We start from the raw sequence: 57,671 nt of genomic DNA, 5'->3' as shown, positions 1-57,671 counted from the left end.
GCGGCTGCGGGTCGCGGGCTCGACCGTCACCTACCGCGGCCACTTCGCCGTGGAGGGCGACAGCTCCCCCTTCGGCCTGGTCGCCCGCGGTACGGAGGTCCGGGGCGACGGGATGGTCGCCGTGAACGCCCGCATCACGCTCGCCGACACCGAGCAGCCCGAATCGGGGACGGCCGTCACGTACGAGGGCACCGCCGAGGTGACGGGACGGCTCGCCTCGTACGACCCGGCGGTGGTGGAGGCCGCGGTGCGGCGGCTGCTCGACCGTTTCACCGCGGGGCTCGCCGAGCAGGTCGACCGTACGGAGCCGCCCGCCGACGCGGCCTCTGCCGGCGCCGCGGCCCCTGCGGAGGAGCCCGGCCAGACGGACGCGTCGGCCGACGAGCCGGCCCGTGGGGGGACCGTGCCCGAGCAGGGCGAGCCCGGAACGCCCGCACCGGACGAGGCCACGCTCCCCACCGAGCCCGGAGCCGCACCGGACGAGGCCGCGCCTCCCGTCGAGGACCCCGCCGAATCAGCCGCCGAGCCCGGGAGCGGGCCCGAGCCCGCAACCGCCGGGCCCATGGCCGGCAGCACCGACGACGGCACCGACAACCGCCCCGGCGACAGTCCCGCCGAAGATCCCGACGCCGTCGAGGAACCCGACGTCGTGGACGACCTCGGCGAACCCTCCGAGGACCTGGAGGACTTCGAACTCGTCGAGGTCGAGCTGGAGGTCCCCGAGAGCGCCGCCGCCCTCGACGACCTCGTACCGCCCGCCGAAGCCGCCCACGCACGCCGCACCATGATCGGGCGCAGCGCCGAGGAAGTGGACCACGCGCCCCCGCGCGGCCGCTACGCCCCGGCCCCTGCCCCCGACGCCTCCTCCGCCGTGGCCACCCTCCGCTGGGCCGCCCCCGCGGCAGCGGCCCTGCTCGCCTCAGCCGTCGTCGTGGGCCGAGTCCTCCGCCGCCGCCGATAGCCCCGCCACGCCCCTGCCGTCTACGGCCCCAGCACCGCCCGCACCCCGGCGGTCGGCGACCGTGAGCGCCCAGGGGGACCGTTAGGCCGCGCACCACCGACCCACGTCCGCCGCAGCCCGCAGCGGTGCGCTCGCGCGGCTTCCGGGCGCGTGGGTCGAGGTCCGCGCGCAGCCGGACTCACCCGGCGACGCACGCCCGCGCCCGCGCGGGTGCCCACCCCGTGCCCGCGGAGGGCGCGCGTCGCGTGGTGCGACCGGACCCACCCGGCGACGCAAACCCGCGCCCGGGCGGCGCCCATTCCGCACCCGCGCGGAGCGCGCCTCTCCGCGACGCGCTACGCCCTCGCAACGTGGGCGTCAAGTGGCTTGACGGGAACTCCCGATAGGCTCCTTTCTGTGGAGAACGAGACGAAGCTGACGGCGGGCGACGCCGAACTGACCCTTCGGCCGGACCAGGGCTGCCGGATCGCCTCGCTGAAGGTGGGCGGGACCGAACTGCTGCGGCAGGGCGACAAGTTCGGCGCCTTCGTGATGGTGCCCTGGTGCGGCCGCACGGAGAACGGCCGGTTCCGCAACGGCGGGGTGACGCACCAGCTCCCCGTGGACGCGCCGCCGCACGCCATCCACGGCACCGGCCGCCACTCCGTCTGGCAGCCGGCGAGCCCGGCGACCGGGACGTCGGCCGCCTTCTACTACGACCTCGCCGACCCGTGGCCCTACCCCGGCCGGGTCACCCACACCGTGGAACTCGCCCCGCACTCGGTGACGCTGCACCTGAGCGTCGAGGCGCGCGGCGACTCCTTCCCCGCCCAGGCGGGCTGGCACCCCTGGTGGCGCCGGAACCTGGGGCAGGGCGGGCAGGACGTCGAGCTGGCCTTCACTGCCGCCTGGCAGGAGGAGCGTGGCGAGAACCACCTGCCCGACGGCAACCGTATCGACCCGAAGCCGGGACCCTGGGACGACTGCTTCGGCATGCCCGACGGTGTCGACGTCGCCCTGAACTGGCCCGGGGAGATGACGGTGCGGGTCACCAGTCCGAGCCAGTGGGTCGTCGTCTACACCGAGCAGCCCGAAGCGGTGTGCGTGGAGCCGCAGTCGGGCCCGCCCAACGGCCTGAACACGCTGCCCCGCCTGGTCACCCCGATCGAACCGCTGGAGATCAGCACGGTGTGGAGCTGGCAGAAGGTCGGCTGAGCCGCCGCGCGCCCGGCGCCTCTTTCCGCCCTTCCGTCCCCTCTGCTGGTGATCTACCCCTGCTCCCGGCTCGGCTAATCTCATCCGTATGAGCGACGTACGCACCGCCCTGCTGCAGCAGATCAAGGACAAGGCCGTCGTGCACGGCAAGGTGACCCTCTCCTCGGGTCTCGAAGCCGACTTCTACGTCGACCTGCGCCGGATCACGCTCGACGGCGAGGCCGCGCCGCTGGCCGGGCAGGTGATGCTCGACCTCACCGCCGACCTGGACTTCGACGCCGTCGGCGGCCTCACCCTGGGCGCGGACCCGGTGGCCGGCGCGATGCTGCACGCGGCCGCCGCCCGCGGCCGCCGGCTGGACGCCTTCGTGGTCCGCAAGGCCACCAAGACCCACGGGCTGCAACGCCGGATCGAGGGCACCGAGGTCAAGGGCCGCCGGGTGCTGGTCGTGGAGGACACCTCGACCACCGGCGGTTCCCCGCTGACCGCGGTGGAGGCGGTCCGCGAGGCCGGCGGCGAGGTCGTCGCCGTCGCGGTGATCGTCGACCGCGGCGCCGCGGCCGCCATCGCCGAGGCCGGTCTGCCCTACCTCGCGGCGTACTCGCTGGCGGACCTCGGCCTCGTCTGACGGCAACCGGCCGGCTGCCCCGCACCGGCGTGCATCGGCCGGCGATCTGCCTTTTCTCGGCCCCGGGAGGGTCCCCGTGACACCCTCCCGGGGCCGCCGCATGCCGTAGTGGACGGAGGTGGTGTATCCGTTCGAGTCTGGGAAGATAAGGGCGACGATGACGTCGCCACGCACATCGGCAGTACCACCCGCACAGTCAAGGAGCGGAAACGATGCCCATCGCAACCCCCGAGGTCTACAGCGAGATGCTCGACCGGGCGAAGGCCGGCAAGTTCGCCTACCCGGCCATCAACGTCACGTCGTCGCAGACGCTGCACGCGGCCCTCCGCGGCCTCGCGGAGGCCGAGAGCGACGGCATCATCCAGATGTCCACCGGCGGCGCGGAGTTCCTCGGCGGGCAGTACAACAAGGACATGGTCACCGGCGCCGTGGCGCTCGCCGAGTTCGCCCACGTCGTGGCCGAGAAGTACCCGATCACGGTCGCGCTGCACACCGACCACTGTCCCAAGGACAAGCTCGACGGCTATGTGCGGCCGCTGCTGAAGATCTCCCAGGAGCGCGTGGCCAAGGGCGGCAACCCGCTCTTCCAGTCGCACATGTGGGACGGCTCGGCGGAGAAGCTGGACGACAACCTGGCCATCGCCCGCGAGCTGCTCGGCGAGGCGGCCAAGGCGAAGATCATCCTGGAGATGGAGATCACCCCGACCGGCGGCGAGGAGGACGGCGTCTCCCACGAGATCAACGACTCCCTCTACACCACCGTCGACGACGCCTTCCGCACCGTGGAGGCCGTGGGCCTGGGCGAGCACGGCCGCTACCTGCTCGCCGCCTCCTTCGGCAACGTGCACGGCGTCTACAAGCCCGGCAACGTGGTGCTGCGCCCCTCCATCCTCAAGGAGCTGCAGGAGGCCGTCGCCCAGAAGTACGGCAAGGCCAACGCCTTCGACTTCGTCTTCCACGGCGGCTCCGGCTCCACGATCGAGGAGATCACCGAGGCGCTGGAGAACGGCGTGGTCAAGATGAACATCGACACCGACCTGCAGTACGCGTTCACGCGCCCGGTCGCGGGCCACATGTTCGCCAACTACGACGGTGTGCTGAAGGTCGACGGCGAGGTCGGCAACAAGAAGGCGTACGACCCGCGGGTGTGGGGCAAGGCCGCCGAGGCCGGCATGGCCGCGCGTGTCGTCGTCGCCGCGGAGAACCTGCGCTCGGCGGGCAACAAGCGCAAGTGAGCCCGCGGCGCCGGAACTCCTCCGGCCCGCCCGCACACACCGCGCCGCGACCCGTGCCGCGCACCGGCGCGGTGCGCCACAGCCGTGAATCGGGGCCCCTGGCAACTGCCGGGGGCCCTGGCCGTTCGGGCAGACTGAAGCCATGGCCATTCACGAGAACCTGCTCGGGGGTCCCGCCCCGACCCACCTGCCCGACGACCCGGAGCCGCGCGAGCTGCTCGCCGCCGGGGCCGCGCCCGCCGAGGTCGCGGCGAAATACCCGGCCTCCTCGCTGGCCTGGGCCCAGCTGGCCGACGAGGCGTTCGAGGGCGGCCGGGTCGTGGAGTCCTACGCCTACGCGCGCACCGGCTACCACCGCGGCCTGGACGCCCTGCGCCGGGCGGGCTGGCGCGGCCACGGCCCGGTGCCCTTCGAGCACGAGCCGAACCGCGGCTTCCTGCGCGCCCTGCACGCGCTCGGCCGCGCCGCCCACGCCATCGGCGAGAAGGACGAGTACGAGCGCTGCACCACCTTCCTGCGGGACAGCTCCCCGACCGCCGCGGACACCCTGGGCTGAGCCCACGGGCCGGTGCGGGGGCCGGACACGGCGGCCGTGCCCGCCCCCGGGCGCCCGTACGACCACTCGCCCCGGGCCCTCGCCCCGGCCCCTCACCCGTTCTGCCCCAGCCGCATCCCGCGGGCCTTGCCGGAATCGCGCACACCGCAGATGATCTCGGCACAGGCCCGGCGATCCCGGGCCGGCACTGGAGGTAGAACCATGTCCGATGCTTCGGCCGACGAGGCGGCGACCCCGAACCTCGCGTTCGAGGGCACCACACCCTACGAGGACTACGTGCAGGCGTCCGTCCTCACTCACCTGCAGCATCCGCTCTCCGACGACCCCGGCGAGATGGCCTTCCTGGTCACCACCCAGGTCATGGAGCTGTGGTTCACCCTGCTCGTCCACGAGTGGACCACCGCGGCCGCCGCCCTGCGCAGGGACGACCTGCCCGCGGCCACCGCCGCGCTGCGCCGCAGCCTGCCGCAACTGGAGTCGCTCAACGCGTCCTGGAAGCCGATCGCCCACCTGACCCCGGCCCAGTTCAACGCCTACCGCGCGGCCCTCGGCGAGGGCTCCGGCTTCCAGTCGGCGATGTACCGGCGGCTGGAGTTCCTGCTCGGCGACAAGTCCGCGTCCATGCTCGTCCCGCACCGCGGCAGCCCGGCCGCCCACGCCGAACTGGAGAAGGCGCTCACCGAGCCCAGCCTCTACGACGAGGTGCTGCGGCTGCTGGCCCGCCGCGGCCACCCCGTGCCCGCCGAGGTACTGCAGCGCGACCCCGCCCTGCGCTACGAGCCGCACCCGCAGGTCGAGGCGGTCTGGCAGGCGGTCTACGCCGACCCCGACCAGGACACCGAGGCGCTCCGCCTGGGCGAACTCCTCACCGACATCGCCGAACTCGTCTCGCGCTGGCGCAACGACCACCTCGTGGCCACCCGCCGCGCGATGGGCGCGAAACCCGGCACCGGCGGCTCGGCGGGGGTGGCCTGGCTGGAGAAGCGCGCAGCCAAGATCGTCTTCCCCGAACTCTGGACGGCCCGCAGCCATGTCTGAGCCGCTGACGACCCGCAGCACGGAGCCGGCGCCCCACCGCGCCCTCGCCGAGCGTGCTGCCGCCCTCGACGCCGCCGACCCGCTCGCGGCCGTCCGGGACCGCTTCGTCCTGGACGACGACACCGTCTACCTGGACGGCAACTCCCTGGGCGCCCTGCCCACGGCGGTGCTGCCCCGGCTCACCGACACCGTCACCCGGCAGTGGGGCGAACTGCGCATCCGCTCCTGGGAGGAGAGCGGCTGGTGGACGGCGCCCGAGCGGATCGGCGACCGGATTGCCCCGCTGGTCGGCGCCGCACCCGGCCAGGTGGTCGTCGGCGACTCCACCAGCGTCAACGTCTTCAAGGCGCTCGTGGCCGCCGTCCGCATGGCCGGGCCGGACCGCGACGAGATCCTGGTCGACGCCGCCACCTTCCCCACCGACGGCTACATCGCCGAGTCCGCGGCCCGTATGACCGGCCGCACCCTGCGCGCGGTGGACGCCGGCGCCATCGCCGCCGAGGCCGGCCCGCGCACGGCCGCCGCCCTCGTCAACCACGTCGACTACTGCACCGGGCGGCTGCAGGACCTGCCGGGCACCACGGCCGCCCTGCGCGCGGTAGGCGCCCTCGCCGTGTGGGACCTGTGCCACAGCGCGGGGGCACTGCCCGTCGCCCTGGACGCCGACGGCGTGGACCTCGCGGTCGGCTGCACGTACAAGTACCTCAACGGTGGCCCGGGCTCGCCCGCGTACCTCTACGTGCGCGCCGAGCACCAGCCGCGCTTCGACTCGCCGCTGCCCGGCTGGAACTCCCACGCCGACCCCTTCGGCATGGCCCCCCGCTACGTGGCCGCCGAAGGCGCCCCGCGCGGGCGCGTGGGCACCCCGGAGATCCTGTCGCTGCTCGCCCTGGACGCGGCACTCGACGCCTGGGACGGCGTCACCGTCCACGAGGTGCGTGCCAAGAGCCTGGCCCTGACGGACTTCTTCCTGGAGTGCGTGGCCGCCCTGGTGCCCGCCGGCCTGCTGTCCTGCGTGACCCCCGCCGCCCACGCCGAGCGCGGCAGCCAGGTCTCGCTGCGCTGCGCGGGGGCCGGCACGGTGATGCGCGAGCTGATCGGGCGCGGGGTCGTCGGCGACTTCCGGCAGCCCGACGTGCTGCGCTTCGGCTTCACCCCGCTCTACACCCGACACTCCGACGCACTGCGGGCCGCCCGCGTGCTGGCCGACGTGCTCGCCGACCGCGCCGCGGGCGCGGCGCCGGGCCCGGCGGGCGGCCACGGCGACCGGCCCGGCGACCTCCCCGAAGGGACCCCGTAACCGATGACCGCCGCCGCGCCCCGCATCCCCTCGCTCCGACCCGCCGACCGGGCGGCGGCCGAGGAGGCATCGGCGTTCGGCCACGCTCCCGTGCCGCCGGACGCCACAGCGGCCTACGGCGACCACCCCGACCAGGTGGTCGACTTCTACCGGCCCGCGGGCGCCCGCGGCCGTCCGGCACCGCTGGCCGTCCTGCTGCACGGCGGCGCGTGGCGGGCCGCCTACGACCGCACGCACCTGTCCCCGCTGGCCGCCTTCCTGGCCGCGCGGGGCCTGGCGGTGGCCTCCGTGGAGTACCGCAGGGGCGGCGCGCAGGCCGCGCGGGCGCCGCAGCAGTGCCCGGACGGCGAGGACCAGCAGCTTCCCGAGGAATCCGGGACACCGGAGCAGGGCGTCGCCCCCGCGGGCCGCTGGCCCGACACCTTCGACGACATAGCCGCCGCGCTCGACGCCCTGCCCGGCCTCGCGGTCGCCGCGCTCGGCGAGCCCGACGTCGATCCGCAGCGCATCGTGCTCGCCGGCCACAGCGCCGGCGGCCACCTCGCGCTGTGGGCCGCAGGACGCCACCTGCTGCCCCCGGAATCCCCCTGGCACCGCACCTCACCCCAACCTCTGCGTGGCGTCGTGGCCCTCGCCCCGATCGCCGACCTCACCACCGCGATACGCCTGCGGGTCTGCTCGGACGCGGTGACCGACCTGCTGGGCGGCCCGGACCACCTCGCCGAGCGCGTCCCGCACGCCGATCCGGCCGTACTGCTGCCCACCGGAATCGCCACCACCATCGTGCACGGCACCACTGACAATGTGGTCCCGCCGCAGGTCAGCGCGGCTTTCGCGGAAGCGGCGGGGGCGGCGGGGGAGGAGCCGGTGGTCGCGTGGCTGCCCGAGACGGGGCACTTCCCGCTCATCGACCCGGCGAGCCCGGCGAGCGCGACGGTCGCCGAGGAGATCGTCCAACTGGCCTGGTAGCGAGCCCGGCGCGGCCCGGGCACGCGAAAGCCCCGCACCGTGCCAGGTGCGGGGCTCGGGGCCGTGAGCCGGGGAGGCTACCGGCTGCGCTTGGCCAGCCGCTCCACGTCCAGCAGGATCACGGCGCGGGCCTCCAGCCGCAGCCAACCGCGGCCCGCGAAGTCGGCGAGCGCCTTGTTGACCGTCTCGCGCGAGGCGCCCACGAGCTGGGCGAGCTCCTCCTGGGTGAGGTCGTGCACCACGTGGATGCCCTCCTCGGACTGCACGCCGAACCGGCGGGACAGGTCGAGCAGGGCCTTGGCGACGCGGCCGGGCACGTCGGAGAAGACCAGGTCGGACATGACGTCGTTGGTGCGGCGCAGCCGGCGGGCGACCGCGCGCAGCAGGGCCGTGGAGACCTCCGGGCGCACGTTCAGCCAGGGCTGCAGGTCGCCGTGGCCCAGGCCCAGCAGCTTCACCTCGGTGAGCGCGGTGGCCGTGGCGGTGCGCGGGCCGGGGTCGAACAGCGACAGCTCGCCGATCAGCTCGCCCGGGCCGACCACGGCCAGCATGTTCTCCCGGCCGTCGGGCGAGGTGCGGTGCAGCTTCACCTTGCCCTCGGTCACGACGTAGAGCCGGTCCCCGGGGTCGCCCTCGTGGAACAGCGAGTCGCCACGCGCGAGCGTGACCTCGGTCATGGAGGCACGCAGTTCAGCGGCCTGCTCGTCGTCGAGCGCCGCGAAAAGCGGGGCACGGCGCAGAACGTCGTCCACGAGCTCTCTCCTTGTCGACAGTCGACATCGCCGGGTTGTCCCCATGATGCATGACGCGTGAAACAGTGCGATCAATCACAAGGATGTCTTATCTGTGTGCCCCGGCGTGCCCCGGGGGTCCGATCGGGCGGCCAGGACGCGTGGTTCGCACCGCCGGTGCGGCCGAACGGGTGGGCCGCCGCTGCGGATTCCGCCGTGAGCGAACACGCCGCGATCAGGGGCCGCGCAGGGCGCGGATGTGATCGGCAGCACTGTGTCACGGCTACGGCGTAGCCTTCGGTACATGGCAGAGAGCAAGGCCCGTAAGACGCCCGCGAAGGCCGCTTCCGTCGCCCCGGAGAAGGCGGCCTCGATCAGGGCCGAGTCGCACACGGCGAAGGTCCGCAGGGCCCGGAAGATCAACCGCGGGCTGGCCGAGCTGTACCCGTACGCGCACCCCGAGCTGGACTTCGAGAACCCCTTCCAGCTGCTGGTCGCCACCGTGCTGTCCGCGCAGACCACCGACCTGCGGGTCAACCAGACGACGCCCGCCCTCTTCGCGAAGTACCCCACGCCCGAGCAGATGGCCGCCGCCGACCCGGTGGACCTGGAGCAGATCCTGCGGCCCACCGGCTTCTTCCGGGCCAAGGCCCGCTCGGTCCTCGCGCTGTCGGCGGACCTGCGGGACAAGTTCGGCGGCGAGGTGCCCGGCCGCCTGGAGGACCTGGTGCAGCTGCGCGGGGTCGGCCGCAAGACGGCCAACGTGGTGCTGGGCAACGCCTTCGGGGTCCCCGGCATCACCGTCGACACCCACTTCGGCCGGCTCTCGCGCCGCTTCGGCTGGACCGCCTCGCAGGACCCTGAGCAGGTCGAGAAGGACGTGGCCGAACTCTTCCCGAAATCGGACTGGACGATGCTCTCCCACCACGTCGTCTTCCACGGCCGCCGGATGTGCCACGCCCGCAAGCCCGCCTGCGGGGTCTGCCCGATCGCGCCGCTGTGCCCGGCCTACGGTGAGGGCGAGACCGACCCGGAGAAGGCGCGCAAGCTGTTGAAGTACGAGAAGGGCGGCTTCCCCGGCCAGCGGCTGAAGCCGCCGCCGGACTACCCGGGCCAGCCGGCCCCGCCGCTGGCGGCCTCATGACGCAGGCGCGCGAGACCGGGCCCTCGGACGCCCCCGGGGTCCCGGACGCCGTGGAGGTCAGCGCGCGCGGGCTGCCGGACTGGCTGGCCCCGGTCGCCGCCGCGGCCGCCTCGATACGGCCCGAGCAGCTGAGCCGCTTCCTGCCGCCCGACGGCGGGGGCCGCCAGTCCGCGGTGCTGATCCTCTTCGGCGAGGGCCGCCACGGGCCCGACCTGCTGCTCATCGAGCGCTCCGCCGCCCTGCGCTCGCACGCCGGCCAGCCCTCCTTCCCCGGCGGCGCCCTCGACCCCGAGGACGGCGACCCGGACGGCCAGGGGCCGCTGCGGGCCGCCCTGCGCGAGGCCGAGGAGGAGACCGGGCTCGATCCCTCGGGCGTGCAGGTCTTCGGGGTGCTGCCCCGGCTCTACATCCCGGTCAGCGGCTTCGTGGTCACGCCGGTGCTGGGCTGGTGGCGGGTGCCGAGCCCGGTCGCCGCGGTGGACCCGGCCGAGACCGCGCGGGTCTTCCGGGTCCCGGTGACCGATCTCACGGACCCGGCCAACCGCGCCACCCTCGTGCACCCCAGCGGCTTCCGCGGCCCCGCCTTCCAGGTGCACGGAGCCCTCGTCTGGGGCTTCACCGCGGGCCTGATCGACAAGATCGTGCACTACGCGGGCTGGGAGCGGGACTGGGACCGGGAACGCACCATTCCGCTCGGCTGAGGGCGGGACGGGTGCCGGCCGGGCGCGGGCAGCGCCGTATCGTCCCGCACGCTCAGGCCGACGTGAGACCGTGTCCCCGTGAACGTGCTGGACTTCCTGCTCATCCTGGCCGCCGTGTGGTTCGCCGTCATCGGCTACCGCCAGGGCTTCATCGTCGGCGTCATGTCGGTGGTGGGGTTCCTGGGCGGCGGGCTGGCCGCGGTCTACCTGCTGCCGCCCGTCTGGGACAAGGCGACCGGCAGCGCTCAGCCGGGCTCGGTGGCGGCGCTGACCGCGGTGGTGATCGTCATCGTGTGTGCGTCGGTGGGGCAGGCGTTCACCACGCACCTGGGCAACAAGCTGCGCACCCGGGTCACCTGGTCGCCGGCGAAGGCGCTGGACGCCAGCGGCGGCGCGCTGGTCAACGTGCTGGCCATGCTCATGGTGGCCTGGCTGATCGGCAGCGCGCTGGCGACCACGACGCTGCCGACGATAGGCCGCGAGGTCCGCTCCTCGAAGGTGCTGCTGGGGGTCTCCCGGGTGGTGCCGCCGGGCGCCGACAACTGGTTCACCGACTTCAGCGACACCCTGGCGCAGAACGGCCTGCCGCAGGTCTTCGGCACCTTCGGCTCCGAGCCGATCACCTCCGTGCCGCCGCCGGACCCGGCCCTGGTGCACAGCGCGGCGGTGACCTCGGCCCGCGGCAGCATCGTCAAGGTGGTCGGCACCGCGCCGAGCTGCGGCAAGGTGCTGGAGGGCTCGGGCTTCGTGTTCGCCAAGGACCGGGTGATGACGAACGCCCACGTGGTCGGTGGCGTCTCGGAGCCCACCGTGCAGATCGGCGGCAAGGGGCGCCTGCACGACGCGCGGGTCGTCCTCTACGACTGGCAGCGCGACATCGCCGTCCTCGACGTGCCCGGCCTGGACGCCCCCGCGCTGCACCTGTCCACACGCAAGGAGCAGACCCGGGACGACGCGATCGTGGCCGGCTTCCCCGAGAACGGCCCCTTCGACGTACGGGCCGCCCGCATCCGGGACGACATCGAGGCCGGGGGCCCGGACATCTACCACCGGGGCACGGTGCACCGCGACGTGTACTCGCTGTACGCGACCGTGCGGCAGGGCAACTCCGGCGGCCCGCTGCTCACCACGGACGGGCAGGTGGCGGGAGTGGTCTTCGCCAAATCGCTGGACGACTCGCACACCGGGTACGCGCTGACCGCCGACGAGGTGCTCCCCGATGTCACGGCGGGCCGCACCGCCGACCAGCAGGTGGACACGCAGGGGTGTGCGCTGTGAACGGCGGTCCGGGGGCTGTGCTGACGCCGGCGGTCCCGGCGTGAGTGGGTGAGTGCCCGGCGTGTCGGGGCCGGGGGAGTCCCGGCCCCGGGGGTCAGTCCCTCACATGGCGCAGCCGCGCGCTGACCCAGCGGGCCCGGCGGCCGAGTATGCGGGGGATGCCGAGCCGGCTCTCCTCGGGGGTGAGGACGGCCGTGGGCGCGGCTCGGCCGGTGTCGGCGAAGCTGCGGCGGAAGCGTGCGGAATCGCGGTAGTCGTGCGTCCAACCCATACTCAGCTACGTGCCCGGGCCTCCTGGTCGGTAATCGCCCTCGCCTCGCTCGATTGGCTTATGCGTCCGGCATCTTGCCCGATCATCGGTTTGTCGTAGCGGCTTGTCGTACCGGCTTGGGGCGGAGGCCTGTCGTTGACGGTGTGCCGTGCCGGCTCGTCCTGGCAGCTTGTCGTACCGGCGAGTGACCGTGTGAGGGCGCGGGGCCCGTCAGCGGTCCGGTTCCGGGTCCTGCAGCCAGTTGATCAGCTCGGTCGAGAAGGCCACCGGGTCCTCCTCGTGCGGGAAGTGGCCCAGCCCCTCGAAGAGCCGCCAGCGGTAGGGCGCCTCGACGTACTCCCCGCTGCCAGCCACGTTGCGGGTGCCGATCGCCGGGTCGAGCGAGCCGTGCATCTGCAAGGTGGGCACCCGCACCGGCCGCTTCATCCGCCGGTTGAACTGGATACCGTCCGGGCGGGCCATCGAGCGCACCATCCACCGGTACGGCTCGACCGCGCAGTGCGCCGTGGACGGGATCTGCATGGCCTGCCGGTACACGGCGACGGCGGCCTCGTCCGGCGGCTTCGGCCCCGACCACTCCCGGATCAGCCGGCCGACCAGCGCCGCGTCGTCCGCGACCAGCTGCCGCTCGGGCAGCCAGGGCCGCTGGAAGCCCCACACGTAGCCGCCGGAACGGCTCTGCCGCAGGTCGGTGAGCATGGCCGCGCGCCAGCGGCGGGGGTGCGGCATGGAGCAGACGGCCAGCCGCCGTACGAGCTTGGGCCGCATCGCCGCCGCCGTCCAGGCCAGATAGCCGCCCAGGTCGTGGCCGACGAGGGCGGCGTCGGGCTCACCGAGGGAGCGGATGACGCCGGTGACGTCGAGCGCGAGGTTGGCCGGGTCGTAGCCGCGGGGGGTGCGGTCGCTGCCGCCGACGCCGCGCAGGTCCATCGCCACCGCCCGGAAACCGGCGTCGGCGAGCGCGGTCAGCTGGTGCCGCCAGGTCCACCAGAACTGCGGGAAGCCGTGCAGCAGCAGGACCAGGGGGCCGTCGCCGGCCTCGGCGACATGGAAGCGGGCGCCGTTGGCCGCGACCTCGCGGTGCGTCCAGGGCCCGTCGAGGCGCGGGACCCGGGGGCTGCCCTGGTCGGGGTCGTGGCGGTGCGGCCCCTCGACGACGTTCATGGTGTGAGCGTGTCACATCTTCGATTCCAGCGCGGGAGCCTCGGCCGAGGAAACCTCAGGACGGGCGTCCTGCGGCTCCAGCGGGCGCGGGTGCGGCTTGGCCTTCTGCAGCACCGCGGCGGTCTGCTTCGCCGAGTCGATGGAGCGCTGCGGCTTCTGGACCTTCTTGAACCGGCCGTAGGCGACGGCCCCCAGCAGGAGGGCGATCACCACGTAGGCGCCGAAGACGATGAGGAACGACCAGCCGAGGGTGATGCCGAGGGCGTGGATGCCGAGGGCCGCGGCGATGCTGCCGACGGGGACGGCGAAGAAGAGGGCGGCCAGGGCGAAGACGGCGGCGCCGCTGCCGACCGCGGCCCGCTTGGCGTCCTGCCGGATCTCGGCCTTGGCCAGGGCGATCTCGTCGTGCACCAGGGCGGAGAGCTCCGCCGTGGCGGAGGCGAACAGCTGGCCGAGGCTGCGCTCGTCACCGTTTGAGGCTGGGCTCATCGCGTCCTCCGTGGTCGGGGCCCCGCTCGGGCGGGGCCGGATCGTGCCGGTGCGGGTGGCCGGAACTGTCGGGAAACTGTCTGCCCCCGATCATGCCTTACGTTCCGTCAGCGTCGCCCGCGAGCCGCCGCCGTCGCCCGTTTCTTCCGCGGCCAGGGCGCGGTAGGCGTTGTCGCGGAGCTTGAGCAGGACGGCGGCGAGGACCGCTGCGGCCAAGGAGCCGATGAGGACGGCGGCCTTGGCCTCGTCGGCGAGCTGCGGGCGGGCGGCGAAGGCGAGTTCGTCGATGAGCAGGGAGACGGTGAAGCCGATGCCGGAGAGCGCGGCGAGCGCGAGGACATCGGGCCAGGCCAGGTCCGGATTGAGTTCGGCGCGGGTGAAGCGGGCCCCGAGCCAGGTGCCGCCGAAGACGCCGAGGGTCTTGCCGACCACCAGGCCGAGGAGGACGCCCAGGGTCTCGGGGCGGCGGAAGACGTCCGCCAGGGCGCTGCCCGAGACGCTCACCCCGGCGGCGAACAGGGCGAACGCGGGGACGGCCAGGCCAGCCGAGAAGGGCCGCACCAGGTGTTCGATCCGCTCGGCCGGGGTTCGGCGCTCGCCGGGCCTGGGGGTGCAGCGGAGCATGAGGCCCATGGCGACGCCCGAAACGGTGGCGTGGACCCCGCTGTTGTACATCAGTGCCCAAGTGGTGAGGGCGAGCGGCAGGTAGACGTACCAGCCGTGGACCTCCAGCCGCAGCAGCAGCCAGAACGCGGCGAGGCAGCCGGCGGCGCCGGCGAGGGCCGCGATATGGATGTCGGAGGTGAAGAAGATCGCGATGATCAGGATGGCGCACAGGTCGTCGACGACGGCGAGGGTGAGCAGGAAGGCGCGCATCGCCGGGGGCAGGGCGGTGCCGATCACGGCGAGGACGGCGAGCGCGAAGGCGATGTCGGTGGCGGTGGGCACCGCCCAGCCCTCGAGCGAGCCGCCGCCCGCGCTGCTGACGGCGGTATAGACGGCGGCGGGTACCGCCATGCCGCACAGCGCCGCGAGGACCGGCAGGGCCGCTTTGGACGGTTCGCGCAACTCGCCCACGACCAGCTCGCGCTTGAGTTCGATGCCGGCGACGAAGAAGAACACGGTGAGCAGCCCGTCGGCCGCCCAGTGGGCGAGGGTCAGGTGGAGGCCGAGGGCGGAGGGGCCGAGGTGGAAACCGGCGGCCTGCTCGTAGCTGGAGTGGAGGGCGTTGGCCCAGACGAGCGCGGCCACGGCGGCCAGGAGCAGCAGTACGCCGCCGACGGTCTCGGTGCGCAGGGCGTCGGCGAGGAAGGCGCGTTCGGGGAGGGGGAGGCGGGGGAAGAGGACGGTGGGCCGGATGCGGGCTCTCTTACGGGTTCCGGTGCTGGTACGGCGCCGGGCCCGCGCGCGGCCGCGGGTCGGGGCTTGGGTACTGCCGTCGGGGTGGCTGCGGGGGTCGGGCTCGTCCGGGGGCGTGTGCTGCTCGGCCACGGGCGGCGACCTCCTCGGAGTTCGGGGCGGACTGCCTGCCGCCGGCGGTCCCGCTCGGCCGACGGGGCTTGCCGGTGCTTCAGTCTTGCCGCGATCGGGCCCGGGGCGGGGCTCGACGGGGGCCGTACGGGTGAGCGGGCCGTATGGGTGAGGGGGGCCGTACGGGTGGGGCGTACGAGTGGGGGCAGCTGTTTGCTGCTCTGCGCTGCGGCGCGAGGTGCGGGCGCCGGACGCGCGAGGGGCGCCCGGCGGGTGTGCCGGGCGCCCCTCGCGGGTGTGTCGGTGGGCGGTCAGTCCTCGCTCGGGGCGGACGGCAGCTTGCTCTGGATCAGCTCCATCACCGAGGAGTCGGTCAGGGTCGTGACGTCGCCCAGCTCGCGGTTCTCGGCCACGTCGCGCAGCAGACGGCGCATGATCTTGCCCGAACGGGTCTTGGGTAGCTCGGAGACGGTCAGGATGCGCTTGGGCTTGGCGATCGGGCCGAGCGTCTTGCCGACGTGGTCGCGGAGTTCGGCCAGCAACTCGTCGCTGTCCTGCGCGGTACCGCGCAAGATCACGAAGGCGACGATGGCCTGCCCGGTGGTCTCGTCCGCGGCGCCGACCACCGCCGACTCGGCGACCTTCGGGTGCGAGACGAGCGCGGACTCCACCTCGGTGGTGGAGATGTTGTGGCCGGAGACCAGCATCACGTCGTCGACCCGGCCGAGCAGCCAGATGTCGCCGTCGTCGTCCTTCTTCGCCCCGTCCCCGGCGAAGTAGCGGCCCTCGAAGCGGGACCAGTAGGTGTCGATGTACCGCTGGTCGTCGCCCCAGATGGTGCGCAGCATCGACGGCCACGGCTCGGTGAGCACCAGGTAGCCGCCGGAGCCGTCGGGCACCTCGTTGCCCTCGTCGTCCACGACGGTGGCGCCGATGCCGGGCAGCGGGGTCTGCGCGGAGCCGGGCTTGGTCTCGGTGACGCCGGGCAGTGGGCTGATCATCATCGCGCCGGTCTCGGTCTGCCACCAGGTGTCCACGATCGGCGTCCGGCCCGAACCGATGTGCTCGCGGTACCACACCCACGCCTCGGGGTTGATCGGCTCGCCGACGCTGCCCAGCACCCGCAGGCTGCTCAGGTCGAACCCGGCGGGGATGTCGTCGCCCCACTTCATGAACGTGCGGATCGCGGTGGGCGCCGTGTAGAGCAGCGTCACCCCGTACTTCTGCACGATCTCCCAGAACCGGCCCTGGTGCGGGGTGTCCGGCGTGCCCTCGTAGATCACCTGCGTCGCACCGTTGGAGAGCGGGCCGTAGACGATGTACGAGTGCCCGGTGACCCAGCCGATGTCCGCGGTGCACCAGTAGACGTCGCTCTCTGGCTTCAGGTCGAAGACGGCGTGGTGGGTGAAGCTCGCCTGCGTCAGGTAACCGCCCGAGGTGTGCAGGATGCCCTTCGGCTTCCCTGTGGTTCCCGAGGTGTAGAGGATGAACAGCGGGTGCTCGGCCTCGAACGCCTCGGGGGTGTGCTCGGCGGACTGCCGGCCGGTGATCTCGTGCCACCAGATGTCCCGGCCTGAGGTCCACTCGACGTCCTGGCCGGTGCGGCGGACCACCAGGACGTGCTCGACCTGCGGGGAGCGCGCGACGGCGTCGTCGATCGCGGGCTTCAGCGCCGACGGCTTGCCCCGCCGGTACCCGCCGTCCGCGGTGATCACCAGCTTGGCGTCCGCGTCGGCGATCCGGGAGGCGACGGCATCGGCCGAGAAGCCGCCGAACACCACCGAGTGCGCGGCACCGATCCGGGCGCAGGCCAGCATCGCCACGACCGCCTCGGGGATCATCGGCAGGTAGACCGCGACCCGGTCGCCCTTCTGCACACCGAGTTCCGTCAGGGCGTTGGCGGCGCGGGAGACCTCGTCCTTCAACTCGGCGTACGTGATCGTCCGCGAGTCGCCGGGCTCGCCCTCGAAGTGCAGGGCGACGCGGTCGCCGTTGCCGGCCTCGACGTGCCGGTCCACGCAGTTGTACGCCACGTTCAGCCGGCCGTCGGCGAACCACTTGGCGAACGGCGGGTTCGACCAGTCGAGCGTCTGCGTGGGCTCGGTCGCCCAGGTCAGGCGACGGGCCTGTGCGGCCCAGAAGCCCAACCGGTCGGCCTTGGCCTGCTCGTACGCCGCCGCCGTGACGTTGGCGGCCGCTGCCAGATCGGCCGGGGGAGCGAACCGCCGCTCCTCCTTCAGCAGGTTGGCCAGGCTCTCGTTGCTGCTCACGCCAGCTCCTTGTCAGGGTGTCCCAGATGTCCCGGCACTACCTCACCAGTCCTTCGCCACGCTGACAAGACTTCGCCGCATAATGGTTTAGACCTTTATGGTCACGCGGGCGCGGGCGCCTCCTTTCCCCGCCCCGTGGGCTCCCCCTCCGGTGGCCCGTCCACTCCCACTGCCGCGAACTCCCCCGTGCCCCTGTCCAGGATGTACGCCTGCGCCGCCGCCACGTCGAAGTACATCCCGTGCAGGTGCAAGGTGCCCTCGGCGACTCGGCGGGCCACGCACGGATGGGCCGTCAGATGTTCCAACTGCGTCATCACGTTGACGAGTGCCAGCCGCTCCCACTCGTCCGCGACGGGCCGGCCCGCGAGGGTGGGACCCGGTGCGTGGGCGGCAACTGCCGCCGGAACGGGTCCTTTTCCTGGCGGGGACTGCGCGGGGCTGGGTGAGGCTTGCGCGGGGTCCGGCGCGGTTTGGGCGGGGCTTGGTGGACCCTGCACCGGGCCTGACGGGGCCTGTACGAGCTCTGGCTGGCCCTGCGCGGGGCTTGGCGGGGGAGCGGCGGTCGCCTCCAGACGGGCCAGGCTCGGCAGGCCGTGGCGCAACCAGCGGTTGAGCGGGGTGGCGTCGGCCGGGTCCCGGTCGGCGGCGAGCAGCGCCTGCATGGCGCCGCAGCCGGAGTGGCCGCACACCGTGATGTCGGAGACCCGCAGTACTTCCACCGCGTACTCCACGGCGGCCGCGACCGAGTCGCACGAGGCGTCCGATCCTGGTGGCGGCATCATGTTGCCGACGTTGCGGACCGTGAACAGGTCGCCCGGACCGCTTGAGGTGATCATGCTGGTCACCAGCCGGGAGTCCGCGCAGGTCAGGAAGAGCTGGCCGGGCCGCTGGCCCTCGCGTGCCAGACGGGCCAGCTCGTCGCGGACCAGCGGGGCGGTGTGGCGCTGGAAGGCGCTGACCCCGCCGAGCAGTTGGCCCCCGCCGCCGGTCGGTGTCGCAGCCGGCCGGGTGCAGTGGTGGTTGCGCCATGGGGTCCAGGGACGGCAGGCGTGCGCACTCAGCGGCTCGCTGACCGTTCGTCCCGCCCCGTCACCGAGCACGACCCGCCCGCCGCGCGAAAGGTGCCGCGTGCTCCAGGAGTTGAGCGCCTCGTACGCCGCGTGGTCCATGAACGAGCCGTCCAGCTCCACCACCGCGCTCGCCCCCTCCGGCACCTGCGCGAAGGCCCGGGCCAGCCGTGGCACCGCCAGGAACGTCAACTGCCCGCTCACCCGCACCCGGTGCTGCTCGCCCTCCGCGGTCACGGCGATCCGCGTGCGGGTCAGGCTGCGCAGTGCCAGGAGGAGCGCCACGGCGATCCCCGCGAGCACACCCTGCAGGACGCCGAAGACGACCACGGTGCCGAGCGTGACGGCGTAGACCGGGAACTCGCGGTGCCGGTGGATGTGCTTGATGTGGGCGAAGCTCACCATGCGCATCCCGACCACCATCACCAGCGCCGCCAGGGCCGCCAGGGGGATCGTCTCCAGGGCGCCGGCGGCGAGCCCCGCGCACAGCAGCACCCACACACCGTGCAGCACCGTGGCCCGGCGGGTACGCGCTCCCGCCGCGACGTTGGCCGAGCCGCGCATCGCCCCTCCGGCGATGGGCAGTCCACCGAGCAGGCCGCTGGCGATGTTGGCCACGCCCTGGCCGAGCAGCTCGCGGTCGAGCCGTGCCGGCGGCGCGTGCGGTCCGGGGCGGCGCGCCTGCAGGGAGTCCACCGCGACGGCTGAGAGCAGCGACTCCATGCTGGCCACCAGGGTGACCGTCAGCACCGCGGCCGCCAGCGCAAGGACAGGGCCCTGCGGTACGGCCGGAAGCACGGGCGCGCTCCACTTCGGCAGGTCCACCCGTGGCATCGACAGGCCGGCGCTCACCGCGGTGGCGAGGGCGATCGCGGCCAGCGGCGCCGGGACCGCGCGCAGGGCCTGCGCCCGTCCCCGCAGCCTCGGCCAGGCGAGCAGCACGGCCGCGGTCAGCGCTCCGATGAACGGCGTTGTCGGATGGCTGTCCGCGAACTGGGCGGGCAGCGCCGCGATGTTCTCCAGGGCGGAGGTCTGCGGGCTGCCGCCCAGCACCACATGGAGCTGCCCGATGGCGATCACTGTCCCGATCCCGGCGAGCATGCCGTGGACGATGGCGGGGCTCACCGCCAGGGCCGCACCGGCCACGCCCAGCCCGCCGAGCAGGAGCTGAGCGATCCCGGCGAGCACGGTGATCGCGCACATGGCCTGCCATCCGTACTGCTGGACCAGGCCCGCCGTGACCACGACCAGACTTGTCGCCGCCCCGCTGACCTGCAGTGGCGCACCGCCGAGCGACCCGGCGACGATGCCGCCGACCGCCGCGGCGACCAGTCCCGACTGCAGTGGCGCGCCTGTCGCGAGCGCGATGCCCAGCGACAGCGGCACGGCGATGAGGAAGACCGCGATCGATGCGGACACATCCGGTCGGTACGTTCTCATGGTTCTCCGCGCTCCTTCTTCTCCCCTTGACACTGCCAAGCACCTGTAAATGGAGAGTAATGGACTGACTGCGGAGAGTGAAGAGATGGATTCGGATCGGTGTGCTATTTCCGTCTTTCGGATGAAGAGTCCGGTGGGCGGGAACTTCCCTGCCGTGTCGGTGCGCAGGTCAGTGCGCGAGTGCCGCATCCGGGTCCGAGGGCGACTCGGACAGCACGAAGCCGGGGTCGATCTGGTCGGCGAGGTCGGTGCCAATCCGCGCGTTGGCCCAGCTCTCGGCGTTCCTGCGGTGGAAGTGGTGCATCTGGGCGGTGTAGCGGCCCCAGTCGCGGTTCTCGTACGAGCGATCGGCGCGTGCGTGCATCGTGACCAGCGCCTGCCGGTTCGGCGCCTCCAGCAGCGAGAAGCGGGGGGCGCGATCCTTCTCCAGCGTCCGGACCCACTCCGAGCGGCCCACGGCCGCCAGCAGGTCGTCGCCGACCTCGGCCCGCAGGTACGCCAGGTCGTCCGCGCCCTGGAGCTTGTTGCCGACCACAGCCAGCTCCACGTCGAAGTCGCGGGCGTACTCCTTGTACTGGCGGTAGACGGACACGCCCCGCCGGGTCGGTTCGACCACCAGGAAGGTGAGGTCGAAGCGCGTGAACAGCCCCGACGCGAAGGAGTCCGATCCGGCGGTCATGTCGACCACAACGTACGCGTCGCGGCCGTCCGCCATGTGGTTCAGGCACAGCTCCACCGCGCCGACCTTCGAGTGGTAGCAGGCGACGCCGAGATCGGTCTCGGTGAACGCGCCGGTCACCATCAGGCGTACGGAGCTGTCGTCTTCGTCGTCCTCGCCCAGCGCCACTGGGCGGGCGCAGGCGGCGTACACGGGGTTCTGTCCGACCGGTCGCAGCAGGCGGGAGCCGCGCCCGGGCGGAGTGGTCTTGATCATGCTCTCGGCAGAGGCGATCCGCGGGTTGCTGCCCCGCAGGTACTCCTTGATCTGGGGAAGGTGGGCGCCGAGCGAGGGCATCGCGGCCGCGATCTCTTCCTCCAGACCGAGGGCGGTGCCGAGGTGCTGGTTGATGTCCGCGTCGATCGCAAGGACCGGGACGCGGGCGGCGGCGAGGTGGCGGACGAAGAGCGAGGACAGCGTCGTCTTGCCGCTGCCGCCCTTTCCGACGAAAGCGATCTTCATGTTCGGTGAGCGTAGGCAGGCCGGGACGCGGCCGCGTGCCGCACGTGGGCAAGGCCACTCGATCGGGGTCGATCCCGGTTGCCGGGGGTGCGTAGGGTCGTGGGCATGGCTATGAACGCTGCGACTTCTCCCGACCCCGGCGCGGCGGACCCGCTGGCCGTGCTCGGCGCCCTTCCGGGCGTGCCGGAGGCGGTCGAGTCCGTACGGCGGTCCGTGGACGGGGTCTACGGGCACCGGGTGATGCGGCGCCGGTCCGGCGAGGTGGCGGCCGAGGCGGCCCTGCGTGGCGCCCGGGCCTCGGCCGCGCTCGCCGGGGCCGACTGGCCGCTGGAGGAGGTGCGCCGCCGCAGCGACTTCTCCGCCGACGGCGAGGCGCACACCGTCGGTGCGGCCCTGCGGCTGACGTCCGAGGCCGGCCAACTTCTCGCCGTCTGGCGCCAGTCGCCCGTGCAGGCGCTCGCCCGGCTGCACCTGGTCGCGGCTGGCGGGCTTGCCGACGAGCCCACGGTGGGGCGCCCGCGCCTGAGCGGCGAGCCCGTGGACGAGCCACTTCCCGGGCTCGACGACATTCCGCTCCCGCCCTCCGAGGAGGTGGCCGCCCGGCTGGAGGGACTGATCGACCTCCTGCGTGCTGGCTCCTCCGCTCCCGCGCTGGTGGTCGGCGCGGTCGTGCACGGCGAACTGCTCTGCCTGCGCCCCTTCGGCTCCTTCAACGGCCAAGTCGCCCGCGCAGCCGAGCGCATCGTCCTCGTCGGCAGCGGCCTGGACCCGAAGTCCATCTGTCCGGCCGAGGTCGGTCACGCGGAACTCGGTGCCGCCGCCTACGTCAAGGCACTCGAGGGCTACGCCTCCGGCACCCCCGACGGCATGGCCGAGTGGATCGGCCACTGCGGGCGGGCCCTGGAACTCGGTGTTCGCGAGAGCGTGGCCGTCTGCGAGGCGCTGCAGCGCGGGGCGGCCTGACCTGCCCGTGCGGACGAGCCGTCGGTCCGCCCGACTCCTCGGCGCTGTCGGCCGGCAGGAAGCGGTCGCCCATGCGGGCAGAAATCGGGCAGAAATGCGGCGGCACCGCACGGTGCCGCCGCTGGCATGTCCGTCGGGTTACCAGTGCGTGCGCGAGTAGTGCCGATCAGGTCGGGATCTTTGCCCGCTACCTGGTGCGGCTGGCCCGGTTGGCGGGTCGCCTACGCGTGGGTGCCCGGCATCCATGCTCGGTCCGTGGGCCATCTGCTGTGAACTCGGTCTTCCTCTCGGAAGTCCGTGGTCTCGCGGGCCGCTGCTTCTTTTCTACCGCCGGCGGCGAGCAAGCGGAACCCCCCGAGGCGCTTTTTACCTTTCCTCTCATCCTGGACATTTCCATACTCGTGTGGGGCTCGACACCTCACACGAACGGGAGGGGGCGCCTGCGGCGGGCGGCCAGCCACACCAGGCCCGCCGTTGCCGCCGCGGCGCCGATCGCCGCCGCGGCGAGGACCGGCCGCGGCGGCATCGGCAGCGCCTGGATGCGCTGCTTGAGCCGGACGGGGCGGCTGAAGGTGAGCACCGGCCAGCCGCGGGCGACGGCCTCCTTCCGCAGCGCGCGATCGGGGTTGACCGCGTACGGGTGACCGACGGCCTCCAGCATGGGGAGGTCGGTCGCCGAATCGCTGTAGGCGAAGGACCGCTCCAAGTCGTATCCCTCCGACTCCGCGAGCCGGGCGATGGCTTCGGCTTTCGCCGGACCGTAGACGTAGTGGTCGATCTCCCCGTTGTAGGCGCCGTCCTGTACGACCATGCGGGTGGCCACGACGTGGTCGGCGCCCAGCATCTCCCCGATCGGCTCCACGACTTCGGAGCCGGAGGCGCTGACGATGACGACGTCACGGCCGGCGGCGTGGTGCTCCTCGATGAGCGAGGCCGCCTCGTCGTAGATGATCGGGTCGATCAGGTCGTGCAGCGTCTCGGCGACGATCTCCCGGACCTGCTGAACATTCCAACCGCGGCACAGTTCGGAGAGGTATTTGCGCATGCCCTCCATCTGGTCGTGGTCCGCACCGCCGACCAGGTACACGAACTGGGCATATGCGGTGCGCAATACTGCCCGCCGGTTGATGAGCCCGCCGTGGTAGAAGGACCGCCCGAAGGCGAGGGTGCTCGACTTGGCGATCACGGTCTTGTCGAGATCGAAGAAGGCCGCGGTGCGCGGTGGCAGGTGGTTTTCCACGGGATGAGCATAGGCAACCACCATTCGGCGTAAGGTCAGGCGCGTGGGTTTGCCTGAGAAGGCCTTCGGGTACACCATGGAAGTCACGGATCGTTCGCGACCGTGCTAACCCGGTCTGACTCCTCCCCCCCCGAGCCGGACCGTGGGGACGACCCCCGCTCTCCCCCCCGGCGGGGGTCGTCGCATGTCCGGGGGCAGTCCGCGGATCCCGTCCGGCCGGATCACCGTGCATCTGCATGTCCATGTCGTCACCTCTCGTTCGCATGTGCGTGCGCTTCTGACGTGTACGACGCGTGACTCTCGGTAATTGTTCCGTGTGCGCCGGAACTCACCCGTCCGAGTGGCGAAGTTATCCACAATCGCCGAGTTGTCCACAGATTCTGGCCAAGATCGTCCCAATTCCACTTCCTGCCCCACGCTGTTCCCAGGCGAAGCACGCCGTGCTCGCACGACAAGCGACGGGGGACAGAGAAATGGCCCGAACCACCGCAACCGACCATGCGGGGACCGCGGCGGAAGGACTCCGCGGACCGCTGATTGTGACCGAGGACGAAAGACTCCTCGACGATCTGCTCAGGCTGTGCGCGGCAGCCGGCGCAGAACCGGAAGTCGTCTTCACCGCCGCTCCGAGCGCGGCGAGTTGGGAGAACGCCCCGCTGATCCTGGTGGACGCGGATTCCTGCCCGCGGCTGCGCGGCGCCGCACGGCGTGGGGGCGTTCTGCTCATCGCCCGCGACCGGGAGGATCCGGAGACGTTGAAGCGGGCCGTCGCGCTCGGCGTCGACCATGTGCTGTCGCTGCCCGAGTCCGAGAGCTGGCTGGTGGAGCGGATCGCCGATCTCGCCGACGGCACGGCCGGCCCCGCTCTGACGGTCGGTGTGGCCGGCGGCCGTGGCGGCGCCGGAGCCAGCACGCTCGCCTGCGCACTGGCCGTCGCCGCGGCCGGGTCCGGGCGCCGCACCATGCTGGTGGACGGCGATCCGCTCGGCGGCGGCCTGGACATCCTGCTCGGCGCCGAGCGCGCCGGCGGCCTGCGCTGGCCCGATCTCGCGGACTCCCGCGGCCGCGTCGACAGCGGGGTGCTGGAGGCATCCCTGCCACGGCTCGGCTCGCTCAGCGTGCTCAGCTGGGACCGCGGCGCTGAACTCGGCATTTCCGCGCAGGCGGTGCGCTCTGTCCTGGGCGCCGCCCGACGGCGCGGCGGCGTGGTCGTCGTCGACCTCCCGCGGCGGATGGACGACGCTGTCGCCGAAGCGCTCGCCCAGATCGACGTCGGTCTGCTGGTGGTGCCCGCCGAACTGCGCGCGGTGGCCGCCGCCAGCAGGGTCGCGACCGCCTTCTGCGCCGTCCTGGACGACTTGCGGGTGGTCGCGCGCGGCCCGTTCGGCAGCGGGCTCGACGGCTCCGAGATCGCCGCACTGATCGGCCGGCCTCTCGCGGGCGAACTGCCGCCCGAACCCTCCTTGTCGGGCCGCACGACAGCCGGCGCACCGCCGGGCACGGCCGCCCGCGGCCCCCTCGCCCGCTTCAGCAGCACCTTCCTCGGACAGGCACTGGCCGCCCTCGAGGAGGTGGCGGCATGAGTACCGCACTTCTCGACGCGGTGCGGCTGCACCTGGCCGAGCAGGGCGGGGAGGCGACCCCCGCCCGGGTGGCCGCGGCCCTGCGGGCTCAGGGACGGCTCCTCGGCGACACCGAAGCCCTCGACGTCGTGGCGGCGCTGCGCTCCGAACTGGTCGGCGCGGGCCCGCTGGAGCCGCTGCTGGCCGACCCCGACGTCACGGACATCCTCGTCAATGCGCCCGACCAGGTGTGGGTGGACCGCGGCCGCGGCCTGGAGCGCGGCGATGTCCGGTTCGCCGACACCGCGGCCGTCCGCCGCCTCGCCCAGCGCCTGGCCACGACCGCCGGACGCCGGCTGGACGACGCCCGGCCGTGGGTGGACGCCCGTTTGCCGGACGGCACCCGGCTGCACGCCGTGCTGCCGCCGGTCGTCGTCGGCTCCCCGTGCCTGTCCCTGCGCGTGGTGCGGGCCCGGGCGTTCACCCTCGGCGAGCTGGTCACGGCCGGCACCCTGGACGCCGGGACGGCGGACCTGCTGCGCGCCATGCTCGACGCCCGCCTGTCGTTCATGATCAGCGGGGGCACCGGCTCGGGCAAGACGACTCTGCTCAGCTGTCTGCTCGGGCTCGTCGACCCGGCCGCACGCATCATCCTGGCCGAGGACTCGGCCGAATTGCGCCCCGACCATCCGCACGTGGTCCGCCTGGAGACCCGCCCCGCCAACCAGGAGGGCGCAGGAGTCGTCACCTTGCGCGACCTGGTCCGCCAAGCGCTGCGCATGCGGCCGGACCGCATCGTGGTGGGCGAGGTCCGCGGGGCCGAAGTGCTCGACCTGCTGGGTGCGTTGAACACCGGCCACGAGGGCGGGTGCGGCACCGTGCACGCCAATGCGGCCGCGGACGTCCCCGCGCGACTTGAAGCCCTGGGCTCGACCGCAGGTCTGGACCGGGCCGCGCTCCACAGCCAACTCGCCGCCGCGCTCTCGGCGGTGATCCACCTGGTACGGTACGCCGACGGCCGCCGCAGGGTCGCCGAGATCCATGTGCTGCAACGCCGCGACGACGGACTGGTCGGCACCGTGCCCGCCCTGGTCCGCGACGTCAGCGGCCGCGTCGACCGTGGCCCCGGATGGCAGCGGCTGGCCGCGCTGTGCTTGGCGGGTGCGTCATGAGCGCGGTCGGTATGCGGGAAGCGGCGCTGTGGACGGCCGCGCTGGTGGCCTGTTTGCCCGCCTGGATGATCCTCCAGCGCCACGACCGTCAAAGGCACCTGTGGGACCTGCTCAATGCCCCAGGCGGCCTCGTCCGGCCGAGCCGAGGGCCCCGGAGCCGATGGGTCAGGCTGTGGGCCGCGATCACAAGTGCTTTGTTCCGGGGTGGCGTTCGCAGCGGCGACTCCGAACGGACTCGACCGGCCTTCAGGCGGCGGCTGTTGAGCGACCGCCGAGAAGAGGAGCCCGAACCGCAGGAGAAGTGGGCCGGGTCCGGAGAGAACTCCAGGGCTGGGGACATCTGGGGACAGGGGACTCGAAGAAGCAGGCGCGACAGGCTCGGTGCGCCGGATGGGCGCCGAGGACGCCCAGGAACTCGGCCGACCAGGCGCAAGGGCAGCCCTTGGGAAGGCGAAACCCGTGAAAAGCCCGCGAGTGCCCCTCGTGAGGAGGGATTCGGCGGTCCGACGTCCGGGCGGGCGCTGGGGCCGGCGGAAGGCGGCGCTGAGGGCGGGGTGAAGGGTCGGCTATCTGCCCCGCCGCCGGGCGCCGAGTGGCTGTGTGCGGTGGCGGGCGCGGTGCTGGGCGCGATCACGTGGTCGCCGGTGCCGCTGGTGGCGGGCAGTGCCGCGGCCCCGCTGGCGCGCAGAGCGCTGCAACGCAGGGCGGAGCGTGCGCTGGGGGAGCGCACGGCCGCAACTGTGGGCACCTTGTGCGGGACGGTGGCCGGTGACCTGCGGGCCGGGCGGCCGCCGAACGCGGCGCTTGCCGATGCGGTGCAGAGCACGGACTGGGCGGCCTCGTCCGAGCGGGGCGAGATGGGGCGGCTGCTGCTGTCGGCAGCGCGGTTCGGCGGCGATGTGCCGGAGGCGCTGCGGACGGCCGCAGGACGCGGACCCGGCGCCGACGGGCTGCGGGCGGTGGCCGCCTGCTGGCAGGTGGCCGTCGACGGGGGCGCTGGGCTCGCCGCAGCGCTGGACCGCGTGGCCGCGGCGCTGCGCGCCGAGGCAGACCAACGTGAGGACCTGCGCGCGCAGTTGGCGGGCCCGCGATCCACGGCGGCGCTGCTGGCCATGCTCCCGGCGTTCGGCCTGGTGCTGGGCACGGCCATGGGAGCGCGGCCGACCGACGTTCTGCTGCACACACCCGCGGGGCTGGCACTGCTCGGCACGGGGCTGGCACTGGAGGGGGTCGGGCTCGTCTGGACGGCGCGGATCATCGCCGCGGCCGAGGGCGCGGCAGGCCGGCGGGGCGTGGGCGCCCCGAATGCGCTGGGCGGACGGCATCGCGCAGCCGCCGGGGGCCCGGCCGGCGAGGACAGCGCCGCGGTCCGGTCGGTGGCCGCGATGGACCGGGCGTACGCGAACGGCGGGAGCGGCGCGAGGCGTTCGCGCCGGCCGACGGGAGCCGTGGGCGGCATACGGGGACCCGGCGGCAGGTGGGTCGATGGCAAGCAGTTCGACGGTGGAAAGGAGGGTCGATGAGCGGCGAAGTTGTCCACAGCCTGGGGATGGCGGGTTCCGCGACGGCGGGCGTGATCGCGGTGGTGCTCGCGCTGGTGGAGCTGCGCAGGGGCCGGAACACGGCGCACAGGGTGCGCGGAGTGCTCGGGGCGGCGCGGCCGGCGAAGGCGCCGGGGCGCGGACGGGAAAAGGCGCGCGCCCTCATGCGGGACTGGGGGCCCGCCGTGGCCGCGGGGCTGGGCGTCGGGTTGGTCGCCGGCGGGCCGGCCGGGTGTCTCGCCGGAGTGGTGGCGGGGCTTGGGACGCGGGTCTGGCTGGTCCGGCGGCGCCGGGTCGACGGGGCGCGGACGGAGGAGGAATCGGCCGATCCTTCCGAACTGCCGTTGTGCGCGGACCTGATGGCGGCCTGCCTGGCGGCGGGCGCCACGCCCGGGGAGGCGGCTGCCGCCGTCGGGCGGTGTCTGGGCGGGCCGTTGGGGGCTGCGCTGATACGAGCCGGGGCCGAGTTGCGGCTCGGCGGGGAACCCGCGGAGTGCTGGGACAGGTTCGGGCGGCAGCCCGCGGCCGGAGCGATGGGCCGGTGCCTGGCCCGGGCGTCCACGACCGGCACCGCGCCGGTGGCCGAGATGACCAGGCTCGCGGCGGATTACCGCGCGGCGCAGGGCCGTTCGGCGCTGGCCCGCGCCCGGAAGGCCGCCGTGATCGCGACGGCGCCGCTCGGGCTGTGTTTCCTGCCGGCGTTCCTGGTCGTCGGGGTGGCGCCGGTGGTGATGGGCATGGCGGGAGCCGTGCTGGGCGGACCGATGCGCTGAAGAGAGCTCGGAGACAGGGCGGTTCGAACAGGTGGCCGCTCTGCGGGGTGGCGTGCGCCCGCGACGGGGCCGAGCGGGTGAGCGGGTGGCGGCGGCCCAGGAGAGGAGGTCGGGCGCGGGTGGTCCGCGCGTGGGTGCAGGACAGGAAGGCAGGCGGCTTGGACACGGGCGTCCGGGCGGCCAGGACATTCGAGGAAACAGCAGGAGGACGAGATGGCGAAGGTCGGGACGTGGGAGACGAGGGGCCGGACGGCGGCGTGGGTTGCCGGGCGGATGCGCAGGTGCAGGTCCGCGGCGGAGGCCGGGATGAGCACCGCGGAGTACGCGGTGGGCACGATCGCGGCGTGCGGGTTCGCGGCGGTGCTCTACAAGATCGTGACGAGTGGCCCCGTGCGGACCGCTCTCACCTCGGTGATCGAAAGGGCACTCCATGCGCCGTTCTGAGCGGGCGGGCCCGCCTGGGCACGGGCCGCAACGAAGGGACAGGGACGGCGGTTTCGTCACGGCGGAGGCGGCCGTGGTGATCCCCGTGCTGGTGGGGCTGGCCGGGCTGCTGCTGTGGGGCCTGATGGCGGCAGCGGCGGAGATCCGGTGTGTGGACGCCGCCCGGGCCGGGGCGCGGGCGGCGGCACGCTCCGAGAGCGGGGCCGATGTGCTGCGGGTCACCCGGACGGAGGCACCGAGCGGTGCCCGGGTGAGCGTGACACGGTCGGCCGGGTTCGTACGGGTGAGCGTGACGGTGCCGCCGCCGCGTTTTCCGTTCGGGCTGAAAGCCGAGGCCGCCGCCTGGGACGAGGACGACGCGGAGGAGGAGGGGACGTGACCGGCGGGCGTGCCGACCGGGCCGCCGGCGGGCGGGCCGAGCGGGGGTCCGCGACCGTGTGGACGCTTGGGCTGATGGCGGTCCTCATGGCGGCCTTCGCTGCGGTCGCCCTGCTCGGGCAGGCGGTGGTCGCACGGCACCGGGCCGGTTCGGCCGCGGACCTGGCCGCGCTTGCCGCGGCCGACCGCGCGCTGGACGGCGAGCGCCCCGCCTGCGCGCTGGCCGCCCGGGTGGCCGCGGCGCAGGGCGCCGTGTTGCGCCGATGCGTGGTCGTGGGCGAGGTCTCGGACGTGACCGCTGCGGTGGGCGGCGCCCAGGTGAGGTCCAGGGCAGGGCCACCCATAGCCGTGTCCGAGCCGGGGACCGAGCCCGGTTAGGAGCGCCGGGGCTCCTGCCAAGTGCGGGCTTCCGTCCTGCCCTCGGCAGAGGGGCGGGCACCACCCAGGGTGCCCGCGCGCTCCCTCGGGCCTGGGGGCGGGGCCGCAGCCCGCGAACGTTGCCGGCCGCGACGCTCGTCCGGCCCCCGTCCGGCCCCGTGGTGAGTGCACGGCCCCGCACGGCCCCGCACGGCCCCGCACGGGGGCCGCCTCGACTGGCGATGGGCCCGAGGGGAGCCGGGGACCCGTACGGCCCGTGCCTATGGCTCGGAGCGCTCCCGCAGGTCCTCCGGGACGTCCTCCGGGGGAGTCGGCGCGGCGGTGAGGAGGGAGTCCAGGAGGCGGACGGCTGCGGCTTTGTCGAGAGGGTCGTTGCCGTTGCCGCACTTGGGGGACTGGACGCAGGAGGGGCAGCCGAACTCGCACTCGCAGGAGGCGATGGCCTCACGGGTGGCGGAGAGCCAGGAACGGGCGGTGGCGAAGGCACGTTCGGCGAAGCCGGCACCGCCGGGGTGGCCGTCGTAGACGAAGACGGTGGGCAGGCCGGTGTCGGCGTGCAGCGGTATGGAGACGCCACCGATGTCCCAGCGGTCGCAGGTGGCGAAGAGCGGAAGGAGGCCGATGGAGGCGTGTTCGGCGGCATGGAGGGCGCCGGGCAGCTCCTCGGGGTGGATGCGGGCGGCGTCGAGCTGGTCGTCGGTCACGGTCCACCACACGGCGCGGGTGCGCAGGGTGCGCGGAGGGAGGTCGAGCTTGGACTCGCCGAGGACCTCGCCGGTCAGGACGCGGCGGCGCAGGTAGGAGACCACCTGGTGGGTGACCTCCACCGAGCCGAAGTGGATGCGGGCCGGGCCCCAAGGCTCCTCGGTGTCGGTGGACAGCACGCGGATGTCGGTGGTGTCGCGGGCCATGGTGGAGTACGAGGGGTCGGCGCGTTCGACGAGGGCGACGGAGTCGTCGAGGTCCAGCCGCCGCACCAGGTAGGTGCGGCCCTGGTGGAGGTGGACGGCGCCCTCGTGGACGGTGGTGTGGGCCGAGGCGGCGTCCACAGTGCCCAGCAGCCGCCCCGTGGCGGCCTCCACGACCTGCACCGGGGTGCCGCCCTCGCCGCGGATGTCGGTGAGGTCGGCCGCCCGCTCGCGCCGGGTCCAGTACCAGCCGGACGCGCGCCGCCGCAGGAGGCCGCGTTTTTCCAGCTGGGGCACCAGGTCGGCCGCCTCGGGGCCGAAGAGAGCGAGGTCGGCCTCGGTCAGCGGCAGCTCCGCGGCGGCCGCGCACAGGTGCGGGGCGAGGACGTACGGGTTGTCGGGGTCCAGGACGGTGGACTCCACCGGCCGCTCGAAGATCGCTTCGGGGTGGTGGACGAGGTAGGTGTCCAGGGGGTCGTCGCGGCCGACCATGACGGCCAGGGCGCCCTGGCCCGAGCGCCCGGCCCGGCCGGCCTGCTGCCACAGGGACGCGCGGGTGCCCGGGTAACCGGCCAGAAGCACCGCGTCCAGGCCGGAGATGTCGACGCCCAGCTCCAGGGCCGAGGTCGAGGCCAGGCCGAGCAGGCGGCCGGAGTGCAGGTCGCGCTCCAGGGCGCGGCGCTCCTCGGGCAGGTAGCCGCCGCGGTAGGCCGCCACCCGGCCCGGCAGGGAGCCGTCGATCTCGGCGAGGCGCTCCTGCGCGATGAGGGCGACGAGCTCGGCACCGCGCCGGGAGCGGACGAAGGAGACAGTGCGCACCCCTTGGACCACGAGGTCGGTGAGCAGTTCGGCGCACTCCGCGGTGGCCGTGCGGCGGACGGGCGCGCCGTGCTCGCCCGACAGCTCGGTGAGCGGCGGCTCCCACAGGGCGAAGGCGAGCTCGCCGCGCGGCGAGGCGTCCTCGGTGACCTCCGCGACGGGCACGCCGGTCAGCCGGGTGGCCGCCTGGGCCGGCTCGGCGGCGGTGGCCGAGGCGAGCAGGAAGACCGGCTCGGCACCGTAGCGGGCGCAGACGCGGCGCAGGCGGCGCAGCACCTGGGCCACGTGGGAGCCGAAGACGCCGCGGTAGGTGTGGCACTCGTCGATCACCACGTAGCGCAGCCCGCGCAGGAAGGAGGACCAGCGGGCGTGGCCGGGCAGGATGCCGCGGTGGAGCATGTCCGGGTTGGTGAGCACGTACGTGGCGTAGCGGCGGACCCACTCGCGCTCCTCGAACGGAGTGTCGCCGTCGTACACCGCAGGGCGTATGTCCGGGCCCAGCGGCGCGGCCAGGGCGCTGACCGCGCGGCGCTGGTCGGCGGCCAGAGCCTTGGTCGGAGCAAGGTAGAGCGCCGTCGCGCCGCGCCCGGCGCCCCCGCCCTCCTGGGCTGCGGGCAGCAGCGCGCTGAGCACGGGCGCGAGGTAGGCCAGGGACTTGCCCGACGCGGTGCCCGTGGCCACCACCACGGACTCGCCGCGCAGAGCGTGGGCCGCGGCCGTGGCCTGGTGCTGCCAGGGGCGCTCGATGCCCGCCGCGGCGATCGCCGCCACGACCTCCGGGCGGATGCCTTCCGGCCAGGAGGCATGCGTACCGACCCGCGGGGGCAGGTGCTCCGTATGGGTGATGCGTACGGCGCGGTTCGCCCCCGCGGCGAGCCGCTCCAGAGCGGTCCTCGGGGACGGTCGGCCGTGCGCCGACTGCGGAGAATGATCCTGGGCCATCGGCACTCAGTGTGTCACCGGGGTGACCGTCAATCGCAGTAAGGCGTCGTGCGGCCCCACCGCGAAGTGATTGAATGCCATCGCGGCAAGACCCCTTCCCCGCCCTCGGGAGGGGAGTCTCCACTAGCGTTAGCGTCCAGTGGAGGCCCCAGGGGCCGCCGCGTCGATGCAAGGTGCTGGAGGAGATCCGTGGACCTGTCCCTGTCGACCCGAACCGTCGGCGATCGCACGATCGTCGAGGTCGGCGGCGAGATTGATGTGTACACCGCGCCCAAGCTGCGCGAGCAGCTGGTGGAGCTCGTGAACGACGGGAGTTACCACCTGGTCGTGGACATGGAGGGAGTCGACTTCCTGGACTCGACCGGCCTGGGTGTGCTCGTCGGCGGGCTCAAGCGGGTACGGGCGCATGAGGGATCGCTGCGCCTGGTGTGCAACCAGGAGCGGATCCTGAAGATTTTCCGTATTACCGGTCTGACCAAGGTGTTCCCCATCCACACCTCGGTCGACGAGGCAGTCGCGGCGACCGACTGACGCTCGCCGAGAGGGGCACCGGACGGACCGCCGTCCGGGCCCCTGTGATGCCCAACCACAGGACCGGAGGGGGAGCGCCCCATGCCCACCGTAGAACTGCTCTTCAGCGCCCAGCCGGAGCACGTGCGCACCGCACGGCTCGTTGCGGCTCAGGTGGCGCGCCGGGCGGGGGTGGACGAGGCGTCGCTCGACGAGGTCCGGCTGGCGGTCGGTGAGGCGTGCAGCCGAGCGGTCGGGCTGCACCGCAACAACGGGGTGGAGCAGCCGGTGCGCGTGCTGCTCAACGAGGACGAGAAGAAGTTCTCCATCGAGGTCGTCGACGAGGTGCCGGGCACCGCGGCCGGCGGTTCCCCCGACGCCGCCGAGGACTCCGCCGCCGAGGACGAGGGCGAGATGGGCCTGGCGGTCATCAGCGGCTTGGTGGACGACGTCGAGGTGATCGAGGGCGACCGGGGCGGAGTGATCCGCATGACCTGGCCGACCGTCTCCGTCTGACCACCCTCCGCAGCCGTCCGGCGCGACGCCGCAGGTCGCAGCGGTGTCGGCGAGCGCGTCACGCCGTCCGGCGGGGCACTTCCGCGTGCCCGCGTCAGCCGGGGCCGTGTGCGGGGGCGTGTATGTTCCGAGGCCGTAGGGTCACGGAAGGAACCATCCGGTGAAGGTGAACACAAGGGTGCTGGCCGCGCTGTCCGGCGGTCTGGCCGTGCTGCTGGCGGTGTCGGCGTGCGGCGACGACACGGGCAAGAAGCGGGACGAGTGGGCCAAGGGCGTCTGCGACCAGGCCGCGGTGCAGATCAAGAAGATCGACGATTCCAACAACTCGCTCGGCCAGGTCGACAGCGGCGGCAAGCCCGCCGACGTGCAGAGCGCGGACGCCGCGGCCTTCCAGTCCGCCGCCGACGCCTTCGGGTCCCTCTCGGCCATCTTCACCAAGGCCGGACCGGCGCCCGGCGACGACGGAAAAACCTTCCAGCAGAACGCGGTGACCGTCTTCCACGACGCGGCCACCCAGTACGCGGGGCTGAAGAAGCAGATCGACGGGCTCGACACCCGACACCAGGCGAAGTTCGCCGACGGCCTGAAGAACGTCTCGGCCTCGCTGCAGAAGGCGTCCGCGGCCGGCCAGAAGTCCCGCGACTCGCTCCGCCAGGGCGACGTGGGCCAGGCGCTGGCCAAGCAGCCCGGCTGCCGGGGCGTCGTACCGACGGCATCCGCGTCCTGAGCCTCGCCGCCATGGACGCGGGTTCGCCTCCATGGGCGCGGGGCCGCCGCGATGCGCATCCGGCCTCCTAGGAGCCGCAGCGGCGTCCAGGAAGCCGTGCCCGCCTCGCCGCCATTGCGGCCCAGGAAGGAGCCCAGGCCGGAGTCCCCAGGAACGAACCCCGCCTCCCCTGCGACGGCCCTCCGGCGGGTCCGCGACAATGAGGGGGTGAGCACCCCGAGCAGCGGCAGCACTCCCAGGACGCACGGCACCGCGAGCGGCACCGCGGTCCTGCCCGACCCTGCTGGCGCCGCCGCCCTGCGCGACGAGTTGCAGGCGGCCGACTTCACCGCCGACGGCTGCCTGGACCTGCTCGGAGCCGTCGCCTACGCGGCGCTCTCCCGCGCCGAGACCGTGCCTGCCCTGCGCGCCACCCGCGGCGGCAGCCCGCTCGACACCCTCGTCCGGCTCTTCCTGCTCCAGCAGCCCGTGCCCCGCGCCCAGGCCCGCGCCGCCCTCAAGGGCCTCGACGCCTATGAGGCCGGCGGTTGGGTGAACGCGGACGGCGACGCGGTGCGCGCCACCGTGGACGTACGCCCCTACGCCGGTGACGGCGGCGAGGACTGGTGGATCGTCTCGGACCTGGGCTGCTCGGTGGGCGGCGCCGGCGGCATCGGCAGCGCCCCCGGAGTCGACCGGGCCGACCTGGTGCTCGGCGTCGGCGGCGCCTCCACGACGCTGGCCGGCCTGACAGTAAGGGAGCCCGTCGCGAGCGCGCTCGACCTGGGCACCGGCTCAGGCGTCCAGGCCCTGCACGCCTCCCGGCACGCCGCCAAGGTGACGGCCACCGACCTCAACCCGCGCGCCCTGCACTTCGCCCGCCTCACCCTGGCCCTGTCCGGCGCCAGGGAGGCGGACCTGCGCGAGGGCAGCCTGTTCGAACCGGTCGGCGACGAGCGCTTCGACCTGATCGTCTCCAACCCACCGTTCGTGATCTCGCCCGGCGGGCGGTTCACCTACCGCGACGGCGGCATGGTCGGCGACGACCTGTGCCGGGCGCTGGTCCGCTCCAGCGCCGACCACCTCACCGACGGCGGCTGGTGCCAGCTGCTGGCCAACTGGCAGCACACGGCAGGCCAGGACTGGCGCGAGCGCGTCGCGTCCTGGGTGCCCGCCGGCTGCGACGCCTGGATCGTGCAGCGAGAGGTGCAGGACGTCGCGCAGTACGCCGAACTGTGGCTGCGCGACGGCGGCGACCACCGCGCCGACCCGGCCGCCTATGTCGAGCGCTACGACGCCTGGCTGGACGAGTTCGAGCGGCACAGGGTCGAGGGGATCGGCTTCGGCTGGATCACCCTGCGCAAGTCCGGCGCCGACCGGCCCGCGGTCACCGCGGAGGAGTGGCCCCACCCGGTCGAGCAGCCGCTCGGCCCGCACATCGCGGACTGGTTCGCCCGGCGCGACTTCCTGCGCGCCCATGACGACGCCGCTCTGCTCGCCGCCCGCTTCACCCTGGCGCCCGACGTCGTGCAGGAGCAGGTGGGGCTGCCCGGCGCCGAGGACCCCGAGCACGTCGTCCTGCGCTCCGCGCGCGGCATGCGGCGGGCCACGAAGGTCGACACCGTGGGCGCGGGCTTCGCCGGGGTATGCGACGGCACCCTGCCGGCCGGCCGCATCGTGGACGCCATCGCCCAATTGCTGGGCGAGGACCCCGTGGTGCTGCGCGACCGCACCCCGGAGTCGATCCGCCTCCTGGTCGAGCAGGGTTTTCTGTCGCCGGTGGATCAGGCGGAATAGCCGCCCTGAAAGAACGGCGAGGAAGGCAGGCGGCGCGATGCCGGAGCGGCACCCGTACGAGGGCCGGCGCTGGTACGCGGCGCCCCCTGGCACCGCGCCCTCCGCCGCAGCCGACACCGAGCACCCCGCACCCATGGGCGCGGGACCTGGGCACAAAGGTGTCCATCCGGCCCTCGCGCCCCTGGCGACGCTCGCGGTGGGCGCGGCCATGGCGATGTACCTCTACCGCACGGACCCGCACCAGCCGGGCCACCTCTTCCCGCGCTGCCCGTTCAACTGGCTGACCGGACAGCTCTGCCCCGTCTGCGGCAGCACCCGGCTCGCCTACGACCTGCTGCACGGCGAACCGGTGCGGGCCTTCCACGAGAACGCGCTGGTCCTCGCCCTGACCCCGCTGCTCGCCTGGGCCAGCGTGCGCTGGCTCCTGGCGGGCCTGCGCGGGCGCCGCTGGAAGCCCGCCGTGCCGCCGCGCGCACAGTACGCGCTGCTGGGGGCGGCCGTAGTGTGGACAGTGGTGCGCAACGTGTGGTGAGGGCCGGCTGCCATGGTGACCGGCCGCCACCGGCGAGAACCGGCCGTTCACAGCCGGCCGCCGACTGCCGTCCGGCCACCATTGCGCCCAGGGCCGTACACCCACGAGCCCGCAGGTCCGCGCCGCCTTCGGCGCACATGGCCCGCGGATCGGGCACCGCCGTGCATCGGCCCGGTCTCGGCCACCCGCCCACCAGGGCCGTACGTATGGGAACCCGGGAACGCGGGCACGATCGACGCACCCGACGTAGCCTGCATGAGGACCCCGACGGTGTGGATAGAACGTACATCGGGTTACCGTTCGAGTGGCGTTGCGGACTTTTCCCGTTTGACACGGGCCCAGGAGGTACGGTCACACTCCGCAGCGTCACCCCTTCGAACCGGAGAGAAGAGCGAAGTTGTCCCCGACCCGCGACACCGCACAGGGCGGCCGCCGACTCGTCATCGTCGAGTCGCCTGCCAAGGCGAAGACGATCAAGGGCTACCTCGGCCCTGGATACGTCGTCGAGGCCAGCGTCGGGCACATCCGCGACCTGCCCAACGGGGCCGCCGAGGTGCCGGCGGAGTACAAGGGCCAGCCGTGGGCCCGCCTCGGCGTGAACGTGGACAGCGACTTCCAGCCCATCTACGTCGTCAACGCCGACAAGAAGGCCCAGGTCAAGAAGCTCAAGGATCTCCTGAAGGAATCCGACGAACTCTTCCTCGCCACCGACGAGGACCGCGAGGGCGAGGCCATCGCGTGGCACCTGCAGGAGATCCTCAAGCCCAAGGTGCCCGTGCACCGGATGGTCTTCCACGAGATCACCAAGGACGCCATCCAGGCCGCCGTGCGCAACCCCCGCGAGTTGAACCAGCGGCTGGTCGACGCCCAGGAGACCAGGCGCATCCTCGACCGCCTCTACGGCTACGAGGTCTCCCCGGTGCTGTGGAAGAAGGTCAAGCCGCAGCTGTCGGCCGGCCGGGTGCAGTCGGTGGCCACCCGCCTGGTCGTCGAGCGCGAGCGTGAGCGCATCGCCTTCCGCACTTCTTCGTACTGGGACCTGACTGGCACCTTCGACACCGGCCGCGCGGGCGACCCGTCCGACCCCTCCACCCTGAACGCCCGGCTGGTCGCCGTGGACGGCCGCCGCGTCGCCCAGGGGCGCGACTTCGACGCCTCCACCGGCGCCCTCAAGAGCGGCGCCGACGTCCTGCACCTGGACGAGGAGAACGCCCGCGCCCTGGCCGCCGCGCTCGCCGACTCGCAGTTCGCCGTGCGCTCCGTGGAGTCCAAGCCCTACCGCCGCTCGCCGTACGCGCCCTTCCGCACCACCACCCTCCAGCAGGAGGCCTCGCGCAAGCTCGGCTTCGGCGCCAAGGCGACGATGCAGGTCGCCCAGAAGCTGTACGAGAACGGCTTCATCACCTACATGCGTACCGACTCCACCACGCTGTCGGAGACCGCGGTCAGCGCCGCCCGCGCCCAGGTCACCCAGCTCTACGGGGCCGACTACCTGCCGGACCGCCCCCGCGTGTACGCCGGCAAGGTGAAGAACGCCCAGGAGGCGCACGAGGCGATCCGCCCCTCCGGCGACAGCTTCCGCACCCCCGCCGAGACCGGCCTGACCGGCGACCAGTTCCGGCTCTACGAGCTGATCTGGATGCGCACCGTCGCCTCCCAGATGAAGGACGCGGTCGGCCAGTCCGTCACCGTGCGGGTCGGCGGCGCCGCCGCGGACGGCCGGGACGCCGAGTTCTCCGCCTCCGGCAAGATCATCACCTTCCACGGCTTCCTCAAGGCGTACGTCGAAGGCGCCGACGACCCCAACGCGGAGCTGGACGACCGCGAGCGCCGGCTGCCCCAGGTCGCCGAGGGCGACCCGCTGACCGCCCAGGAGATCACCGCGGACGGCCACTCCACCAAGCCGCCGGCCCGCTACACCGAGGCGAGCCTGGTCAAGGAGCTGGAGGAGCGCGAGATCGGCCGCCCGTCCACCTATGCGTCGATCATCGGCACGATCCTGGACCGCGGCTACGTCTTCAAGAAGGGCACCGCGCTCGTCCCCTCCTTCCTCTCCTTCGCCGTGGTCAACCTCCTGGAGAAGCACTTCGGCCGCCTGGTCGACTACGACTTCACCGCCTCCATGGAGGACGACCTCGACCGCATCGCCCGCGGCGAGGCCCACCCCGTGCCCTGGCTGCGCCGCTTCTACTTCGGCACGGAGGAGGGCGGCGACACCGACGCCGTGCCCTCGGCCGCCGCGGCCGGCAACGGCGACGGCGACCACCTGGGCGGCCTGAAGGAGCTCGTGGAGGACCTGGGCGCCATTGACGCCAGGGAGATCTCCTCCTTCCCCGTCGGCGACGGCATCGTGCTGCGGGTCGGCCGCTACGGGCCCTACGTCGAGCGCGGCGAGAAGGGCGAGGAGGGCCACCAGCGGGCCGACGTCCCCGAGGACCTGCCGCCCGACGAGATGAGCGTCGAGCTCGCCGAGGAGCTGTTCGCCCGTCCCAAGGGCGAGTTCGCGCTCGGCACCGACCCGGAGACGGGCCGCCCGATCGTCGCCAAGGACGGCCGCTTCGGCCCCTACGTCACCGAGGTGCTCCCCGAGGACACGCCCAAGACGGGCAAGAACGCCGTCAAGCCGCGCACCGCCTCCCTCTTCAAGTCGATGTCCCTGGACACCGTCACCCTGGAGGACGCCCTGCGGCTGATGTCCCTGCCGCGGGTGGTCGGCACCGATCCCGACGGCGTGGAGATCACCGCGCAGAACGGCCGCTACGGGCCCTACCTGAAGAAGGGCACCGACTCGCGCTCCCTGGAGAGCGAGGAGCAGCTGTTCACCATCACCCTCGACGAGGCGCTGGCGATCTACGCGCAGCCCAAGGCGCGCGGCAGGGCGGCCGCCAAGCCGCCGCTCAAGGAGCTGGGCACCGACCCGGTCAGCGAGCGCCCCGTCGTCGTCAAGGACGGCCGCTTCGGCCCCTACGTCACCGACGGCGAGACCAACGCGACGCTGCGCCGGGACGACGACGTGGAGACCATCACCCCCGAGCGCGGCTACGAACTCCTCGCCGAGAAGCGCGCCAAGGGCCCTGCCAAGCGCCCGGCCAGGAAGAAGGCCGCGCCGGCGAAGAAGACCGCGGCCAAGAAGACGGCAGCGAAGAAGACCGCGGCACCCGCCAAGAAGACCGCCTCGTCGGCGAAGAAGGCCGCCGCCAAGAAGCCGGGCAACTGAGGCCGCCTCCACCAGGCGGCGCACGCCCTTCGCCGTATGGGACCCGCCGCAATGGAGGCTTGAATCCGCCGCCATGGACGCGGACCCGGGCCCGGTCGCATAGCGCACGCCGGACCGTTGCACAGGCGTTTCGGGGCGGGCATGGACGCGTCGTCACGCAGCGCTAGGCTGTCAGGATGACGCGATCCGAGCAGCCGACGCAGCCCGCGCACGTCACCGACGCCTTCGCCGACGATCTCGCGGCGGACTCACGCGAACGCGCCGTGGGGGCCCTGCTGAAGATCCCGGCGCTGCGCAGGCTCTGGAGCGCCCAGCTGACCGGTGCGGTCGCCGACCGCTTGGGCATGCTGGTGCTGCTCGTGCTCACCCTCCAGGCCGTCGCCGGCGCCCACGCCTTCGGCGGCGGATACCGCTCGCTCGCCTTCGCCGCGGCAGCGGTGCTGGGCGCGCGCCTCGCCGCCGCCCTGCTCTTCGGCGCCGTCCTCTTCGGCCCGCTGACCGCGCTCACCTCCGAGACCGGCCCGCTGGACCGCCGCTGGACGATGATCGGCGCCGACGGCGTACGCCTCGCCCTGTTCATCGTGGCGCCCCTGTGGATCACCTGGGTGCCGGGCTCCGCGCACCTGTGGCTGCTGGCGACCGCCTTCGCGGCGGGCCTGGCCGAGCGGCTGTGGACCATCGCCAAGGACGGCGCCGCGCCCGGCCTGCTGCCGCCGCCCGGCGACACCAGCGTCCGGCCCGCACCCGACCACCTGGCCACCCTGCACCGGCTCGACCTGCGCACCGGCTTCGTCGCCCTGCCGCTGGCCGCGGCCGCCCTGGTGGCCGTCACCCTGGTCAACACCCTGATCGCCGTGGGCGCGAACTGGTTCCACCTGCACCAGGTCGCCCTCGCCTCCTATGTGGCGGCCGGCCTCTTCTCGTCCTCGATCGCCGTCCTCTACCTCCTGGAACTGCCCGCCGGCAGCGTCGCCCGGCCGCACTCCTGGCTGCAGGGTCTGCGACTGCCCAAGGGCCCGGCCGGTGCCGAGCGCGGCAGGACCGGCGCGCTGCCGCTCCTGGTGCTCGCCGTCTCCGCGGTGGCCGGCGCCATAGCGGTCGCCGTCGCCGTCGCCGTACTCCACGCGGCCGCACTCGGCTTCGGACCCATCGGCTTCGGGCTGCTGGTGCTCGCCCTGACCGCGGGCACCGTCATCGGCATCCGGATCGCCCCACGCACCCTCCCCGGCCTGTCCCGCCGGCGGCTGTTCGCCGTCGCCGTGGGCACGACCGGCATCGCCCTGCTGCTCACCGGCATCGTCCCCGACCAGACCACCGTGCTGCTGCTCTCGCTGCTGGCCGGCATCACCGCCGGCATCGGCGCGAACACCGGGCACGTGCTGATCGAGCTGGAGGCCGAGGAGTCGCGCCGGTCGCGGACCGTCGAGCACCTGCACGCCATGGTGCGCGCCGCCCTGGCGGTGGCCGCGGTCGGCGGGCCCCTGGTGGCGGCCGCAATCGGCCCGCACCGGGTGCAGAACGGCCACTTCACCTTCGACCACAGCGGCGCCGCCTACACGCTGATGCTCGTCGGCGCGCTCCTGCTGCCGGTCGCCGCCCTGGTGCTCGGCAAGACCGACGACCGCAGCGGCGTACCGCTGCGGCGCGACCTCCGCGAGGCCGTGCGCGGCGCCGAGCCCGCCGTCGCGCCCGCCATGAGCGGCTTCTTCATCGCGGTGGAAGGCGGCGACGGGGCCGGCAAGTCCACCCAGGTCGACGCCCTGGCCCAGTGGATCCGGGCCAAGGGGCACGAGGTCGTCGTCACCCGGGAGCCCGGGGCCACCGCCGTCGGCAAGCGGCTGCGCTCGATCCTTCTCGACGTCTCCTCCGCGGGCATCTCGCACCGCGCCGAGGCGCTGCTCTACGCCGCCGACCGCGCCGAGCACGTGGACACGGTGGTGCGGCCCGCACTCGAGCGCGGCGCCGTCGTCATCTCCGACCGCTACATCGACTCCTCGGTCGCCTACCAAGGCGCCGGGCGCGACCTGGCGCCCACCGAGATCGCCCGCATCTCCCGCTGGGCCACCGGCGGCCTCGTCCCGCACCTGACGGTGCTCCTGGACGTCTCCCCGGAGGCCGCGCGCGAGCGCTTCACCGAGGCGCCGGACCGGCTGGAGTCCGAGCCGCCGGAGTTCCACCAGCGCGTGCGCGCCGGATTCCTCACGCTCGCGGCCGCCGACCCCGTGCGCTACCTCGTCGTGGACGCCGGCCAGGACCCCGAAGAGGTCACCACCGTCCTGCGGCACCGGCTCGACCGGATGCTGCCGCTGTCCGAGCAGGAGATCCAGGCGCGAGCCGAGGCCGAGCGCAAGGCGGCGGAAGAGGCGGCCCGCAAGGCAGCCGAGGAGGCCGCGCGCAAGGCGGAGGAGGAGCGGCTCGCCCGCGAGCGGCAGGAGCAGCTGGAGAAGCTGCAGCGCGAGGCTGAGGAGCGGCGCCTGGCCGCCGAGGAGGCGGCCCGCCGGGAGATCGCCGAGCGCAAAGCCGCGCAGGAGGCGGAAGCCGCCAGGATCGCCGCTGAGGAGGCGGAGCGGGTCGCCGCCGAGGAGCGGGCCCGGCGGGAGGCCGAGGAGGCCGCGCACGCCGCCGAGCAGGAGCGGCTGCGGCGGCTCGCGGCCGAGCAGGCCCGGCTGCGTGCCGAGGCGGAGGAGAAGCGGCGCGAGAAGCAGCGCAAGGCCGAGGAGGCGCTGCTGCGGACCGAGCGGGCGCGGGCGGCCGCCGCGGAGGCCGAGCGGGCGGCCCAGGCCGAGCGGGACGCCGCCGCGGCGGCTGCCCGGTCCGCTCAACCCGCCCCGCCCGCCAGGGACGAGGACACCACCGAGACGACGGTGCTGCCCGCGGTGCCGGACGCCGACGGTCCGCAGGAGGAGGCGCCCTCCGGCCCCGACTCCGAGGAGACCGCTGTGCTGCCCGCGGTGCAGCCCGAGGACGAGACGGCCGTTCTCCCGCCCGTGCAGGACGCGCCACCGCCTTCGGACAACGACGAGACGGCCGTGCTGCCTGCGGTGACCGGGGACGGCGAGCACGAGGAGCCCTCCTCGGAACCGTCCGAGTCCTCCGAGTCCTCCGAGCCGTCCGACGGCGAAGGGCCGGGCGGGTCCGAGGCGCGGTCCTCGGCGTCCGAGACGACGACGGTCATGGCGCCCGTGGTGCCGCCCGTCGGCGGGGGGTCCGGCTCCGGACCGGCTGCCGGGGCCGACGACGAGACGACGGAGCTGCCGCCGCCCCTGGCCGGGACTGCCCGGGACGACGACCCGACCGACCGGGTGCCGCCGTGGCTCTTCCGGCCCGAGCAGTCCACTGGTGACGAGCGCACGCGCGAGCTGCCGAGCGCAGGGCAGCCGCCGCGGCGGCCGCGGCCCGCCTGGGCCGAGGAGACGCCGCTCGACGATCTGCCGTCGCTGGCGGACGAGTTGCTGGGGCCGCACGAGGAGCCGCCTTCGCGGTGACGCGCGGGGCTACTCGCCGCTGGGCTCCTCGCCGTTTCCGGCCGCCGGGCCGGTGGGTGGTTGCTCGCGCAGTTCCCCGCGCCCCTCGGGGACTGGTCTGCCCTGGTCCCGCCGTTGCCGGCCGCCGGGCTGGTCGGTGGCGCGGCGCGTAGTTCCTCCCCCGGAGCTTCGTCTGGGAGGCAGCCACGGCGCCCTTGAGCGGCGGCCCGTCTGCCTGCTCCTCGCCGTTGTCGGCCGCCGGGCCGGTCGGTGGCATGGCGCGCACTTCCCCGCGCCCCCTTTCGGGGGGCGCGTCTGCCTGGTGCGGTTGTGGGCTGTCCCGAGGTCGGTGGTCTCTTCTCGCGTAGTTCCTTACCCGGAGCTTCGTCTGCGAGGTAAGCACGGCGCCCTGAGCGGAGGCCCGTCTGCCTGTGCCTCGCTGTTGCCGCCGCGGGTTGGTAAGCCGTTGGGCGGGCAGTTCCTCGCGCGCCTTGACGGCAATCCGGCGGGCGCCACCCCCCCCGTTTCCGGCCGTAGGGACGCCTGCTGCTCGATGTGGGGGAGTTATCCACAGGTTGAGGATGGGGGCTCGGGGGTGGGGGTCGTGGGGGGAGAATGGGGGCGTGCGGTACGGGGTGCTGGGTGTCGGGGCTGCTTGGGCGCGGGATGGGGTTGCCGTGCCGCTCGGTGGGGCCCGGATACGGGCGCTGCTGGTCGCGCTGGCGGGGCGGGCCGGACGGGCGGTGGCGCCGCAGGTGCTGGTGGACGACGTGTGGGCGGACGAGCCGCCGGCGGATGCGGTGGGCGCGCTGCAGGCGCTGGTGGCGAGGTTGAGGAAGGCGCTGGGAAGGGAGGCGGTGGCTTCGGAGCCGGGTGGGTACCGGCTGGACGTGGCGCGCGAGGCCGTGGACGTGTTCGCGTTCGAGGCGCTGCTCGCGGAAGGGGAGGCGGCGCTGCGGGAAGGACGTGCGGACGGCGCCGCGGAGGTGCTGGACCGGGCGCTCGGGCTGTGGCGCGGTCCGGCGTTCGCGGACCTCCCCGCGCGTGAGGCGGCGGCCGCGCGACCCGAGGCCCAGCGTGTGGCGGCACGCCGGCTGCGGTTCGAGGCGGATCTGGTGCGGGGCCGGGCCGCGGACGTACTGCCCGCGTTGCGGGAGGCGGTGGCGGAGCGGCCGCTGGACGAGCCGTTCCACGCGCAGCTGATCAGGGCGCTGAGGGGGGCAGGGCGCCCGGCTGACGCGCTGGTGGCGTACGAGGAGGCCAGGGCCGCGCTGGCCGAGACCCTCGGCACCGATCCGGGGCCGGAGTTGCGCGCCCTGCACGCCGAGTTGCTGGCCGTTCCGGCAGGAGCAGCGCCGGCACCAGTGGCGGCCACCCGGGGCGCCCCGGCTGCCCCCACCGTGGCCGGCGGGCCCCGCCGGGGCAACCTCCGGGCCCGCCTTACCAGCTTCGTGGGCCGCGAGAGCGAACTCGCCGCCATCCGCGGGGACTTGCGGGCCGCCCGGCTCGTGACGCTCACCGGTCCGGGCGGCTCGGGCAAGACCCGCCTGGCACAGGAAGCGGGTGAGGCGGCGCAGGACGCGTACGCCGACGGGGTGTGGCTCGCCGAACTCGCCCCGCTGGACAGCCCGGAGGCCGTGCCGCACGCCGTGCTGAGCGCGCTCGGCCGCCGCGGCACTGTGGTGCTCGGCACCGGGCGCGACCCCCTGACGTCCGAACCGCACGCCGATGACCCGGTCGAGCGCCTGGTCGAGCACTGCGCCGAGCGCCGCCTGCTGTTGCTGCTCGACAATTGCGAGCACCTGGTTGAGCCCGCCGCCCGCCTCGCCGCGGAGTTGCTCGCCCGCTGCCCCGGCCTGACCGTCCTGGCCACGAGCCGCGAACCGCTGGGCGTACAGGGAGAGTTGGTACGGCCCGTGGAGCCGCTGCCGCCCCCGACGGCGTACCGCCTCTTCGCCGAGCGGGCCCGTGCCGTGCGCCCGGGTGCGGTGCCGCAGATATCGGGTGCGGCGGGCCCGTCGGACGCCTCTGGTGCCCCGGCGGTTGGCTCTCCGGGCGAGGGCGTTTTCGTTGAGTCAGCCGGTGCCGTGCGTCCGGGTGCGGTGCCGCAGATATCGGTTGTGGCGGGCCCGTCGGACGCCTCTGGTGCCCCGGCGGTTGGCTCTCCGGGCGAGGGCGTTTTCGTTGAGCTAGCCGGTGCCGTGCGTCCGGGCGGGGCGCCGCAGGTGCCGGGCGCGGCGGACCGGTCGGACGCCTCTGGTGCCCCTGCGGCTGGCTCGCCGCACGACGACGGTGCGGCCGCGGCATGGGAGATCTGCCGGCGTCTCGACGGGTTGCCGCTCGCCATCGAGCTGGCCGCGGCACGGCTGCGCGCCCTGTCGCCGCGGCAGATCGCCGACCGGCTGGACGACCGGTTCCGGCTGCTCACTGGCGGCAGCCGCACCCTGCTGCCGCGTCAGCAGAGGCTGCGGGCGGTGGTGGACTGGAGCTGGGAGCTGCTGGACGAGGCCGAGCGCGCGGCCCTACGGGCGTTGAGCGTCTTCTCCGGCGGTTGCACGCTGGCGGCGGCCGAGGCGGTGTGCGGCCCGGACACCTTGGACACGCTGACCCAACTGGTCGACAAGTCCCTGGTGGTGGCCGACCACGACCGCGTCGGCGGCACTCGTTACCAGCTGCTGGAGACGATCCACGAGTACGCGGCCGAGCGGGCGCGCGAAGTGCCCGGCGAGCTGGCGGCGGCCCGGGCCAGGCACACCGCTTACGTCCGCGACCTCGTGGTGGACGTGGACGCCAAGCTGCGCGGCGCGGACCAGTTGCGCTGGTTCGAGGTGCTGGAGAGTGAACTCGACAATGTGCGGGCGGCGCTCCACCGGGCGGTCGAGGAACGCGACGAGGCACCCGCCCTCGCCATCGCCGTGGCCATGGGCTGGTTCTGGTGGCTACGCAACTACCGTGACGAGGCCGCCGGTTGGCTGACCCGGGTGGCGGCGCTCGGCGAGGAGCCGCGCGACCGCGCCGACCCGCTGTTCTGGCCGCGCACCGACCTGCGGATGCTGCTCTTCTTCGTGCAGGCTGAGGCCGCGTCCGAGGCGCACTGGGCGTCGCCGGAAGTCAAGGACGCCGCGCGCCGGCTGAGCGCCGCCTATCGCGACGGCGGTGCGCCGGCGGCCCGCTTCCCCGGCCTGGTCTGGCCGTTCACCAGCTACATCACCGGCGCCGACACCAGCGGGATGCGCGCCCTTTCCGACCTCGTGGTCGACAACTGCCGTACGCACGGCGGGGACTGGGAGGTGGCGACGGCACTGATGCTGCGCGTGCACGTCACCGTGGACTCGCCCGGCGGGATCGACCGCACGGACGCCGACCGGGCCGAACTCGACCGGCTGGTCGCGCGGTTGGACGACCGCTGGATCAGGGCGCAGGTGCACAGCGCGCGGGGCGAGATCAGCAGCTTCCGCGGCGACTACGCGGCCGCCAGGGCCGACTACGAGGCCGCCCACAGGCTCGGCCGCGAGCTCGGCGCCTTCAGCGAGGGCGCCTTCCTGCTCGCCCGCACCGCCGAACTCGCCTTCCGAGGCGGCCAGTACGCCGAGGCGGACGAGCTGCTGGCGGCCGCGGGCACCGAGGCGGAGCGCTTCGCGGTCCTGGACGCGCGCACCTACATCCGCTTCCTGACCGCCCAATTCCGCCTCCACCAGGGCCGCTACGCCGAGGCCCGGGCGAGCTACGACCAAGCCGTCGGCCGGATGGCCGAGGGCACACCGCCGCCGATGTTCCACGTCCTGCTCCAGGGCATGGCCGCCCGCCTGCACGCCGCCGAGGGCGACCTGCCGGAGGCGCTGGCGCAGGTGGCCGGGAGCCTGCGGCTGGCGCTGGAGGTGCGCTGCATCGAACCGGTCGTCGCTACCCAGCTCGACACGGCCGCGCAGATCCTGCTCGCCATGGGCGACCCAGCTGTCGCCCTGTGCCTGTGCGCGGCCGGTACCGCCGTCCGGGGTACGCTGCCCCGCTCCGTCCCCGAGCAGTCCGCCGCCGACGCCCTGCGCACCGCAGCGGCGAAGGCCCTCCCGGCGGCGGCCTTCGCCGAGGCCGAGGCGGAAGGTGCCCGGCTCACCGCCGAGGAGGCGGCGGCCCTGCTCGGCGCAAGGGCCGCGGCCTGACGGGCTGGGAGGGCAGAGGGGGAAGGAGGGCAGACGGCAAGGCCACCGAGCCGACTGCGGCGGAGGTGCCGAGGTGAGTCGGGGCTGCCCGCACCGAAGGCCCGCCAAGGCCGCGCCCAAGCTGCGCCGACCTGCCGACGCCGCGCCAGGGCCGTCAGGGCCACCCCAGCCACTCCGACTCGCCCCGTCCCTGGCCTCCTGCCCCCGGCCCGGCCCACGCCCGGCCCCAGGCCTGCGGTTCTGGTGTCGGCCCCGCCCCGGCCAGTTCGAGTCGCCCCGGCCCCGGAGCAGAGGCCGACCCACGCTCGGCCCTCCATACGGTCCAGGCCCCGGTTCTGGTGTCGGCCCCGCCCTGGCCAATCCGAGTCGCTCAGGCCCCGCCTCCGGCTCGACCCGACCCCCCCGCCTGGCCACAGACCCCAGGCTTCGGCCCTGTCCCGCCCGAGCCCCGTGTTCGGCCCCCGCCTCGGCCCCTGGCCCGCCCCGCCTCGCTCCGGCCGAGGCCTCGCTCCGGCCTCGGCCCCGGCCAGGGCCCAAGCCCCGCCCCGGGAATACGCCGCCACCGCGGCCATGCTTACCCTTGCGGATCGATCGCCGTGCACACCCGGGAGTGAAACCGTGAAGGTCGAGATCTGGTCGGACATCGCGTGCCCGTGGTGCCACCTCGGCAAGTCCCGCTTCGAGCGGGCGCTGGCCGCCTTCCCGCAGGGCGATGCGGTCGAGGTCGTCTACCGGCCCTTCCAGCTCGAGCCCGGCGCGCCCGCGGAGCCGCGCCCGCACCGCGAGGTGCTGGCCAAGAAGTTCGGCCCGCAGGCTGTGGCCATGGACGACCGCCTGGCCAAGCTCGGCGCGGCCGAGGGCGTCACCTTCGACTTCGACACGGTGCTGGAGAACAACTCCCTGCTCGCCCACCGCCTCATGCGCTTCGCGCTGGACGAGTACGGCCCGGCCGCGCAGGCCCGGCTCAAGACCCGCCTCATGACCGACCACTTCGGCGAGGGCATGGACATCGGCGACCCCGCCCAGCTGGCGGACGCGGCCGCGGCGGCGGGCCTGGACCGGGACGCGGCCGCCGCGTTCCTCGCCGGCGACGCGCTGACGGATGAGGTGCTCGCCGACCTCGACGAGGCCCGCAGCCTCGGCATCACCGCGGTGCCGACCTTCGTCTTCGAGGGCCAGTGGGCGGTACAGGGCGGCCAGGAGACCTCGACCTTCCTGCGCGTCCTGGAGCAGGTCGCCAAGGAGACCGCGGCAGTGGAGGCACCGGCCGACGCCGACGCGTGCGCGGACGGCGTCTGCGAGGTCCCCGTCGAGCGGCCCGCTGCCACGGCCTGACGGCTCCGGCCCGTCCCGTTCAGCGCCCAGGCCGGTGTCCGATCAGTGTCCTGGGCGGTACCCGGTCGAACCGGCCCAGCAGAGCCAGGGCCTTGCCCGTGACCGACATACCGACGTCCGCTCAGTGCCTCAGCCGGTCCGCGGTCGATACCCGGCCGACGTCCGTCCGGCGCCAGAGGCTGCGGGCCGTGCTGCCCGCGGCCTCGGGCCTCACTCGCAGGTGATCACCGAGTCCGCCCAGTCGGCGAGGTTCGCGAAAGCGAAGCTCCCGCTCTGCGGGGTGACCACGAGCTTCATCGTCTTGACGCCCTTCAGCCCGACGTGGACCGGCACGGCCGCGTCCCCGGCCCGCAGCGGCGCCGAGGACCACAGCGGGGCATCGTCGCCGTAGACGCTGAAGACGACCGAACTGAGCGGCCCGGCCGCGCGGATGAGGTCGTCGACGCCGGCCTTCGCGTCGTAGGCGACGCAGGCCCGGTTGAGCGCGATGGTCACCGTGGAGGGCGCGTGCACGGTGATGCCGTGCGCGTACGTCGTGCCGCCCACGCTCGGGTCGGTGCGGTCCCACCACCAGTTGCCCAGGCCGGTCGGCACGATCGCGGGGCTGTCGGTGCTCTGCCCGAACAGCTCGGTGGGCAGTGAGTTGACCTGGTACGCCTGCGGAGGGGGCGGCGGAGGCGGTGGGGGAGGAGCCGTGGTCCGGGTCGGTGTCGGCTCGGGAGTCGTCGGCTTCGGCGTGGGCCGGGCAGGCGGCTTGTGCGTCGGCTTCGGAGTCGGCGCTGCCGTGGTGGCCGCCGGCGTGGGCTTCGGGCTCGCCGGCGGCGGGGGCGGCGGTGCGGCCGGGGGCTTGGCGCTCGGGTGCGGCTTGGGGGCGGGCGGCACCGCGGCGACGGTCACCGGCGCCGACGGCTGGGCGTGCGGCTTCGCCGGCGGCTTGCCGTGCCCGCCGGTGAGCGCGAAGGCGACCGCGGCCGCGGCGGCCGCGGCCACCACGCCCGCGACGATCCCGGCCTTCGCCGGCGCGCCGAGCCCTTCGCTCGCGGCCCCGCCGGCGGCCGCCGTGCTGCCGCCGGAGCCCGAGGCGGCAGCGGCCGCCCCGCCCGCGGCCGTCGCCGCGGCAGCACCTCCGGCGACCACGATCCCGGCGGCCTTGGTGGCGTAGACGGCGGCGAACCAGCCGATGAACGCGACCGGCAGCAGCCCCTTGAGCGCCGAGTTGAGGTCGGCCAGCTCCAGGGAGGCGGCCGTGCAGCGCTCGCACTCCTTCAGGTGCCGGTTCAGCTCGCGGTCCGCGCGCATCCGCAGGCCGCCGCGGGCGTGGGCGCCGAGCCGGTCGGCGAAGCGGGCGCAGGCGTCGTCGCCGGTGAGCGTGGAACTCACGTGTGCCTGCAGGTACGCCTGGCGCAGGCCCTCGCGGGCGCGGTGGGCGAGCACCGCGGTGGCGTTGGGCGTGAGACCGAGCAGCGGAGCGATCTCGCTGGGCGACTCGTCCTCCACCGCGGTGTGCCACAGCACCGTCTGCCAGCGCTCGGGCAGCGTGCGGAAGGCGCGGATGGCCAGCGACCGCTCGGCCTCGTGCATGGCCCGTACGTCGGCGCCGACGTCGGCGTTCTCCTCGGTGGCGGTGGTGCCGGCCGCGGTGACGGCGAAGACCGCGAAGTCCTCGACCAGGTGCTCGCGGCGGGCGGTGTTGCTCCAGGTGGCGGCGACCCGGCGGACGGTGGTGAGCAGGTAGGCGCGTACCGCGGTCTGCGGGCCGCTGCCGCCGCGGATGGCCTGCAGAGTGCGGGCGAAGACCTCGCCGGTGAGGTCCTCGGCGGTGTGGGCGTCGCGGCAGCAGGTACGCGCGTACCGCCGGACGGCCTCGGCGTGCCGGCGATACAGCTCCTCATAGGCGCTGTCGCGGCCGGCCCGGACCAGGTCGACGAGTTCGGTGTCCGACAGGGCGGCCTCGGCGGTGGGCGCGGCGGCCTGCGGAGCCTCCGGATCAGGGCCCGGGCCGGGTGCGGGGTGGCCGGGCAGCCGGTCGGCGTCGGCGGGCGCCGCGGACCGGAGCGGTCCTTGTGCCGGAACGGTTCCGCCGGGCGCGGTCGCGGGGTCCGGCACCGCGTCGGTGGCGGTGCCGGACCCCGGGCCGGCCGGGTCGGTGGCGGCGGGTGCCGCGTCGGCGTCCGGGGCGGCGCCGGGCGCTGCGGGGTCGGCGCGTGCGATCGGATCGCGCTGCCCCGGAACCCTGCGCGGCGGCACGCCGTCGCCGGTGTCCGGATCCACCGATGCGGAGCCGGAACCCCCGTTTGCCTCATCCACGGAGGAAAGCCTGACACACGGCGGATGCCCGAAGTCGGGTGATCGGTCGGAACCACACGTCCGTGGGCAGACCGTTCACAGTTCCTCCACGTGCGCTCGATCAGGCGTCACCCGAAAGAGTTGCGACCGCGGCTGGGAGACGACCCCGAGGGCCCGGTACGGGAGGGGCCGCGGAGGTCCGGCTCAGGAGTGGGCCCCGTCGCTCGCCCCCTTGTGGACGCAGGAAGGGCGCGAGCGCAGGCCCTCCAGCAGGATGTCGAGCAGCCGCCCGGAGGCGGCGGCGTGCTGGGCCGCGTCGGGCACTGCGGGCGCGGCCGCGGCGATGACGAGCAGCACGTCGGCCACCGAGACGTCCCCGCGCAGCTCGCCGGCCGCGCGCGCCCGGTCCACGAGCTGTCCGACGACGTCGAGCAGGGTGTCCACCCCGTCGTCGTCCGGGTGGGTCTCGCGCCCGGCGATGTCGGCGCGGCGGTCGGCCTGAAGGGTCAGGCCGGCCACGGCGGTCGGGCCGCCCGCGGCGACGGCGACCGGCGTGCGCTGCGTGGGCACCCGCGCCGCCTCCACGGCGCTCGCCGTGGCGGGTGCGCCGTCCACCCGCAGTACCTGCGGCGGCAGCAGCCGCCCGGCGCCCGAGGCGGCCGAGGTGCGCAGGAAGCGGGCGAGTGCCGACCACGCCTCGTCCTCTTGGCCGAGCGCGGTACGCGCCTGCTCGGTCAGCCGCGCGGTCTCCTCCTTCGCGATCCGGCGGACCAGTACGTCCTTGCTCGGGAAGCGGCGGTAGACGGTGCCGACGCCGACGCGCGCCCGGCGGGCCACGTCCTCCATCGGCGCGCCGTAGCCCAGCTCGCCGAAGACCTCACGGGCCGCACGCAGTACGTGCTCCAGGTTGCGCTGGGCGTCCACCCGCAGCGGGGCCGGGCGGGCGGCAACGCCGCGCCCGTCCGCGCCGACAGTCGTGGTGCGCTGAGAGTCCTGCATGTGCATTTGTCCATCCCCCGGTAAATCCAATGTCTCCCCCCGGAGACTCCCCACCCATTGCGAAGATCGCCGCGCACGGAGCGCGGTAGTACGAGATACGAACATAGTTGAGCCCGCGTCAAGAAAGAAGAGGGCGGCTTGCGCCGCGGCGCGCGCCGGTCCGCGCGCCCCCGCGCCGGTGCCGCGAACCGCCCGTCCCGCACGGCGGTTCCGGGCCGCCGACCTGGGCGCACGGCGATCACCGGGAATCGCCCGTGTCCGCCCTGTGGACAAACAGCCGGAGTCCATTGCGTCATGGAGCAATGACGATGGAGTCAGCAGCGATGGCCCGGGCGAGCACGCCGCGTATTCTCGTCATCGGCGGCGGTTATGTCGGGATGTATACGGCCCTGCGGCTCCAGCGGAAGCTCAAGCGCGGCGAGGCGGAGATCGTCGTCGTCGAACCGCAGCCGTACATGACCTACCAGCCCTTCCTGCCCGAGGCCGCCGCAGGCTCGATCTCCCCCCGGCACGTCGTCGTCCCCCTGCGCCGGGTGCTCGCCGGCTGCCGGATCGTGGCGGGCGAGGCCCGCGCGGTCGACCACGCCGAACGCCGCGCCACCGTCGCCACCCTGGCCACCAAGGAAGGGGGCGGCAACGACCTGGAGATCCCCTACGACCACCTGGTGCTCGCCCCGGGCTCGGTCTCGCGCACCCTGCCGGTGCCCGGACTCGCCGACCACGGCATCGGCTTCAGGACCGTCGAGGAGGCGATCGGACTGCGCAACCACGTGCTCGAACAGCTCGACATCGCCTCCTCCACCCGCGACGCCGAGGTCCGCGAGGCCGCCCTGACCTTCGTCGTCGTCGGCGGCGGCTACGCCGGGGTGGAGGCCCTGGCCGAGCTGGAGAACATGGCCCGCTACGCCGTGCGCTACTACCACAACGTGGCCGAGGACGACCTGCGCTGGGTGCTCGTCGAGGCGTCCGACCACATCCTGCCCGAGGTCGGCGAGGAACTCGGCCGGTACGCGCTGCGCGAACTGCGCGGGCGCAACGTCGACATCCGGCTGCAGACCCGGCTCGCCTCCTGCGAGGGACGCATCGCCACGCTCTCCGACGGCGACCGGCTGCCGACCCGCACCCTGGTGTGGACCGCGGGCGTCCGCCCGGCGCCGCTGCTGGCCGGGACCGGACTGCCGGTGACCGGCCGGGGGCGGCTGCGCACGGCCGCCACCCTCCTGGTGGAGGGCACCGACTGTGTCTGGGCGGCCGGCGACGCGGCCGCCGTGCCCGACCTGACCGCCGACCCGCCCGGCGCCGAGTGCGCGCCCAATGCCCAGCACGCCGTACGCCAGTCCAGGGTGCTCGCCGACAACCTCGTGGCCACCCTGCGCGGCCGCCCCCTGACCGACTACCGGCACGCCTCGGCGGGCTCGGTGGCCTCGCTCGGCCTGCACAAGGGTGTTGCCTACATCCATGGGCGGGCCGTGAAGGGCTACCCGGCCTGGGTCGTGCACCGGCTCTACCACCTCGGCCGGATGCCGACACTGAACCGCAAGGCGCGGGTGCTCGCCGAATGGATACTGGCCGGGCTCTTCAAGCGCGAGATCGTCTCCCTCGGCTCGCTGGAACACCCGCGCGCCGAGTTCGAACTGGCGGCCGGTCCGGGCGGCGAGCCGGACCGCTCCTGACCCCGCCCGGCCGGGCGCGATTCCCGCTCGGGCCTCGATTCGGCCACACTGGGCAGGTGACCACGCGTGCAACCGCGCTACCAAAGAGTGACAAATACGAGGAATCGGACGTTTGAACCTGACGCGCTGGAGCGGCCGGCTCCCCGGAACACAGCGACGCACTGCCGTACCCGCAGCGCGCGCCCAAGCCGCCGACCCCGCAGCCGGCAGCATCACCGCGCCGGGCGGCACACCCGCCACGGCAGACGGCCACCCGCCGGCCGGTGACGCCCCCAGCGCGGGGGAGAAGTCCGTCCGCCTCGTCCTCAGCCGGCTGCCCGCCCTGATCGCCGTCACCCGCGGCCCCGCCCACCGGGTCCGCTTCGTCAACGACGCCTACACCGACGTCTTCGGCCACCGCGACACCGGCGCCCCCGCCCGCGAGGCCCTGCCCGAACTCGACGAACTCGGCCTGCTGCCGCTCATGGACCAGGTCCACCGCAGCGGCCGCCCCCGCACCGTCAAGGCCCGCAAAGTCTCCTGGCCCGAGGCCGGCGCCCCCGCCCGCTCCGGCTACTTCACCTTCACCTGCACCCCCGTCCAGGCCGGCGAGCCCGACCCCGAGCACCGCGGCGTCCTCGTCTTCGGCGCCGACGTCACCGACCAGGTGCAGTCCGCCGAGCGGCTGCGCGAGAGCGAGCGGCGGCTGCACGAGACCGCCGTCACCCTCCAACGCAGCCTGCTGCCCCAGGAACTCGAACAACCCGACGACCTGCGCGTCGCCGCCACCTACCAGCCCGGCGGCACCGACGCGGCCGTCGGCGGCGACTGGTACGACGTGATCACCCTCGGCGCCGGCCGCACCGCCCTGGTCATCGGCGACGTCATGGGCCGCGGGGTGCGCGCCGCCGCCGTGATGGGCCAACTGCGCACCGCCGTACGGGCCTACGCCCGCCTCGACCTGCCACCCCACGAGGTCATCCAACTGCTCGACGGCCTCGCCTCCGAGATCGACGCCACCCAGATCGCCACCTGCGTCTACGCCGTGCACGACCCCAGCGAGGGCCGCCTCACCTACGCCAGCGCCGGCCACCTGCCGATTCTCGTCCGCGACCCGGACGGCACCGTGCACCGCACCGAGGAACCCACCGGGCCGCCCCTCGGCACCGGCGGCTGGATGCACACCTCCGGCACCCTCCCGCTCGGTCCGGGCAGCACCGCCGTCCTCTACACCGACGGCCTCATCGAACGCCGCGACCAGGACATCGACGTGGGCGTGGCCGCCCTCACCCGCGCCCTGGCCGGTGCCACCGGCTCGCCCCAGGTCATCTGCGACCGGCTGCTGCGCTCGCTCGGCGTCACCTCCGAACACGACGACGACGTCGCCGTCCTCGTCCTGCAGTACCCCGACCACACCGGTCCCGACGCCGAACTCTTCCGCAACGCCTCCCTCGACCTCCTCGGCGGAGTGGAGGCCGCACCCCGCGCCCGTGCTTTCGCCCAGGGTGTCCTCGCCTCCTGGCGATTCCCGGTCGAACTGCGCGACCTCGGCGTCCTGGCCGCCAGCGAACTCGTCGCCAACTCGCTCCAGCACGGCACCCCGCCGATGCGCCTGCGGCTGCGCCGCACCGACCGCCGCCTGATCATCGAGGTCACCGACGGCGACGAGCACCTGCCCCGCCGCCGCAAGGCCGAGCCGGGCGACGAGACCGGGCGCGGCATCTCGATCGTCGCGACGATCGCCGCCAACTGGGGCTCGCGCCGCACGCCCGGCGGCGGCAAGGCCGTCTGGTGCGAATTCACCCTTCCGGAGTAGCCGCACCCGGCGACAGCGCACCGGACCGACGTCCCGACTCCACTACGCCGGCCGAACAGCCGCCGAGGCACAGGCTCGCGAGGGCGACGGCCCTCGGAGCCCCTGCCTCGGCGGACGGCCTCAGCAGCCCGCCTCGGCCTGGGCCGCCGGCTCGGGATGCACGACCTGCGCCACCACCCGCGAACCGTGCCACGGAGCGTCCTGCGCGGGGGTGAGTCGCCGCGCCATCCGCAGCGCCGTCACGGATATCGCCAGCGAGCACAGCACCAGCATCACGATGTACGCCTCGTACGCCCCCGCGGCCGCGATCACCCCCGCCACCGCCGGACCCAGCGCCAGCGCCAACTGCTTCACCAGCGCGAACGCCGCGTTGTACTGGCCCACCATCCGCTCCGGCGCCAGGTCGGCCACCAGCGGGTTCACCGTCGGAGCCAGCATCGCCTCGCCCAGGCCGAAGAGCGCGTACGTGGAGATGATCGCCGCCACGGCCATCGCATGGCTGCCCTGCACCACACCCGAAGCGCCCGCGGCCAGCCACGCCACCGTCCACACCAGGCCCACCGCCGCGATCACCCGGCTGCGCCGCCGGTACTCGACCAGCCGCAGCACCACGAACTGCGCCACCACGATCACCGCGGTGTTCGCCGCGAGCGCGGCGCCCAGCGTGGCCGGCGAGATGTGCGTGACCTCCACCGCGAACGCCGACAGCCCCGACTCGAACTGCCCGTAGCACGCGAAGAACATCACGAAGCCCAGCACACAGACCATCACCATCGCCCGGTCCCGCAGCAGCGTCCGCCAGCCGCCGCCGGTCGCCTTGGCGGCTCCCGAGCGCGCCACCGCGGCCCGCGACACGCCCGGCACCCGCGCGGTGGCGACCACCGCACCCAGCACCAGGAACATCGCCGCCTCGATGGCGAAGAGCCGGATGAACGAGCCCGGGTGCGCGGTGTCCACGATCAGGCCGCCGATCAGGCCACCCACGCCGAGCCCCAGGTTGTTCAGGAAGAACTGCACGGCGAAGGCCCGCGAGCGGGTGGCCGCGGTGGAGCACCACACGATCATGGTCGCCAGCGCGGGCTGCACCACGGCTATGCCCGCACCCAGCGCGCCCGCGGCTGCGATCACCCCGGCCTCGCTGCCGGACAGGCCCAGGCCCAGCGAACCGGACGCGGCCAGCACGGTGCTGGCCACGGCCACGGGGACAGGACCGCGACGGTCGATGGCCCGACCGGTGAAGGGCAGCACCAGCAGCGCGGCGACGGCGAACATCGCCAGCACCGCGCCCGCCGTACCGGCACCCAGCCCCCGCACCTGCGACACGTACACAAACGTGAAGGGCACGGTGAAGCCGTTGCCGAACGCGCTCAGCGCGTTCCCCAACTGGATCCGGCGCAGTGCTGCGCCCATCGCGGTGGTCACGCTCACCTCTCCAGGTCGTGAAGCCCTCAGGCCGTCAGGTTCCGATCCGGACCTCTTCGACCTGAAGACTTCAGAGATAAAGTTTCTTGTTGAAGACTACACACCGAAGGGCTTTAGTGCAATGGCCTTCCGTGTCATACTCGGGACATGACCGCTGCCGCGGGCTCCCCCGGAGCCCCCCAGGAGCTGGACCTCGACGAGCAGATCGCCGCGTACCAGCGCGAGTTCCCGGAGGTCGATCCGCAGGTCGAGAAGGTCGTCACGGCACTCGGACGGCTCAACCGCCGGATGAACGTCGCCTACGGCCGCCAGCTCGTCGACCTCGGCATCAGCAACTCCGAGTGGGAGGTCCTCAAGGCCCTCGTGGTCGTCGGCCGGCCGTACCGGCTCGGCCCCGGCGACCTCGCCAAGCGGCTCGGTCTCACCCCGGCCGCGATGACCCACCGCATCGACCGGATGGTCGCCGAGGGCCTGGTCACGCGGGACCGCGACGAGGCCAACCGGGTCCGGGTCATCGTGGAGCTCACCGACGAGGGCCGCGAGAAGTGGCTCCAGACCATGCGACTGGCCGCGGCCTTCGAGGACGAGCTGCTGCAGGACCTCACCCCCGTCGAACGGGCCGCACTCGGCGAGATCCTCACCCGCCTGCTGCGCCGTGTGGAGTCCTCCCAGCCCGATGCCGGCGGCCGACTGGAAGACCTCGACTGACGGGGCTTGACACCGGCCCCGCCCCTGCGTAATGTCCTTCGAGCTGTCTGACGTGAGCGCCGATCTTGGTCGGTCCCCGGGCAGCCATCCCGCAGAACCTCTACGACACGATGCGCGCTCCGGTGTGCACGCGTTTCGTCGTGCGTTTTTTCGGAATGGGTGGTGGATATTCGGAGCGCCAGCCGATTTGGCCCGGCGGGACGAGGTCCGCTAAAGTCTCACTCGTCGGAACGGCCCAACAGCCGGAAAGACAAACCCCGCTGACCGGGGATCAGGCACTGAAAAGGGTCTGATAGAGTCGGAGACACAACGAAGGGAAAGCCCGGAGGGCGCCGGTGACGGTGG

44 protein-coding genes (1 of these 44 running past the window's edge) are annotated in these 57,671 nt (G+C 73.8%); 31 read left to right on the top strand and 13 right to left on the bottom strand.

What is annotated here, in order from left to right; all coding sequences use genetic code 11:
* The 8 genes from BLR33_RS36810 to BLR33_RS27965 form a co-directional block, all read left to right on the top strand.
* Positions 1–961, top strand: the 3' portion of a protein-coding gene (locus BLR33_RS36810) for an SRPBCC domain-containing protein (RefSeq protein WP_093787423.1). Its footprint begins 143 nt before the window's first position; the window shows 961 of its 1,104 coding nt (coding positions 144–1,104); its start codon lies off the left edge, out of view; the stop codon is at positions 959–961.
* Positions 962–1,357: 396 nt separating this feature from the next.
* Complete coding sequence (locus BLR33_RS27995) at positions 1,358–2,155, top strand: aldose epimerase family protein (protein ID WP_093787422.1); 798 nt, start codon at positions 1,358–1,360, stop codon at positions 2,153–2,155.
* 88 nt (positions 2,156–2,243) lie between these two features.
* Positions 2,244–2,783 carry an orotate phosphoribosyltransferase gene (gene pyrE / locus BLR33_RS27990; protein WP_093787421.1) on the top strand — a complete coding sequence of 180 codons (540 nt, stop codon included), beginning with the start codon at positions 2,244–2,246 and terminating at the stop codon, positions 2,781–2,783.
* A 212-nt stretch (positions 2,784–2,995) separates the two neighbouring features.
* A complete protein-coding gene (gene fbaA / locus BLR33_RS27985; RefSeq protein WP_093787420.1) occupies positions 2,996–4,018 on the top strand; it encodes a class II fructose-bisphosphate aldolase in 1,023 nt (340 codons plus the stop codon).
* A 142-nt stretch (positions 4,019–4,160) separates the two neighbouring features.
* Positions 4,161–4,574, top strand: a complete 414-nt coding sequence (locus BLR33_RS27980; protein ID WP_093787419.1) for a DUF3151 domain-containing protein — start codon at positions 4,161–4,163, stop codon at positions 4,572–4,574.
* Positions 4,575–4,775: 201 nt separating this feature from the next.
* The gene (locus tag BLR33_RS27975) at positions 4,776–5,612 is read left to right on the top strand and encodes a tryptophan 2,3-dioxygenase (RefSeq protein WP_093787418.1); all 837 of its coding nucleotides are present in this window, start codon (positions 4,776–4,778) and stop codon (positions 5,610–5,612) included.
* Complete coding sequence (gene kynU / locus BLR33_RS27970) at positions 5,605–6,912, top strand: kynureninase (RefSeq protein ID WP_093787417.1); 1,308 nt, start codon at positions 5,605–5,607, stop codon at positions 6,910–6,912. Before BLR33_RS27975 ends, kynU begins: the two co-directional genes overlap by 8 nt.
* Positions 6,913–6,915: 3 nt before the next feature.
* Entirely contained in the window at positions 6,916–7,881 is a 966-nt protein-coding gene (locus tag BLR33_RS27965) for an alpha/beta hydrolase family protein (RefSeq protein ID WP_093787416.1), read from the top strand.
* Between the two features lie 77 nt (positions 7,882–7,958).
* Here the strand turns inward: BLR33_RS27965 and BLR33_RS27960 are convergent, their stop codons facing one another.
* Positions 7,959–8,633 carry a Crp/Fnr family transcriptional regulator gene (locus tag BLR33_RS27960; protein WP_031520125.1) on the bottom strand — a complete coding sequence of 225 codons (675 nt, stop codon included), beginning with the start codon at positions 8,631–8,633 and terminating at the stop codon, positions 7,959–7,961.
* Positions 8,634–8,916: 283 nt separating this feature from the next.
* On the opposite strand from BLR33_RS27960, the gene nth reads away from it, so the two are divergent.
* The 3 genes from nth to BLR33_RS27945 all read left to right on the top strand — a co-directional run bounded on the left by nth (position 8,917) and on the right by BLR33_RS27945 (position 11,735).
* Positions 8,917–9,756, top strand: coding sequence for an endonuclease III (gene nth / locus BLR33_RS27955; protein ID WP_093787415.1), 840 nt, complete (start codon positions 8,917–8,919; stop codon positions 9,754–9,756).
* Positions 9,753–10,457, top strand: a complete 705-nt coding sequence (locus tag BLR33_RS27950; RefSeq protein WP_093787414.1) for an NUDIX hydrolase — start codon at positions 9,753–9,755, stop codon at positions 10,455–10,457. The genes nth and BLR33_RS27950 overlap by 4 nt, the downstream gene beginning before the upstream one ends.
* Positions 10,458–10,535: 78 nt before the next feature.
* Positions 10,536–11,735, top strand: coding sequence for a MarP family serine protease (locus tag BLR33_RS27945; protein WP_093787413.1), 1,200 nt, complete (start codon positions 10,536–10,538; stop codon positions 11,733–11,735).
* A gap of 94 nt (positions 11,736–11,829) precedes the next feature.
* On the opposite strand, the gene BLR33_RS35350 is transcribed toward BLR33_RS27945, so the two are convergent.
* The 7 genes from BLR33_RS35350 to BLR33_RS27915 form a co-directional block, all read right to left on the bottom strand.
* Entirely contained in the window at positions 11,830–12,006 is a 177-nt protein-coding gene (locus BLR33_RS35350) for a hypothetical protein (protein ID WP_176930550.1), read from the bottom strand.
* A gap of 210 nt (positions 12,007–12,216) precedes the next feature.
* Positions 12,217–13,170 carry an alpha/beta fold hydrolase gene (locus BLR33_RS27940; protein WP_093787412.1) on the bottom strand — a complete coding sequence of 318 codons (954 nt, stop codon included), beginning with the start codon at positions 13,168–13,170 and terminating at the stop codon, positions 12,217–12,219.
* A gap of 12 nt (positions 13,171–13,182) precedes the next feature.
* Positions 13,183–13,659 carry a phage holin family protein gene (locus BLR33_RS27935; protein WP_093787411.1) on the bottom strand — a complete coding sequence of 159 codons (477 nt, stop codon included), beginning with the start codon at positions 13,657–13,659 and terminating at the stop codon, positions 13,183–13,185.
* Between the two features lie 90 nt (positions 13,660–13,749).
* On the bottom strand, positions 13,750–15,018 hold the full coding sequence (gene nhaA / locus BLR33_RS27930; RefSeq protein WP_093787493.1) for a Na+/H+ antiporter NhaA: 1,269 nt from the start codon (positions 15,016–15,018) through the stop codon (positions 13,750–13,752).
* Positions 15,019–15,440: 422 nt separating this feature from the next.
* Positions 15,441–17,399, bottom strand: a complete 1,959-nt coding sequence (acs, locus tag BLR33_RS27925) for an acetate--CoA ligase (protein WP_093787410.1) — start codon at positions 17,397–17,399, stop codon at positions 15,441–15,443.
* 101 nt (positions 17,400–17,500) lie between these two features.
* Positions 17,501–19,906, bottom strand: coding sequence for a bifunctional SulP family inorganic anion transporter/carbonic anhydrase (locus BLR33_RS27920; RefSeq protein ID WP_093787409.1), 2,406 nt, complete (start codon positions 19,904–19,906; stop codon positions 17,501–17,503).
* A gap of 169 nt (positions 19,907–20,075) precedes the next feature.
* Complete coding sequence (locus tag BLR33_RS27915; RefSeq protein ID WP_093787408.1) at positions 20,076–21,086, bottom strand: ATP-binding protein; 1,011 nt, start codon at positions 21,084–21,086, stop codon at positions 20,076–20,078.
* A 105-nt stretch (positions 21,087–21,191) separates the two neighbouring features.
* Between BLR33_RS27915 and BLR33_RS27910 the strand changes: the two genes are divergently transcribed.
* Positions 21,192–22,049, top strand: coding sequence for a Fic family protein (locus tag BLR33_RS27910; RefSeq protein WP_245771721.1), 858 nt, complete (start codon positions 21,192–21,194; stop codon positions 22,047–22,049).
* Positions 22,050–22,467: 418 nt separating this feature from the next.
* Here BLR33_RS27910 and BLR33_RS27905 read toward each other — a convergent pair whose 3' ends face one another.
* Complete coding sequence (locus BLR33_RS27905; RefSeq protein WP_093787406.1) at positions 22,468–23,313, bottom strand: HAD family hydrolase; 846 nt, start codon at positions 23,311–23,313, stop codon at positions 22,468–22,470.
* Between the two features lie 449 nt (positions 23,314–23,762).
* On the opposite strand from BLR33_RS27905, the gene ssd reads away from it, so the two are divergent.
* The 7 genes from ssd to BLR33_RS27870 all read left to right on the top strand — a co-directional run bounded on the left by ssd (position 23,763) and on the right by BLR33_RS27870 (position 29,537).
* Positions 23,763–24,872 (top strand): septum site-determining protein Ssd, encoded by a 1,110-nt coding sequence (gene ssd / locus BLR33_RS27900; protein WP_093787405.1) that lies wholly within the window; start codon positions 23,763–23,765, stop codon positions 24,870–24,872.
* Complete coding sequence (locus BLR33_RS27895) at positions 24,869–26,023, top strand: TadA family conjugal transfer-associated ATPase (RefSeq protein ID WP_093787404.1); 1,155 nt, start codon at positions 24,869–24,871, stop codon at positions 26,021–26,023. The genes ssd and BLR33_RS27895 overlap by 4 nt, the downstream gene beginning before the upstream one ends.
* 605 nt (positions 26,024–26,628) lie before the next feature.
* Entirely contained in the window at positions 26,629–27,546 is a 918-nt protein-coding gene (locus BLR33_RS36415) for a type II secretion system F family protein (RefSeq protein ID WP_245771720.1), read from the top strand.
* Positions 27,543–28,337, top strand: a complete 795-nt coding sequence (locus tag BLR33_RS27885) for a type II secretion system F family protein (protein WP_093787403.1) — start codon at positions 27,543–27,545, stop codon at positions 28,335–28,337. The genes BLR33_RS36415 and BLR33_RS27885 overlap by 4 nt, the downstream gene beginning before the upstream one ends.
* Before the next feature lie 306 nt (positions 28,338–28,643).
* A complete protein-coding gene (locus BLR33_RS27880) occupies positions 28,644–28,781 on the top strand; it encodes a DUF4244 domain-containing protein (protein ID WP_322987202.1) in 138 nt (45 codons plus the stop codon).
* A 73-nt stretch (positions 28,782–28,854) separates the two neighbouring features.
* Positions 28,855–29,160 (top strand): TadE family type IV pilus minor pilin, encoded by a 306-nt coding sequence (locus BLR33_RS27875; protein ID WP_322987201.1) that lies wholly within the window; start codon positions 28,855–28,857, stop codon positions 29,158–29,160.
* Positions 29,157–29,537 (top strand): Rv3654c family TadE-like protein, encoded by a 381-nt coding sequence (locus BLR33_RS27870; protein ID WP_265737053.1) that lies wholly within the window; start codon positions 29,157–29,159, stop codon positions 29,535–29,537. The genes BLR33_RS27875 and BLR33_RS27870 overlap by 4 nt, the downstream gene beginning before the upstream one ends.
* 260 nt (positions 29,538–29,797) lie before the next feature.
* Here the strand turns inward: BLR33_RS27870 and BLR33_RS27865 are convergent, their stop codons facing one another.
* Positions 29,798–32,206, bottom strand: a complete 2,409-nt coding sequence (locus BLR33_RS27865) for a DEAD/DEAH box helicase (RefSeq protein WP_093787400.1) — start codon at positions 32,204–32,206, stop codon at positions 29,798–29,800.
* 189 nt (positions 32,207–32,395) lie between these two features.
* On the opposite strand from BLR33_RS27865, the gene bldG reads away from it, so the two are divergent.
* From bldG to BLR33_RS27820, 9 genes are all read left to right on the top strand, one after another.
* Positions 32,396–32,737 (top strand): anti-sigma factor antagonist BldG, encoded by a 342-nt coding sequence (gene bldG, locus BLR33_RS27860; protein WP_031520166.1) that lies wholly within the window; start codon positions 32,396–32,398, stop codon positions 32,735–32,737.
* An 81-nt stretch (positions 32,738–32,818) separates the two neighbouring features.
* Complete coding sequence (locus tag BLR33_RS27855; RefSeq protein ID WP_093787399.1) at positions 32,819–33,232, top strand: ATP-binding protein; 414 nt, start codon at positions 32,819–32,821, stop codon at positions 33,230–33,232.
* A 160-nt stretch (positions 33,233–33,392) separates the two neighbouring features.
* Positions 33,393–33,959 carry a small secreted protein gene (locus BLR33_RS27850; RefSeq protein WP_245771719.1) on the top strand — a complete coding sequence of 189 codons (567 nt, stop codon included), beginning with the start codon at positions 33,393–33,395 and terminating at the stop codon, positions 33,957–33,959.
* Between the two features lie 270 nt (positions 33,960–34,229).
* Complete coding sequence (locus BLR33_RS27845) at positions 34,230–35,735, top strand: DUF7059 domain-containing protein (RefSeq protein ID WP_093787489.1); 1,506 nt, start codon at positions 34,230–34,232, stop codon at positions 35,733–35,735.
* Between the two features lie 133 nt (positions 35,736–35,868).
* On the top strand, positions 35,869–36,267 hold the full coding sequence (locus tag BLR33_RS27840) for a DUF2752 domain-containing protein (protein WP_093787488.1): 399 nt from the start codon (positions 35,869–35,871) through the stop codon (positions 36,265–36,267).
* 397 nt (positions 36,268–36,664) lie between these two features.
* A complete protein-coding gene (topA, locus tag BLR33_RS27835) occupies positions 36,665–39,484 on the top strand; it encodes a type I DNA topoisomerase (RefSeq protein ID WP_093787398.1) in 2,820 nt (939 codons plus the stop codon).
* 176 nt (positions 39,485–39,660) lie between these two features.
* Positions 39,661–42,969, top strand: coding sequence for a dTMP kinase (tmk, locus tag BLR33_RS27830; protein WP_093787397.1), 3,309 nt, complete (start codon positions 39,661–39,663; stop codon positions 42,967–42,969).
* Between the two features lie 602 nt (positions 42,970–43,571).
* Positions 43,572–47,108: a BTAD domain-containing putative transcriptional regulator gene (locus tag BLR33_RS36410; protein ID WP_407639730.1), complete on the top strand. Its 3,537-nt coding sequence runs from the start codon at positions 43,572–43,574 to the stop codon at positions 47,106–47,108.
* A 618-nt stretch (positions 47,109–47,726) separates the two neighbouring features.
* Positions 47,727–48,443, top strand: coding sequence for a DsbA family oxidoreductase (locus tag BLR33_RS27820; RefSeq protein WP_093787396.1), 717 nt, complete (start codon positions 47,727–47,729; stop codon positions 48,441–48,443).
* Between the two features lie 210 nt (positions 48,444–48,653).
* Here BLR33_RS27820 and BLR33_RS27815 read toward each other — a convergent pair whose 3' ends face one another.
* A complete protein-coding gene (locus BLR33_RS27815; RefSeq protein ID WP_245771717.1) occupies positions 48,654–50,750 on the bottom strand; it encodes a sigma-70 family RNA polymerase sigma factor in 2,097 nt (698 codons plus the stop codon).
* Between the two features lie 183 nt (positions 50,751–50,933).
* Positions 50,934–51,734 (bottom strand): TetR/AcrR family transcriptional regulator, encoded by an 801-nt coding sequence (locus BLR33_RS27810; RefSeq protein WP_093787395.1) that lies wholly within the window; start codon positions 51,732–51,734, stop codon positions 50,934–50,936.
* Between the two features lie 302 nt (positions 51,735–52,036).
* Between BLR33_RS27810 and BLR33_RS27805 the strand changes: the two genes are divergently transcribed.
* Together BLR33_RS27805 and BLR33_RS27800 are read left to right on the top strand one after the other, a co-directional pair.
* Positions 52,037–53,401: an NAD(P)/FAD-dependent oxidoreductase gene (locus tag BLR33_RS27805; protein ID WP_093787394.1), complete on the top strand. Its 1,365-nt coding sequence runs from the start codon at positions 52,037–52,039 to the stop codon at positions 53,399–53,401.
* Positions 53,402–53,513: 112 nt separating this feature from the next.
* On the top strand, positions 53,514–55,196 hold the full coding sequence (locus tag BLR33_RS27800; protein WP_093787393.1) for an ATP-binding SpoIIE family protein phosphatase: 1,683 nt from the start codon (positions 53,514–53,516) through the stop codon (positions 55,194–55,196).
* Positions 55,197–55,316: 120 nt separating this feature from the next.
* Here BLR33_RS27800 and BLR33_RS27795 read toward each other — a convergent pair whose 3' ends face one another.
* Positions 55,317–56,618: an MFS transporter gene (locus BLR33_RS27795; RefSeq protein ID WP_093787392.1), complete on the bottom strand. Its 1,302-nt coding sequence runs from the start codon at positions 56,616–56,618 to the stop codon at positions 55,317–55,319.
* A 147-nt stretch (positions 56,619–56,765) separates the two neighbouring features.
* On the opposite strand from BLR33_RS27795, the gene BLR33_RS27790 reads away from it, so the two are divergent.
* On the top strand, positions 56,766–57,326 hold the full coding sequence (locus BLR33_RS27790) for a MarR family winged helix-turn-helix transcriptional regulator (RefSeq protein WP_093787391.1): 561 nt from the start codon (positions 56,766–56,768) through the stop codon (positions 57,324–57,326).
* The last annotated feature ends 345 nt before the right edge of the window (positions 57,327–57,671 follow it).

Origin of the sequence: Actinacidiphila guanduensis (assembly GCF_900103985.1) — a bacterium.
Taxonomy (GTDB): Bacteria; Actinomycetota; Actinomycetes; order Streptomycetales; family Streptomycetaceae; genus Actinacidiphila; species Actinacidiphila guanduensis.
Note: the sequence above shows the minus strand (reverse complement) of the source record. Positions and strands in the feature narration are given on the sequence as shown.

Excerpts from the sequence above, each read along its gene's own strand:
- pyrE (WP_093787421.1), top strand. The coding sequence starts at position 2,244 with ATGAGCGACGTACGCACCGCCCTGCTGCAGCAGATCAAGGACAAGGCC.
- fbaA (WP_093787420.1), top strand. The coding sequence starts at position 2,996 with ATGCCCATCGCAACCCCCGAGGTCTACAGCGAGATGCTCGACCGGGCG.
- BLR33_RS27980 (WP_093787419.1), top strand. The coding sequence starts at position 4,161 with ATGGCCATTCACGAGAACCTGCTCGGGGGTCCCGCCCCGACCCACCTG.
- BLR33_RS27975 (WP_093787418.1), top strand. The coding sequence starts at position 4,776 with ATGTCCGATGCTTCGGCCGACGAGGCGGCGACCCCGAACCTCGCGTTC.
- kynU (WP_093787417.1), top strand. The coding sequence starts at position 5,605 with ATGTCTGAGCCGCTGACGACCCGCAGCACGGAGCCGGCGCCCCACCGC.
- BLR33_RS27965 (WP_093787416.1), top strand. The coding sequence starts at position 6,916 with ATGACCGCCGCCGCGCCCCGCATCCCCTCGCTCCGACCCGCCGACCGG.
- nth (WP_093787415.1), top strand. The coding sequence starts at position 8,917 with ATGGCAGAGAGCAAGGCCCGTAAGACGCCCGCGAAGGCCGCTTCCGTC.
- BLR33_RS27950 (WP_093787414.1), top strand. The coding sequence starts at position 9,753 with ATGACGCAGGCGCGCGAGACCGGGCCCTCGGACGCCCCCGGGGTCCCG.
- BLR33_RS35350 (WP_176930550.1), bottom strand. The coding sequence starts at position 12,006 with ATGGGTTGGACGCACGACTACCGCGATTCCGCACGCTTCCGCCGCAGC.
- BLR33_RS27940 (WP_093787412.1), bottom strand. The coding sequence starts at position 13,170 with ATGAACGTCGTCGAGGGGCCGCACCGCCACGACCCCGACCAGGGCAGC.
- BLR33_RS27935 (WP_093787411.1), bottom strand. The coding sequence starts at position 13,659 with ATGAGCCCAGCCTCAAACGGTGACGAGCGCAGCCTCGGCCAGCTGTTC.
- BLR33_RS27920 (WP_093787409.1), bottom strand. The coding sequence starts at position 19,906 with ATGAGAACGTACCGACCGGATGTGTCCGCATCGATCGCGGTCTTCCTC.
- BLR33_RS27915 (WP_093787408.1), bottom strand. The coding sequence starts at position 21,086 with ATGAAGATCGCTTTCGTCGGAAAGGGCGGCAGCGGCAAGACGACGCTG.
- BLR33_RS27910 (WP_245771721.1), top strand. The coding sequence starts at position 21,192 with ATGGCTATGAACGCTGCGACTTCTCCCGACCCCGGCGCGGCGGACCCG.
- BLR33_RS27905 (WP_093787406.1), bottom strand. The coding sequence starts at position 23,313 with ATGGTGGTTGCCTATGCTCATCCCGTGGAAAACCACCTGCCACCGCGC.
- ssd (WP_093787405.1), top strand. The coding sequence starts at position 23,763 with ATGGCCCGAACCACCGCAACCGACCATGCGGGGACCGCGGCGGAAGGA.
- BLR33_RS27895 (WP_093787404.1), top strand. The coding sequence starts at position 24,869 with ATGAGTACCGCACTTCTCGACGCGGTGCGGCTGCACCTGGCCGAGCAG.
- BLR33_RS27885 (WP_093787403.1), top strand. The coding sequence starts at position 27,543 with ATGAGCGGCGAAGTTGTCCACAGCCTGGGGATGGCGGGTTCCGCGACG.
- BLR33_RS27880 (WP_322987202.1), top strand. The coding sequence starts at position 28,644 with ATGAGCACCGCGGAGTACGCGGTGGGCACGATCGCGGCGTGCGGGTTC.
- BLR33_RS27865 (WP_093787400.1), bottom strand. The coding sequence starts at position 32,206 with ATGGCCCAGGATCATTCTCCGCAGTCGGCGCACGGCCGACCGTCCCCG.
- BLR33_RS27855 (WP_093787399.1), top strand. The coding sequence starts at position 32,819 with ATGCCCACCGTAGAACTGCTCTTCAGCGCCCAGCCGGAGCACGTGCGC.
- BLR33_RS27840 (WP_093787488.1), top strand. The coding sequence starts at position 35,869 with ATGGGCGCGGGACCTGGGCACAAAGGTGTCCATCCGGCCCTCGCGCCC.
- tmk (WP_093787397.1), top strand. The coding sequence starts at position 39,661 with ATGACGCGATCCGAGCAGCCGACGCAGCCCGCGCACGTCACCGACGCC.
- BLR33_RS27810 (WP_093787395.1), bottom strand. The coding sequence starts at position 51,734 with ATGCACATGCAGGACTCTCAGCGCACCACGACTGTCGGCGCGGACGGG.
- BLR33_RS27805 (WP_093787394.1), top strand. The coding sequence starts at position 52,037 with ATGGAGTCAGCAGCGATGGCCCGGGCGAGCACGCCGCGTATTCTCGTC.
- BLR33_RS27790 (WP_093787391.1), top strand. The coding sequence starts at position 56,766 with ATGACCGCTGCCGCGGGCTCCCCCGGAGCCCCCCAGGAGCTGGACCTC.